Here is a 57671-nt window from a genome sequence, read left to right as displayed (position 1 = left end):
TTCCGTATCCCCTGGCTGCAGGCGATTAAGGCAGGGGTAACGGTCGGGATTGGCTTTGTGGGGATGGGGCTGGTGATCGTCATGGCGATCGACAGTCTCAGCCCTCCCATCAAAGTGATGATTGAACGCTTCGGCCTGACCCTGCATATCTTTGACGTTGGTGCCGGCCCCGCCTCCGGCGTGGGATACGCAACCGCCATTGGCGCCATGATTATCCCGGTTATTTTTCTGCTCAACGTCGCGATGCTGGTCACCCGTCTGACCAAAACGATGAACGTCGATATCTATAACTACTGGCACTACGCCATTACCGGTACGGTAGTCCAGCTCATGACCGGCAGCCTGATTTATGGCGTGCTGGGGGCTATCTGCCATGCGGCGCTATCGTTAAAGATGGCCGACTGGACGGCAAAGCGGGTGCAAAACATCGTCGGGCTGGAAGGTATTTCGATACCACAAGGCTATGGCTCAAGCTCAGTACCGCTGTTCGTTCTGCTGGATGCGATATACGAAAAAATCCCGTTTATGAAAGGACGCAATATTGACGCCCAGGAGATCCAGAAACGTTACGGGATGGTCGGCGATCCGGTCATTATCGGCGTGGTGCTCGGTCTGATTTTTGGCCTGGCGGCAGGCGAAGGTTTTAAAGGCTGCGCCAGCCTGATGATTACCGTCGCGGCAATTATGGTGCTGTTCCCGCGCATGATCCGCCTGATTGTCGAAGGCTTAATGCCCATCTCCGACGGCGCAAGAAAATTCTTCCAGAAGTATTTCAAAGGACGTGAAGTCTATATCGGTCTGGATACCGCCGTGACGCTGGGCCATCCCACCACCATTGCCGTAGGTCTGTTACTGATCCCTATTATGCTGATTCTGGCCAGTATCTTACCGGGCAATAAAGTGTTACCCCTCGCCGACCTGCCGGTAGCGCCGTTCTTTATCTGTATGGCTACGGTTATCCATCGTGGTGACCTGATTCGTACCTTGATAAGCGGGGTCATCGTGATGATTACCGTCCTGCTGATCGCCACCCGGTTCGCCCCTTACTTCACCGAAATGGCGCTTAAAGGCGGTTTCAGCTTTGCCGGTGAAAGTGCGCAAATCTCGGCGCTGTCCGTAGGCAACATGTTTGGCTGGTCGATTTCAGAACTCATGTCGCTTGGCATTATCGGCGTCGTCGTGGCGGTCGGAATTGTCGCCTGTGTCGTGCTGTTCTTACGTAAACGTGAATTATCGGAATAAGGAGTACCTTCAATGAGTTGGCTGAAAGAGGTTATTGGAACGGAAAAAGCCGTCATCGCCATGTGTCATTTGCGCGCATTGCCCGGCGATCCGGGTTTTGATACGCAAAAGGGGATGAACTGGGTTATCGACAGAGCCTGGGACGATCTGATGGCGCTACAAAATGGCGGTGTGGATGCGGTGATGTTCTCCAACGAGTTTAGTCTTCCCTATCTTACGAAGGTTCGTCCGGAAACGACTGCTGCGATGGCGCGAATCATCGGACAATTGATGCACGAAATCCGCATCCCGTTTGGCGTGAATGTGCTGTGGGATCCGGTCGCCTCATTCGACCTGGCGATGGCGACCGGCGCTAAGTTTATCCGCGAGATATTTACCGGTGCCTACGCCAGCGACTTCGGCGTCTGGGACACTAACGTCGGTGAGACGATTCGTCATCAGCACCGGATTGGCGCGGGCGAAGTGAAAACCTTATTCAATATCGTCCCTGAGGCCGCGGTTTATCTGGGCAATCGCGATATCTGTTCCATTGCTAAATCAACGGTATTTAACAACCATCCTGATGCGCTCTGCGTCTCTGGCCTGACCGCCGGGGCGCGTACCGACAGCGCGCTGTTAAAACGGGTTAAAGAAACGGTGCCTGACACCGTGGTGCTGGCCAATACGGGGGTCTGTCTGGAAAACGTCGAGGAGCAGCTCAGCATCGCCGACGGCTGTGTGACCGCGACAACGTTTAAAAAGGACGGCGTTTTCGCCAACTTTGTTGATCAGGCGCGAGTCAGCCAGTTTATGGAGAAAGTGCATCATATTCGCCAGTAAAAAGGGGATAAGCAGAGCGCTTATCCCCGGCAGAGAGCAATAACCCTTCTGCGATCCCTGCCGCCTTCGTCAAAAGTATCGACGGGGATCGCTATCAGATTAACCCGAACCGGCGAGGAGTCAACGACTGATGATTAATGATATTAAGTGGGTACAGGCACAACGTGAAGCCAAAGACTGGCGTCAGGCCGTGGATATCGCCGCCCGGCCGCTGATTGCGTTTGGCGCCGCGCAGCCGGGATACGTCAACGGGATCATCGAAAATACCCTTAGCTGGGGACCCTACTATTTAATTGCTCCCGGTATCGCCTTGCCGCACGCCCGACCTGAACAAGGCGCCAACGGTAATCAGGTCAGCATCACTACGCTAAAAACACCGGTCACCTTTGGCAATGAGGAGTGCGATCCCGTCTGGCTGTTGCTGTGCGTCAGCGCCACGGATGCCAATGCGCATATCCTGACGATTCAGCGCATCAGCCAGTTTATTGATTCGGCGCCACGGCTGGCGGCGGTACGGGATGCGCAGACCGACGAAGCGCTGTTTGCGCTGGTGTCTGGCTAACGGAGGCGCTCATGATCGTGCACCCTTCTCTCGCCTCAGCGAATCCTCTGCATTATGGTCGCGAGCTGACGGCATTAGACAATATGGACCTGGGTTCCCTGCATCTTGATATCGAGGACAGCAGCTTTATCAACAACATCACGTTTGGCATGAAAACGGTGCAGGCCGTTGCCCGACAGACGCAGCACCCCCTTTCCTTTCATTTTATGGTTGCCCGACCACAGCCCTGGCTGGCTCAGCTTTCAGCGCTAAAGCCCAACTGGATCTTTGTTCATGCGGAAACGCTGGAATATCCCTCGGAAATCCTGGCAGAGATCCGCAATATTGGCGCAAAAGCCGGACTGGCGTTTAATCCGGCCACCCCGGTCGAGGCGTATCACTATCTGGTGCCGCAGCTGGATGCGCTGATGGTGATGACCAGCGAACCCGATAGTCTGGGGCAACGGTTTATTCCCTCAATGTGCGCGAAGATCGGTAAAATACGCGAGATTTTCCCTCAGGCTGAGTGCTGGGCCGACGGCGGAATTACGCTGATGGCAGCACAGCAGCTGGCTGCCGCCGGGGTGCAACATGCGGTGGTGGGGCGCGCCCTGTTCTCTTCATCTGACTATCGCACGACCTTATCCCAATTCTCTGCCCTGTAAGAGGAGATACCTTCTGATGAGCCAACAGAGACCCGATCGTATCAAGCAGATGCTGCACTACCTCTGGCAACATCGCCATCTCTCCACACAACAGGCTATGGAGCTTTTCGGCTATGCGGAAGCGACTGTCCGCCGCGATTTCCAGTATATCGCCAACCAGTATCCCGGCATGATCCGCGGTCACGGCTGCCTCGACTTTGACGACAGCACCGACGACAAAGAGTATGTATTCGACGTTAAACGCACGCTGCAATCTGAAGCAAAGAGAGAAATAGCCGCCCTTGCCCGTACAATGATAAAAGATGGCGACTGCTTTTTTCTCGACTCCGGCTCCACATGTCTTGAACTGGCGAAATGTCTGGCCGATGCGCGCGTGAAGGTCATTTGCAACGACATCAAAATCGCCAACGAACTGGGCTGTTTTCCGCATGTGGAGAGCTACATCATCGGCGGGCTTATTCGTCCGGGTTACTTTTCGGTCGGAGAAAGTCTGGCGCTGGAGATGATCAATGCCTTTTCCGTGGAGCGCGCCTTTATCTCCTGCGATGCGCTGTCGCTGGAAACGGGGATCACCAATGCCACCATGTTTGAAGTCGGGGTGAAAACGCGGATTATTCAGCGTTCGCGTGAAGTCGTTCTGATGGCCGATCATTCAAAATTTGATGCCGTCGAACCCCATGCGGTTGCCACGCTATCGTGTATCAAGACGATTATCAGCGACAGCGCGTTACCCAGGGCTATTGCAGAGCGTTATCAGCGAGCCGGATGCCAGTTGTTTTTGCCCACGCGATAACGGCAGACACAAAAAAGCCGCCTGTTCCGGCGGCTGAGAAACGCAGATTACTCCGCGTCAGCACTCTCCTGCTTGAGTATTTTGAGCAGGTCATCCTTTAACTGGAGTTTCTGTTTCTTCAGGCGAACAATATCCAGACTGTACCCCCGACCATCTGCACCTTCCAGCCTGGCAATCTCGTGATCAAGGTTGTTGTGTTTTTCGAATAAGGACAGAAAGCGAGGATTCTCGGTTTTCAGTCGGGAAATCAGATCTCGGTATTCTGGAAACATACGCTCTCCCTGTTAGTGGCTAAAAAACGTGTATAAGAAATACATCCGTCATACTTCAAGCTGCAGGTGTGTTGGCTTTCCTGCAACCCGAATTATTTAGGGCTTACACACTTTCAGCTTACTCATTTTTCACCGGAAAAATGCGAGCAGGATCGAGTTTGAATCGTGTACAGAGAATTCCTGAGGACTTACCACGAACGGCCCCTCCGCAGGAGAAGCCGTTATCAGAATCAACGCATAATGCGATCGTCAACGTAGTTACGCTTGTCAGGCGCGGGAGGGAAATATTGATACAGCCAGGTTTCGCTGATGGCCTCGCCCTGACAGCGCAGGAACATGCGCATATCCACCGGCTCCGTTGAGTCAGAGGTGGGATACCAGTCAAACTGAATGCGATAGCCGTCGAACGGTTCAACGTAAAGGATTTCGATCTGCTTCGCTTCGCCGCTGGAGAGAGTGATGACCGGCTCAATGCCCTTTGGTGCGGCGGCTTTCAGATCGCCCCCCACAAAATCAACCGCGAAACGTCGCGCCCATTTCTCCGGGTAGTGCTCACCCGGCGCCCAGCCTTCCGGGAATCCGCCCATGCCGGTTCGGGTCGCCATTACGCGGGCCAGCGGCGAACGAACCGGCGGCTGCGCGCTCCAGTAAAGTCGATACTGGAACGCCAGCTCATCGCCCGCCTCAATGGTTTTTTCCGGCTGCCAGAAGCAAACCACGTTGTCCAGCGTTTCGCCGGTGGTCGGGATCTCCATCAGGCCGATGGTTCCCTTACCCCATTTATTGCGCGGCTCGACCCACAGGCTTGGGCGCTTGTTATACCAGCCCATGATGTCCTGATAGTGGGAGAAATCACGGTCCAGCTGCAATAAACCGAAGCCTTTTGGATTGTTATCGGTCCAGGCGTTGAACTGCAACTTCTGCGGATTGTTCAGCGGTCGGCAGATCCATTCACCATTACCACGCCACATCGCCAGACGGTCAGAGTCATGGATTTGCGGGTGGATCGTGTCGCACATGCGGCGCTCGTTATTGCCGCAGCTGAACATACTGGTCATCGGTGCAATACCCAACTGCTTAATATCTTTGCGCGCATACAGGCGGTTATCCACCTCCATGATCACCTGGCTCTTTTCACAGTGGATCACGAATTTGTAGGCCCCGGTGATACTTGGGCTGTCCAGCAAGGCATAAACCGTAAAGGTGGTATCGCCCGGCTTGACGGTATCGAACCAGAATGCGGTAAAGTCCGGGAATTCTTCTTTGGTATCGGTGTAGGTATCAATCGCGAGGCCGCGGGCTGAAAGCCCGTACTGATACGTGTCGTCTACTGCACGGAAGTAGCTCGCCCCGAGGAAAGACACCACGTCGCGTCGCGCCAGCTCCGGCGCTTTAAAGACGCGAAATCCGGCAAAGCCGAGGTCGGTCTGCCCTTCCAGCTGTCTGGTATCCACCCCGGCATCGTTATATTTGAACAGCTCAGGGCGGAAATGGATCTCACGCGCCTGATGCGTCTTCGCATCCACAGAGAACATGCGTACCCGGCGACGAAACCCCATCCCGACATGGAAAAACTGCGCGTCTAGCTGGCGGCCTTCGACGTTGTTCCACAGAGATTGCGCCGCGTCGTACTGAATACTGTTGTATGCCTGGGGCGTCAGATTAGCCAGCGTGTCCGGCAACGCACGCGGCGCGCCGCCCCACGGTTTTTGCGCTAAATCATGGGCCATCGACTGCAGAACAGAGAAATCAAAACGGGTAACCTGCCCGTCCGCAATGTCGGAATCTGCCGCGTGGGCAGCACGAGTAAAGAGTGAAGCAATACCACTGGTACCGCACACGGCGGCCATTGCCATTGAACCTTTAATAAAGCGTCTACGATCCATACCTGAAAGTGAGTCCTTCTGGTCATGTGAATGGTCCCGCGCTGGCGCTTGACAGCAGCAAGAGAGTGCAGATTTCTGAGCGCCCACTCTAGACAAAATTCATTAATAATCCAATTGTTGCCCGCCGATTATCTGAACAAAACAGAAAATATTTTGTGTCGATGAGAACAGACTGAATCCCGTGTAAATCTGGATGTGCAAACTTTCAACTTACCTCAGAATGCTGGCTAATCCAGATTTACATGATGCTTCATCACCCGTTTAAACAGCGACATTCGCGCCCGCATAAAACGATTCTCAATCTTAAAACCGGCAAATTTATTCAGGCCGATACGTAACAGGCGATCGCGTCCACGAATGCAGGCGGGCCATCGCACAGGTCCGGGCAACACTTCGCAGTCACGGCAGGCATTGCGGGCAAAATTCACCCAGTAATCGGCGATATGCGCGGCAAACGCCAAATCGTTTTCATTAACGTAATTGCGGGAGGGTTCTGCGAGGGTCAATGTATCAAACACATAGGGCACTTCGTTACCATGCCATGCGCCGTTGGCGTAGGTGTCGTGTTCAGCCTCTGCCACATAGTCAAACCAGTAGCGCCAGCACGGTTCACCCACCCGCTGCTGCGCCTGCATCACCACGTACCCGAGCGTGGTGAACGCCATATCGCGACAAACCTGACGTCCCAGTTCCACATCCCCCTTCACGCCGGGGTAAAGCAGTTTGATTAACCCAAGACCGAAGCGGCGCTCCCGGCGTAGTTTCTGGATTTGCTCCGCGAGATCGACGCCAAAGACCGCCATGACGCTTGCTTCATCACTGTTTGAGCCGATCAGTACGGGCATTGCATGCTGTTTTCCGGCGAAGAATACGTCAAGCATCGACTCCGGCAACACCGCGTCGCCGGAGATCGGCGTGGGGGAAATTTTAAACGGCGCGCCTAACGGCCAGAATGCGTCCGCCGGGATCGCACGCAGTTGTTCAGCGGTCGCATCGCGTAAGCCAAAATGTTCTGCCAGCGCAATCCCGTTTTCGAGCGCAATTTCGCGCGGGGTATCGGGCAACGTATATCCGCTCTGAATAATGGCCTTGTGGAATAATCCTTCAGCCCGCGGCGAAGCCATTAACGACAGGATGCTGCGCGCCCCTGCGGATTCGCCAAATAGCGTCACGTTGTTTATATCACCGCCAAAAGCCGCGATATTTTCCTGCACCCAACGCAATGCGGCAATTTGATCGAGCAGCGTAAAATTGTTTACGCATTCGTCCTCTTCCCCCTCCAGGGCGGGATGCGCAAAAAAGCCGAGATGTCCGAGACGGTAGTTTATCGTCACCACGACAACGTTACGGTGTGCCAGCGCGCGGCCATCATAAGGCGGCAAACTGCCCGCCCCGATGGTAAAACCACCGCCGTGCAGCCAGACCATCACCGGGAGTGGCTGCGGTCGATCTGCCGGTGACCAGACATTGAGGTAAAGGCAGTCTTCAGAAAACGCGCCCGGATCGCCGCCCCCCAACGCCTGACAATATTCGATATCCTGCCAGCTGGCGCAGGAAAAGAGGTCTGCCTGACGTACATTCTGCCAGGGTGTCACAGGCTGCGGCGCACGCCAGCGCAGCTCACCCGTGGGCGGCGCGGCATAAGGAATACCCCGCCAGATGTGGATATCGTCCTGGACGATACCCATGAGCTTCCCTTGTTTTGTGTCAACCAGAGGGATGTCGGGATTTAGCATGTCCGTTTCTATCCGTAAAATACACTTCCCAACAGGATACCTTGTTCAGAGCAGGCCGCAACGACGTTTGCTGCGCTCTTCCGCCTCCTGGTATAACGCAAACTCGTCATAGACCGGGCACCCCAGCGCCTGTTCAAACGCATCGCGACTGGCGTTGCCATGACTCCGCGCCTGGGTTTCGTTCCCCAGATTTGACTGGAAAATCCCCGCAGCGCTGACCGGTAGAAAATCTTCATAGGTGATGGGTTGCGCCACCACCCAGCCACGTTCAATGAAGGGTTGCGGATCGTCGCCCGGACGGATCGCGTTACGATGCGCTTCCCCTGTCGGGGTGAGACGATAACGGAACCAGGCCAGCCCCTGCTGACGCAGTAAGAATTCACTGTCCGGGAAGACCCTGAACACCTCCTGCAAATGCAGCTGGTGGGTAAGGTTGTCTTTGCCCATCCCCGCTTTGTGCAACAATTCATCGTAGAGCTGACGGCCTTTCTGCGTCAGCGCCGCTCCGCGTTGCTCTATCTCGCCAAAACGCGCCGTGTGAGTCCCCTGCCTCTCTCCGGCAAACAGCACTGGCTCTTCCAGCGCCTTGAAACTGGTCTGGCGCAACAGAATCGGCACTTCGCGGCGCGGAGGGCCTTCGATAAGCATTTTGGGTTCGATACCACACTCAGGCATCATTGCCTGCGCCCGGTCGATATCCAGCGTACGCGGGGTCAGATGGTTAATATGACACCCGGGAAAGCAGACCACATCGGCAATCAGACGATGTTCATGGTGCAGCGCACGGTAGGTCGCCTCATCCACGGTGGCGTGGCGGTGCCAGCGGAACGTCTCCAGCGCCTCCTTAACGAACTCTCGCGCCTGAAGGTCGGTAAAACGCTTTTGTGCATCATACTCATCCAGTAACTGGCGGCAGCGCGGCGTAAAGATATCGCGCTGCGCCAGAATCTGCGCCGCGCGTTGACGCAAGCCCACGTTTTCAATCAACTCAAGACGCAGTAGCGATGTAAAGACGCGAAACGGATTACGTGACAATGCGGCGTCATCAATCGGACGAAATGCCGTTGAGTGCACCGGAACCCCCGCCTGGGAGAGATCGTAGTAACTCACCGGATACATGCCCATAATGGCGAACATCCGACGCAGCGTAGCCAGCTCTCCTGCCGTGCCAACCCGGATCGCGCCGTGCCGTTCTACATTAAGCCGCGCCAGTTCATCCGCATTTGCCAGTTTCTCATGGAGCGCGGGATGATTTTCCAGTACCGCCAGATTCACATCAGCCACAAGTTCCAGCAGCGTGCCGTATTGTGGAACTTCCTGCTGGTACATTGCTGACATTGCCTGCGAAAAATGTTCCCGAATCTCATCTGCCGTGATGGTGTTCGCCATAATGTCATTCCTTCAGTGAATATTACCTGGAGTGTAGGAAACCCCATTCACTCCGGTGGGAAGAATTTACAAAGTGTGATCTCACCTGAATTCGCCGGTACACCGATTCAGCACACGACGCATAGCGATTGGTTATGAAAATAACGGCATAAATTCACTTTAAATTAACATTGCATTTACACAAACTCGTTCTGCGGTATTAAAACAATAACCCTGTACCCCAATCTGGAGTTCGCTATGAATGAGAAATGGCCGCCACGCGAGGTTATCCATCGCGATTATCGTTGTCACCCACCGGCTTACGCCCCCGGCTACAAAACCAGCGTATTACGTTCACCACGCAATGCACTGATTTCGCTGCAAAATTCCCTGTCGGAAATTACCGGTCCGGTTTTCAGTAATGACGATCTCGGTCTACTGGATAACGATCTGATCATGAATTACGCCAAAGACGGGTTGCCGATTGGCGAGCGTATTATCGTCCACGGCTATGTCCGGGACGGTTTTGGCCGCCCGATGAGAAATACGCTGGTCGAAGTCTGGCAGGCCAACGCGGGAGGACGCTACCGCCATAAGAAAGATCGTTACCTCGCGCCTGTCGATCCGAATTTTGGCGGCTGTGGTCGGGTGTTGACCGATGAAAATGGCTACTACTTCTTCCGGACTATCAAACCGGGTCCTTATCCGTGGCGTAATCAGGCCAGTGACTGGCGACCTTCGCATATTCATTTTTCATTATCCGGAGATGCCTTCGCCCAGCGTTTAATCACGCAAATGTATTTTGAAGGGGATCCGTTGATTAAGCAGTGCCCGATTGTCAGAACCATCAATAATGATGACGCCATCCGTACGCTGATTGCTGAACTGGATACCCACGCCGCAGTACCGCTGGACTGCCTGGCGTATCGATTCGATCTTGTGCTGCGCGGCCAGCGCGCAACGTTGTTTGAAAACCGAACCCAGGGGGCCGCGTAATGAAAGATTATTTAGCCGAAACCGCTTCGCAGACCGCAGGGCCTTATGTGCATATTGGCCTGGCGCCGGATGCCGCCGGGTTTCATATCTTTGAGAAGAATTTCAGCCCAACGCTGACCAACAGCCATACGCAGGGCGAGCGTATTGCCATCGAAGGGAGAGTGATTGATGGTTCAGGAACGCCGGTTCGCGATGTGCTGCTGGAGATCTGGCAGGCCAATACGCACGGACGCTATAACCATCCGGCGGACAGGCAGGAAGAAAAGCATCATGATGCCGATTTTCGCGGCTGGGGCCGTACCTGCTCGGACTTCGACAGCGGCCTGTGGCGCTTTGACACCATCAAGCCTGGCCGCGTTGTTGGCCGGGACGGACGCGAAATGGCGCCTCACGTTAACCTGTGGGTCGTCGCGCGGGGTATCAACATTGGCCTTAACACCCGTATGTACTTTTCCGATGAGCAGGAAGCCAATCAGTGCGATCCGGTACTGAATCTGATTGAATGGGAAGTTCGCCGCCAGACGCTGATCGGTAAACGTGAACAGCGTGGACAGGAGATCGTTTACCGATTCGATATCCACCTTCAGGGGGAAAACGAAACGGTCTTTTTTGACATATAACAGCGAAACCGGGTTGATGGCTCAACCCGGTTTCACATCAGACTCGCGGTTCCAGATGGCTTTCCAGCCACGGCAGCATCTGTTTTTTCCGGCTTAACATCCCTTCCACCACCACAGGCTGCGGGAGTTCGGCAAGCTCACGCCCGGCAAACCACAGGCTGGAGTTGCCGAGATTAATATCCGTCAGCATCAATACCACCAGCGCCATCTCGTTTTGTGCGGCGTAATCCGCCATTTCAGCGCGAAGCGCCTCCATGACCTCTTCAGCCTGACTGAGCGCATACAGTTCAAGCTGGGCCACGCATACTTTATGTCCATGAATGGTAAACGTTTTACTATCTTTATTGAGCAGATCTCTGGCACTCATCCCTTCAATGCTGGTTTTGGCGCTCAGTAATCCGGCGCTGAAATCCTCCAGCGCAATCCCTGCCATGTGGCTCAGCTGTTCGACAGCCAGGCGATCGTCATCAGTGGTTGTGGGGGAACGAAGTGTGACAGTGTCACTTAAAATCGCCCCCAACAGCAAAATCGCCTGGGATGCAGTAATCTGGCCCCTGCACTCATCGCTCATCAGTTGCCACAATAGCGTTGAACTGCTGCCCACCGGTTTCACCCACACTTCAGGAGGCAAGCGTGTCACCAGTCCACCTAAGCGGTGATGGTCAATAATACCCACAATGTTACTGTCTGAAAGAGACGCTGGTCCCTGAGTGGGTTCGGTAAAGTCGACCAGCCAGACATCGCGATCGGTAAGAGCGTGACTCAGCAAGGGAGGAACCGGAAGTCCTGCCTGCGCGAAGATGAACCGGGTTTCACGGTTGGCTTCTCCCAGCCGCCAGGCACAGGCCTCTTGCCCACGAAAGTTCAGCCAGCGTGCCGTCATAAACGCGGTGCATATGGCATCGCTGTCAGGGTTCAGATGACCCAGAACATGTATCATCAATTTAACCTTTTTCAGAAGCCTGCAGTATCACCTGAGGTCAGAGACAGAGACTCTCGCATCAAAGGCGAGAGTCTCTGGAGAGAAAAATTTATCAGCCTGCGCCCGGCTTAGACCAGCGCACGCAGTTGCTCACGCATATACACAGAGAAATATTCGGGATCCCTGATCAGCACCCCCTCCCCGGACTCTATTTTGGTCGCCCATTTGGCCACTTTTTCTGTAAAACCGCTATTCCACCCCTCCCGCTCCCCGCGAGCCGTCACATCTGCCGCGCTAGCCGGAACCCCCAATTCTTTCAGGTACGTTAAAATCCCCTTCGCTGTACTTTCATCCATTGGCTGCGGCGCTGAAGCTGACGTATTCATACCGTTAATGAAATCCAATGCTTTATCAATGGCTGCTGGCATACTTTTTTCCTTAAAATAACCCTGTAAGAAACACGTCTTTAATATGACCTCAAATCGATCTAAATATCAAAGAAATCAACAAATTTATTTATTTTTTCTTTAATCAGATCACCCACCCTGCGGTGGCTAAAACATACCCTCCTGCGGGCTTCCGGGTTCCCGGAGCAGAAAGCCCCGGAAAGCGATGTGAAGCATCTCTGGTTATCGTTGTTTTTGTGGAGACTTATAAGGTAAGCAAAAGAAACAGCTGTAACTTAATTGAGTTAAATGTTAATAATATTTTGCAATCAAGTTATCAAAAACAAACAACTTCACTTGTCACCGGCATCTCTCTGTTTTAAACATCGCTTATGGAAAAAAATAGTCTGTTTAGCCAGCGCATCCGTTTGCGCCACCTTCATACTTTTGTCGCCGTCGCACAACAAGGAACTCTCGGGCGTGCGGCTGAAACCCTTAACCTGAGTCAGCCAGCGTTGTCAAAAACGCTTAACGAACTCGAACAACTTACCGGCACCCGCCTTTTTGAACGCGGACGCCTGGGTGCCCGGCTCACGCTGCCAGGAGAGCAGTTTCTGACCCACGCCGTAAAAGTACTCGATGCCCTTAATACCGCCGGACAGGCGCTGAATCGTAAAGAAGGTTTGGGCAATGACGTGGTGCGCATTGGCGCGCTTCCCACCGCCGCACTGGGGATCCTTCCTGCCGTCATTGGGCAGTTTCACAAGCAGCAGAAAGAGACGACGCTCCAGGTTGCCACCATGAATAACACCATGCTGCTGGCCGGACTCAAATCCGCAGAGATTGATATTGGTATTGGGCGAATGTCGGATCCTGAACTGATGAGTGGGCTTAATTATGAGCTGCTGTTTCTGGAGTCGCTGAAGCTGGTTGTACGCCCAAATCACCCTTTATTGCAGGAGACCGTCACGCTCAGCCGCGTGATGGAATGGCCCGTGGTGGTTTCGCCGAAAGGAACGATCCCCCGGCAGAATGCGGAAGCATTGCTGCAAAGTCAGGGCTGTAAGATGCCATCAGGGTGCATTGAGACGCTTTCAGCCTCACTCTCGCGTCAGCTTACGGTCGATTATGATTACGTCTGGTTTGTGCCTTCCGGCGCCGTAAAAGAAGATTTACGCCAGGCGACGCTGGTGTCGCTCCCGGTACCTGGGCAGGGTACCGGCGAGCCGATCGGGATCCTGACGCGCGTCGATTCCCCTCTCTCCTCGGGTGCCCAGACGCTGATCAGCGCCATTCGTAAATCAATGCCGTTGTAATACAAAGGAACCATCCGGTACTGACACCATCACGCCTGTTTTGCCGGATGACCGACCTGACCTGTCTAAAAAGAGTACATTGGCCCGATAAGCTTGCGCCATCGGGCATTTCAGGCCTGGCCATCACTCTCAAAGGACGATTAAAACGTTTCCCAGTTGCCGCCATCACTGGTGACCGGCTGCGGTGAGGAATAAGCCAGACCTGCCGCAGGCAAGGCGTGCTTAATCACACTTCCCCCCTGCAAACGGAATGTCCCAACGGACTGCGTCAGGCGTGCGGCCTGCTCTTCTAGCGATGCGGCAGCTGCGGAAGCCTCTTCGACCAGCGACGCGTTTTGTTGCGTCACTTTATCCATCTCTGAAATTGCCTGACTAACCTGCACAATGCCACGGCTTTGCTCATCCGAAGCCGCTGCGATTTCCAGCATAATATCCGTCACACGTTTTACCGCATCGACAATTTCTGTCATCGTGTTCCCCGCTGCGACAACCTCACCAGACCCCTGATCGATAAGCCTCACCGACTCGCTGATTAATCCCTCAATCTCTTTCGCCGCCTGCGCGCTACGGCTGGCCAGCGTGCGCACCTCACTGGCCACCACCGCAAATCCACGTCCCTGCTCACCCGCCCTGGCCGCTTCCACCGCCGCATTCAGCGCCAGAATATTGGTCTGGAAAGCGATACTGTTGATGACCGCCGTGATTTCAGAAATTTTCTTCGAACTGCTGGAGATATTGCCCATTGTGGTCACCACGCCGGAGACGATTTGCCCTCCGCGGCTCGCCTTCCCGGAGGCATCTTCCGCCAGTTTACTGGCATGATGCGCGTTATCTGCGTTCTGCTTCACCGTGGCCGTTAACTGTTCCATACTGGCTGCCGTCTGTTCAATCGCGGCTGCCTGTTCTTCTGTACGGGATGACAGGTCCGTATTGCCTGACGAAATCTCGCTGGTACCACGGTAAATCTCTTCTGCCCCCTGGCGAACGCTTCCCACGGTCTTCACCAAAGCGTGCTGCATCTCCTGAAGGTGGCGACTCAGGCGGCCTATTTCGCTACGTCCCGTGAGTTCATCCGACACGGTCAGATCGCCTGCGGCAATCTGCTCAATACGCTTCGCGGCACGTTGCAGAGGATGAATTACCGTACGGCGCAAAACAACAAACGTTATCAGGGTCAGGATTAGCGCCAGAGCAAATGCGCCAATCATAAAGACCCGTCCCAGCTGGCTACGTTTATGCGCCAGTTCCCTAAGCTGACTGGCTCGCTCGGTACGCAGTTCAATGGCTTTAAGCAACACCTTGTTGTAGGCAGCGTCCAGCGCGCGGACCTGTTCACTTTCATGGTTAATAATCGCTTCAAACATGCCGTTTTTAGCATATTTCAGCATCGGCTGTAGCCCATCAATATATGCGTTGAAGCTGGCATTCAGATCGGCATCTAATGCTTGATCCGCCGGGGTTTTCACCGCCCGTGACATATAGGCGTTAAATCCATCTTGCGACTGTTTGATCCGCATCTCTGCCTGCGCAATGTTACTCTTCATGTCTTCCATCTCAGCAATGCGGCTCGCCGCGCCGGCGTGAATCATATTGATACGCGCGGTACGCAAGTGGCTGGAACTGTTGGAAAGCCCCATACGCACCTGGATCTCATCCGTCACATCACGCTGATCGCGATCGGCTTGCAGGAGGAAGTAACCCGCCAGGCCGGAGCTCAGCGCGAAGAGTAAAAGGATGCCACCGAGAATGGAGGAAAACAGCGGAACCAGGCGAATATGATGCAAAAAGCCCAGCTTACGCTGCGCCTGCATCTTTGTTGTAATGTCCATGACCATCGACTCTCTTGTAGGTTAACGCGTGAAAACACGCCCGTTAGATTGTCATCGGCAACCGGTGACGTTTACTTACCGCTAAAAGCGTCGGTCTCGTCACATTATTACAACATTTATTCTAAATAATTCAGGTAAGTGCCAGCGGAGCGAACCGCTGGCATACTCATCAGCAATCGCCGAAGTGGATAACGGTGCGGATAGATTTACCCTGGTGCATCAAGTCGAAGGCTTCATTGATCTGCTCAAGCGGTAAACGGTGCGTGATGAACGGATCCAGACGGATTTTACCTGCCATCGCCTCTTCCACCATCCCCGGCAGCTGCGTGCGCCCTTTCACTCCGCCGAACGCTGAGCCACGCCAGACGCGCCCCGTCACCAACTGGAATGGACGCGTTTTAATTTCCTGTCCCGCCCCCGCCACGCCAATGATAATGCTCTCGCCCCAGCCTTTATGGCAGCATTCGAGCGCCGCACGCATCACATTGACGTTACCGATACACTCAAAGCTGAAGTCCACACCACCGTCGGTAAGTTCAACAATCACCTCCTGAATCGGCTTGTCATAGTCGTCTGGATTGATGAAGTCTGTGGCTCCCATCTCACCTGCCAGTTTAAATTTCTCCGGGTTGGTATCGACAGCCAGAATACGTCCAGCTTTCGCCTGTACCGCCCCCTGAATTACCGCCAGGCCGATGCCTCCTAAACCAAAAACAGCAACGGTGTCGCCCTCTTTGACTTTCGCCGTATTATGAACGGCCCCGATCCCGGTAGTCACGCCGCAGCCAAGCAAACACACTTTGTCTAATGGCGCCTGTGGATTGACTTTTGCCAGAGAAATTTCTGCGCAAACCGTGTACTCACTGAAGGTGCTGGTGCCCATATAGTGATAAATCGGCTCGCCATTATAAGAGAAGCGCGTCGTGCCATCCGGCATCAGCCCCTTACCCTGAGTGGCGCGAACCGCCTGGCAGAGGTTAGTTTTACCGGATTTACAGAACTTACATTCGCCGCATTCAGCGGTGTAAAGTGGAATAACATGGTCACCCGGCTTCAGAGTGGTGACGCCTTCACCAACCTCAACGACCACGCCGCCACCTTCATGGCCAAGCACCGCCGGGAATACGCCTTCCGGATCGTCGCCCGAAAGCGTGAACGCATCGGTGTGGCACACGCCGGTATGGGTGATTTTGACCAGCACTTCCCCTTTTTCAGGTGGCGCCACGTCAATCTCTACAATTTTAAGCGGCTGGCCGGGGCCAAAAGCAACTGCAGCACGTGATTTCATATGTCTCTTCCTATTGCGAGTATTGTGAGGTGATCTGTTTATTTTAGATAAGCGCGAAGAAGATGGCCGATCTCAGCCATGCGCGCAGCACGCTGGTCAGGCGTGGTCTCTCCACTGACTAATTCATCTTTCAGGTGAATCTCAACCATTTCGCCCATCAGGCCGTTGGATGCGCCGCGCACGGCGGCTATTTGTTGCAGAATAGACAGGCAAGGTTCACCGGACTCAAGCGCGCGTTCCAGCGCATCAACCTGCCCACGGATCCGGCGGACGCGAGTCAGAATACGTTTTTTATCTTCAGGTGAATGCGGCATACGGCCTCCATATACTATAGGGGGGTATAGTAACAAGATGAGTGCAATTTTGAAATGAGAAAGCCGGTGGAAGATGAAATCAGGCACAGAAGAGAATCGCAATCTGGAGATGAGGCCATGCCGGAGTCGCGGGAGCAGAATAGAATGCGTGCGGGTGCCTGAGGCTTTCTGGTTTCAGGCATGAACAGGCTCCAGAAAGACGAAGGCCCCGAATTGATAACTCAACCCGAGGCCAACGCATGAACCAAATAATTCAGATGTTGGCCTCTTACTCGCTGCACGGCAAAGAGAAACAGGCTATGAAATCAAACATCTTGGTGGTGTGCCTGCTGATCGTCTGTATGACGTTAAGCCGGTTTCACTTCACCATCACGTAGCGTAAGAACCTCATACCCCTCCGCCGTCACTGCAATGGTATGTTCCCATTGCGCCGAGAGTTTCTTATCGCGGGTGACAACAGTCCAGCCGTCCTTCTTGATTTTGATCTTACTGTCCCCCTGATTCACCATCGGTTCGATGGTAAACACCATGCCTTCGCGCAGGACGACTCCGTTACCTGGCTTTCCATAGTGCAACACCTGCGGCTCTTCATGCATCTCTTTGCCGACACCGTGCCCGCAGTATTCTCTGACCACACTGTAACCATGACTTTCAACATAAGACTGAATGGCATGGCCGATGTCGCCAAGCGTGGCGCCGGGTTTGACAACCTTAATTCCCTGCCACATCGCCTCCCAGGTTTTTTTCACCAGTCGCCGCGCGAGCGGAGAAACCTCGCCGATCATATACATTTTACTGGAGTCTGCGATTAACCCGTCTTTTTCAAGTGTGATATCCACATTGACGATCATCCCCGATTTCAGATGTTCAGTCTCTTTCGGCATTCCGTGGCACACGACCTCGTTAATAGAGGTATTGAGAACATAGGGATAATCATACTGGCCTTTACTGGCTGGCCGCGAATGGAGTTGATTAACAATAAAGTCCTCGACCCGATTGTTGATCTCCATGGTCGTCACGCCTGGCTGAATAAATGCGTCGAGCATATCGAATACCGACGCCAGCAGCTTCCCTGCATGACGCTGTCTGACGAGTTCGTCAGCAGTTTTAATGGGAATTGATGGCATTGATCACCTCCAGCAAGCGGTCCGATCCCGATTTAAGCATCATCAGCTTAATTTGCTGATAGTTAAGCTCCGGGTGGAGTTCGCTCATCATGCCAAGACGGATCCAATACTCAGCCTGTGCATTCACAGAGCGCGACATGGCCTTGCTGGCATCACGGATGTCGTCATGCAGCAGGTCGGATATTTTTACGATTCCCATTTATATGTACCATTACGTTTTGTATATATATCGTATATATACAATACCATGATGTCATGCCTGTTTTCATAAATATCCGTGGCAGGATTTAATTTGTCATACAAATAGGTATAATACGGACTTCCGATGTAGACCCGTTCTCTTCACCTGCACGACGGGTCTGATTCCGTGCAGGTGCTTTATACAAAAGAAGAACCCGCCGCTGTGAACCGGCGGGTTATCTTTTTTTCATTGTCTGCTCAGCCCGCTAGCGACTCACCTCAGCGTTTTAACGGTAACCCCGCCGTCTCTTTGGCTCGTAGCACGGTCAGGAATGTAATCAATGCCGCCCCCATCACATAAAACGCCGGTGAGAATTTATCGCCCGTCGCAGTAATCAGCCAGATCGAAAACCACGGCGTGATGCCACCGAAAAACGCCACCGCAAAGTTGTAGGCGATCGACAACCCGCCATAGCGGACGCTGGTCGGAAACAGCTCAGCCATCGCCGCACTACAGGCCCCGTCGAAAGCAGCAATAAACGCGCCAAGTACCAGCATCGCCAGCACGGCAGACCACATATTCCCTTGTGCCATCAACATCATGGTCGGGTAACTGAACAGAATGAATCCGCTACACCCCGCCAGCATCAGCGGCTTACGGCCATATTTATCGGATAAATGCCCCATAAATGGCACCAGCACGGCAATCGCGAACAGACCCATTGTGGTAATCGCATAGGCGTCAAGCCGGGAAAAGTGCAGCTCAGTGGCAAGATAACCGGGCATAAACGTTTGTAACGTCCAGTGCCCTACGGCCTTCAGTACCACAAATCCAACGCAAAACAACAGCGCGCTCCATGCTTTGGTAACCGCAGAGCGCAGTGGTGCGGCTTCCGTTTTACCGGATTCAGCCACCGCGCGAAATTCCGGTGAATCCTCAAGATGTTGACGTAAATAGAGTCCCACCCACCCCAACGGTCCGGCGATTAAGAATGGGATCCGCCAGCCCCAGTCGTTCATCGTCTGCTCTCCAAGAGAAGCCGTCAGCAGAAATACCAGACCGGAGCCTGCCACAAACGCCATAAAGCCGAAGTTATCAATCCAGCAGGTGAAATAGCCGCGTCGGTGAGTGGGCGCATATTCCGCAAGGTACGTTGTCGCACCGGAGCTTTCCCCTCCGGCGGCAAATCCCTGTACCAGTCGGGTGATGACCAGCAGTACGGTCGCTGTAATGCCGATTTGGTGGTAAGTGGGCAACAGTCCCATAACGAATGTCGCGCCAGAGGTGAGGAGAATGACATTTGCCAGCACCTTCTGGCGGCCGATTCTGTCACCTAAAGAGCCGAACCATAATCCGCCCAGCGGACGCATGATAAATCCCGCGCCGAACACGGCAAACGAGGAGAGTAATGCCACGCTGGGATTGTCGGAATGGAAAAACTGCATGCCAATGATTGCCGCAAGCGTGCCGTAAAGACCAAAATCAAACCATTCGACAAAGTGACCCACACCGGTAGCCAGCAACACTTTGCGCAATTTTCGCGACACGGTCGCCTCCTGGCGGGTCGATAACTGAGAGAGAGATTGCTGAGCGGAGCGACTCATGGCGTCTCCCCTCTGCGTGAATATACCCTGTCAGAACGGATCCCTGCACTGTTTTGCATCTTCATCCCCTACGCTGCTTGCGTTAAGTGTTTCTATTATAGATATACAATTATCCTGGTGATGTTTTAACGCCCAGTTTGTTGAGTTAAAAATGTGATATCTCTCAGGGTTTACAACGAGAAAAAGCAGGTGCGGTCACATTTCGACCGTCAAAAAAGACCCTGCTTTCACAGGGTCTTTGCAGCATCAGGAGCGCTTACGCGGCATCATCCGCAAAAGCGTATTGTCCTTCCAGTAATAGTGATGCATCAGCGCAGCGGCTGCGTGAAGCGCAATGACAAAGTATCCCAGGTTTGCCAGCGTCTCATGCCAGGATTTTAACGTGTCCACGAAATCAAAATTCGCCTCAGCGGCATGGGGCATCACCATACCAAACGCAATCCAGGGATTCCCCCGGTTATACATCATCACCAGACCAATTATCGGCAGCACGATAAACAGCAGATAAATAACCAGATGCCCAAGGTGCGCCAGTCCCGTCATCATCGGCTTTGGCTTCGGAACAATCGGAGGCGTGCGAAACTTCAGTCTGAGCAGCAGCCGCGTGACCATCAAGACCAGGATGGATATCCCGCAGGAGACATGAACCATATTGAACCACGGACGATAGCTGCGCGGGAAAAATCCACGAAGTTCCATCGCACAGTAAGCCACAATGACCAGAATAAAGACCAGCCAGTGAATACCAATTTGCAGGCCAGAGTACTTATTGCTCATAACACTTCCTGAGTAAAAACAATAAAGCGTCAACATAGCGAGCTTTTGTTAAAAATTCATTAATTTTTCTTCGCTCATTATCAGACGGTTACGTTCAGGCGCAAGATGTGCAATTGCTCACACCGGTATAGTGGACTATGCCTGGAAGGGAAAACAGATTGCACTGCTAAATCCTGACAGGAGAAAACCATGAGTAAAATTGGCATTAACGGTTTTGGTCGTATTGGTCGACTGGTATTGCGTCGTTTGCTGGAAGTCAAAAGCGGAGTGGAAGTTGTCGCCATTAATGACCTGACCTCGCCTAAAATTCTTGCCTATCTGTTAAAACATGACTCCAACTATGGTCCTTTCCCGTGGAGCGTTGATTTCACCGAAGACGCTCTCATTGTCGATGGCAAAAACATCGCGGTTTATGCTGAAAAAGAGGCAAAAAACATCCCGTGGAAAGCGAAAGGTGCGGAAATCATCATCGAATGTACGGGGTTTTATACTTCCGCCGAGAAATCTCAGGCGCATATTGATGCGGGCGCAAAAAAAGTCCTCATTTCCGCGCCAGCGGGTGAGATGAAAACTATTGTTTTCAACGTCAACGATGACGCGCTGGATGCCAGCGATACAATCGTCTCCGTTGCTTCCTGTACCACTAACTGCCTCGCCCCGATGGCTAAAGCGCTGCATGAAAACTTTGGCATTAAAGTGGGTACCATGACCACCATCCACGCCTATACGGGGACACAGTCTCTGGTTGATGGCCCGCGTGGCAAGGACCTGCGGGCGTCCCGTGCGGCGGCGGAAAACATCATTCCGCATACGACTGGTGCAGCGAAAGCGATTGGCCTGGTGATCCCGGCACTCAGCGGCAAACTGAAGGGGCACGCCCAGCGCGTCCCTGTCAAAACGGGTTCCGTCACCGAGCTGGTTTCAATTCTCGATAAGAAAGTCACTGCCGAAGAGGTTAATAATGCGCTGAAAAAAGCCACAACAGATAATGCGTCATTTGGTTACACCGACGAAGAGATTGTCTCCAGCGATGTGATCGGCTCTCATTTTGGCTCCATCTTCGACGCGACGCAGACGGAAATTACGGAAGCGGGTGAACTACAACTGGTGAAAACCGTCGCCTGGTACGACAACGAGTATGGGTTCGTCACCCAGCTTGTCCGTACGCTGGAAAAATTCGTTAAACTCTGACCGCCAGGCGGAGGATACGCGTCCTCCGCAATCTCCTGCGACTCAAGGAGAAGCCATGAGCAGAAACGCATCTGTTTGGACACGGCAAGCACGGCTTTGAGATCCGTTTCCCGTTGCGATATGGCCGAAATTGATGATGAACTGGATTGCGACAAAGGTATAAACGGAGATGCCGGGCGTTTCTCACCCGGCAATGCGCGTCAGGATTGTAAATACACCACCTGGGTCTGCAAATACTCATTCAGACCATGTTTACCATCTGCGCCCCCAATGCCGGATTTACGCCAGCCAGCGTGAAAGCCCTGCATTGCTTCAAAGTTTTCACGATTAATGTAGGTTTCGCCGAATTTCAGCCCCTTGATGGCTTTCATTGCCACGTTCAGATTCTGAGTGTAAATCGAGGAGGTCAGACCGTAATCGCTGTCATTGGCCATCGCGATGGCCTCATCCAGCGTGTCAAATACCACCACAGGCAGAACCGGTCCAAATGTCTCTTCGTGCATAATGGCCATCTCCTGACGCACATCGAGCAGCAGCGTTGGCGGATAGTAATAGCCTTTACCCTCAATCGTTTTGCCACCCAGCATCACTCTGGCGCCTTCCTGTACCGCACGGGCGACTTTTTGCTCTACCCGCTCAAGGGCCGCCGCGTTAATCAACGGCCCCATCGCGATATCATTGCGCTCAGCCGGATTGCCGAACTGAACTGCTTTCATCGCTTCGCCCAGACGATTAACAAACAGATCGTAAATCCCTTTTTGGACGTAGACTCTCTCCGCACAATTACAGACCTGCCCGCTGTTAATCACCCGCGAATCTACAATGGCTTTCACCGCTAGTTCAAGGTTAGCATCATCCATGACGATGGCTGGCGCTTTCCCACCCAGCTCCAGACAGACTTTGGTGATGTTCTTCGCTGCCGTCGCCATAATTTTCTCACCCGCCGCGACGCTGCCCGTCATGCTGACCATCGCCACTTTTGGATTTCCAGCCAGCTCCTGACCCACCGTTTCACCGCGTCCCAGGACCAGATTAAACACTCCGCGTGGTAACCCGATGTCATCAACAATTTTGGCGAAGGCAATGGCGTTATTTGGCGTGAATTCACTTGGCTTAATGACGATGGTGTTGCCGGTCAACAGCGCGGGGGCCAGTTTGCGGGCAATGAGGAAGAACGGGAAATTCCACGGCAGGATCCCGGTGGTTACGCCGAGTGCCCGCTTAAACAGGAGAATGTTTTCTCCCGGACGGTCGCTTTGCAGGATTTCCCCTTCATATCGACGCGCCCATTCGGCCATATAGTCGAGGTAGTCTGCGGTAAAAGCGACTTCAACCTCAGCCAATTGCTGAGTTTTCCCACCTTCCTCCACGATCAGCGCGCTGATTTCATTCGCCCGTTCACGAATCCCGGCAGAGATCTTGCGTAGCCAACTGGCGCGTTCAATAGCCGGAAGCGCTTCCCATGCAACCTGTGCGCGTTCAGCTGCGTCAATGGCCTTCCGCGCATCCTCCGCCCGCCCCTCCGGAATGCGCGAAATCACCTCTTCCGTTGCCGGATTGATAACGTCGATCCAGGCGTCATCGTGCCAGCTCACAAACTGACCATCAATATACATAGGATGTTGTACGGGTACTGACATGGGCGACTCCTGTGATTGAAATGTTTTTAACAAGTAAAATCATTGTTAATTAATAGCAATCATGTCAGCGCAAAATCCCCTGCAATACAGATTATGTGAAGTGGTTCATAAAAGTGCGCACCAGGTGTGTCGGGAGCGAATAAGAACAGCAGGCGTGAATGCCCGTTTGGGAAAAAACCTTCGCAAACGGGCAAAAGTTAGCGTAAAGAGCGACTCGCCAGCGCAGCAATCAATTCAGCGTCACTTTTCAGGATTTGCCAGGCGACCTCAACATCATGCGGGAAATCCACATGGATAATAAAATCACGGCCCCGTGGCCCATAACCGGTTTCATCATCCCGCAGTCGTGGCACTTCACCCGCGATCAGCGAGAGATAGCGATCGACAGACCACACGCCATTATCTGCCCCGACAAACTCAACGCCCTCTTCCCCGTTGCTCAGTTCCGGAATAAACCCCGGGAAGCTCAGCCAGCGTGGCGCGTCGGGATCGTCGCAGGTGACCCTGCGAAACGTGGCTACCGTACGCCGCTGCATCGTCGGATCCTGCACAATAATCGCTGTATTGAGCGTCCCGGCCGCCTGAGCGATCAGCGCGCAGCTAAAACGCGCATTCTCACCGCAGTTGGTGGAGCGATCTTCCACCCAGATTTTCTCTCCGGGGATTTGCCAGAACTGCTGAGCGATATCCGCAAGAATGGCCGCTTCGGCCCGTCCGGTCGTCCGAATCGTGTTGTAGCGTGGATGGCTGGCAATGGCACCGTACAGAAACGTCGTGGAATGGCCAATGCCACCGCTAATCAACAACGGAATTTGCTGCACTTTAGCAATCTGACAGGCAGCCTCGATGGTTGGGATCACCGCATTTCCGGCCAGAATTACGCAGTCTGCCGGATAAGGCGCTTCACCGGAAAAATCATCCTGCGCCAGCCACCGACCGACGGTGTTTATTGCCTTAATGGTGGTATCGGAAAGTGTCGGAAACTGTCTCATGTTCATGGTTCCTCCTCTTTGTTCCTTGCAGAGTACCTGACGCCATTGCGATAACCAGTAGATCTCTCTGAAAGGTTGTAAGTTTATTTTCCGTATTTTAGTCAGAGAAGTGAAATAACCAGAAACATCTAAAAACCGCCCGGTTGCACCTGTAGATTATCCTGTCTACTTGTCCATCGTTAAAGCTTTTACGGCACATTTACCTGTTTCAAAGAGTATATCTCTGCTAAATGGCGGCTTATTTACGCCATTTTATTCGCATAAGACTTGTCAAATGTTACAAGTAAACCTAGGTTGATTAACAATTTAACAACTTATTTAACGCAACAGGTTGCACCTTATCGCCTGCCAGGTGCCACCTGGCGCTTATTTCACTGCCGAGGCTATTTCCCATGACAACGCAAGAAAGTAGTACTGCGATTCTGAAAAAAAACAAAAAGGTGCTTATTGCCAGTCTGACAGGCAGTGCAATCGAGTGGTTCGACTATTTTTTATACGGCACTGCGGCGGCACTGGTTTTTAATAAAATCTTCTTTCCGATGGTTGATCCTGTTATTGGCCTTATCCTCTCCTATCTCTCTTTTTCTCTGACCTTTTTTATCCGTCCCATTGGTGGCGTTATTTTTGCCCATATCGGCGATCGCATTGGGCGCAAGAAAACGCTGGTGCTAACGCTCTCCCTGATGGGCGGAGCAACCGTCATGATCGGCTTACTCCCCACCTACGAGATGATAGGCATCTGGGCGCCTGTTCTGCTTATTTTGATGCGCATTATCCAGGGGATGGGGATTGGTGGCGAATGGGGCGGCGCGCTGCTGCTGGCCTATGAATATGCGCCGGAAAAACGCAAGGGTTTCTTCGGCAGCATCCCGCAAGCGGGCGTCACCATCGGTATGCTGATGGCAACATTTATTGTCTCGCTGATGACGCTGTTCAGTGAAGAAGATTTTCTCTCCTGGGGATGGCGTATTCCGTTTTTGCTAAGCTCTGTCCTGGTCCTGCTTGGGCTGTGGATCCGCCGGGATATAGATGAAACACCGGACTTTAAAAAAGTGAAGCAGTCCGGCCAGGTCGCCAAAGCGCCGCTGCGTGACACACTGACCCATCACTGGCGTGAAGTGTTGATAGCCGCCGGGCTGAAGGTGGTTGAAACGGCTCCCTTCTATATCTTCTCCACCTTTGTGGTCAGCTACGCCACCACGACGCTGGCCTACCAGAAATCTCAGGTTCTGGAAGCCGTGACCATTGGCGCGCTGATAGCAACGGTGATGATCCCTTTAATGGGGCTGCTGTCGGATAAAATTGGCCGCAAGCGGATGTACGCCATCAGCGTATTTGCCCTTGGACTGTTTATCGTCCCCTGGTTTCTGCTGTTAAATACCGGCACCAGCTGGGGCATTATGCTGGCGACGGTGGTGATGTTCGGCATACTGTGGGCACCGATTACGGCGGTTCTGGGGACGCTCTGTTCAGAGATTTTCAGCGCCAATGTTCGCTATACCGGGATTACGCTCGGTTACCAGATTGGCGCAGCGCTGGCCGGGGGGACGGCCCCACTGATTGCAACCGGCTTACTGGCAAAATATGACGGTGACTGGGTGCCGGTGGCGTGGTATCTCATCACAACCGTCGTAATTTCGCTGGTGGCCATTTTCTTCGCCAGTCGCGTCAAACGGACATCGATAATCAACGCCCAGCCTGGCGAGTTGTAATCCTCGTCAGCGCGGGTGGAACCTGATATCCACCGTTGGCCCGGTAACGCTGCGTTTACCGGGCCACGCGGTTAGCCGCTAATCTGCTCCATCGCCTGCAAAATGCGTTTATCCGAGATGGGATACGGCGTCCCCAGCTGTTGTGCAAAGTAGCTGACCCGCAGCTCCTCAATCATCCAGCGGATCGCTTTGACCTCTTCATCTTCACGACGCGCAGGCGGCAGTTTGTTAATCCACTGCTGCCATGCCTGCTGCACGCTTTCAACTTTCAGCATCTGAGCCCGATCGCGATGCGGATCGATAGCCAGTTTCTCCAGGCGTTTTTCAATCGCCTGCAGATAGCGCAGCGTATCGCCGAGACGTTTGAAACCGTTGCCGGTGACAAAACCCCGGTACACCAGCCCGCTCATTTGCGCTTTGATGTCCGAAAGACCCAGCGCCATCGTCATATCCACCCGCCCTTTCAGACGTTTGTTGATATTGAACACGGCGGTGAGGATCTGCTCAACCTGCTTCGCGATATCGACAACGGTATCGTTCAGCCCGGCGCGTACTTTTTCATGCAGCGCGGTGAAGCCCTCTTCGGTCCACACCGGCCCCCCGTTGGCGTCAATGAGCTGGTCAACCCCACAGGAGATGCAGTCGTCTATCAGCTCCAGCACCTTACCATAAGGGTTAAAATAGAGACCCAGCTTGGCTTTATTCGGCAGCTTCTCGTGCAGATATTTGATCGGCGAGGGAATATTCAACAACAGCAGACGGCGTAATCCACACCACATCGCCTGCTGCTGTTCCAGTGGATTATCAAACAGCTTAATGGCGACGCTGTCGCGTTCGTCCACCAGCGCTGGCCACGCTTTCACCTTGTAGTTGCCACGTTTCTGCTCGTAGCTTTCCGGTAACTGACCAAAGCTCCAGATATGCAGCCCGCTCTGCTCAATACCATCATCGGCCACCGCGGAGAGCGTTTCCTGCACTTTACCCTTCAGCACATCTTTCAGATCCTGCAGGGAACGCCCTTCCTGCAGTTTCTTATGCTTGTCGTCTGTTACGCGGAACGTTATTTTCAGATGATCGGGTACCTGATCCCAGTGCCAGTCTTCACGGTCAACCGTCACACCGGTCATCCGACGCAGTTCGCGCTCCAGCGCATCCAGCAACGGCAATTCCAGCGGCGTCACGCGGCCTAAAAACGCTTCGGCATAGTTGGGCGCAGGAACAAAGTTGCGCCGAACCGGCTTCGGCAGCGATTTAATCAGCGCAATCACCAGTTCACGACGCAGCCCGGGGATCTGCCATTCAAACCCACTCTCCTCTACCTGATTCAGCAACGGCAGCGGAATGTGGACGGTGACGCCATCAGCATCCGCCCCTGGCTCAAACTGGTAGCTCAGGCGCAGCTTCAGGTTGCCCTGATGCCAGAAGTTTGGGTAATCCAGCTTGCTGATTTTTTCTGCGCCCTCTTTGATGAGCATACTCTTTTCAAAGTTGAGCAGATCCGGCGTTTCGCGACCGACCTTCTTCCACCAGCTGTCAAAGTGGCGGGCGGAAATGACGTCATGGCTGATGCGCTGGTCGTAGAACTCAAACAACGCTTCGTCGTCCACCAGAATGTCGCGACGGCGTGACTTGTGTTCCAGCTCCTCGACCTCTGCGCGCAGCTTCAGGTTTTCGCGGAAGAACGCGTGGCGCGTCTGCCAGTCGCCTTCGACCAGCGCATGGCGGATAAACAGCTCGCGGCACAGCGCCGGATCGATGGGGCTGTAGTTTACTTTACGCGCCGCGACAATCGGCAGACCGTAAACGGTCACCTTTTCCGTCGCCATCACGGCACCCTGCGCCCGCTCCCAGTGCGGCTCACTGTAAGAACGCTTAATCAGATGCTGAGCGACTGGCTCGACCCATTCGGGATCGATGCGGGCGGCAATCCGTCCCCACAGACGGCTGGTTTCCACCAGTTCCGCGACCATCGTCCACTTCGGCGGCTTTTTGAATAAACCAGACCCCGGGAAGATGGAGAAGCGTGCGTTGCGCGCGCCGGTAAACTCCTGCTTATCAGCATCTTTCATACCGATATGCGACAGCAGCCCGGTCAGCAACGCAATATGAATTTCGCGATACTCTGCCGGCTCGCTGTTCACCGGGATCCCCAGCTCTTTCACCACCTGGCGCAGCTGGGTATAGATATCCTGCCACTCGCGCACCCGAAGATAGTTCAGGTAGTCCGTCCGGCAGAGGCGGCGAAAAGCATTTGAAGAGAGCGCTTTCTGCTGCTCGCCGAGGTAGTTCCACAGGTTTACAAATGCAAGAAAATCGGATTCTTTATCGTGGAAGCGACGATGTTTTTCGTCGGATGCCTGCTGCTTATCCACGGGACGCTCGCGCGGATCCTGAATAGAGAGCGCTGAAGTGATGATCATCGCCTCGCGCACGCAGCCGTGCTTCTGTGCCTCCAGCACCATTCTCGCCAGGCGTGGATCCACGGGCAGTTGAGACAACTGCCTTCCCTGTGGCGTCAGCTTGTAAGCCGTCTGCTGCTCATCGGTAGTAATCGCCCCCAGCTCTTCCAGCAGGCGTACACCATCCTGGATGTTGCGCTTGTCCGGCGCTTCGACAAACGGGAATGCGGCGATATCGCCAAGTCCCAGCGCGGTCATCTGCAAAATAACGGACGCCAGGTTAGTACGTAAAATCTCCGGATCGGTAAACTCCGGGCGTGACAGGAAATCATCTTCTGAATAAAGACGAATACAGATCCCCTCTGACACACGTCCACAGCGCCCTTTGCGCTGGTTTGCCGAGGCCTGCGAAACCGGCTCAATAGGCAGGCGTTGTACTTTGGTGCGATAGCTGTAGCGGCTGATGCGCGCCGTACCGGGATCGATAACATACTTGATGCCGGGCACCGTGAGCGAGGTTTCCGCCACGTTAGTCGCCAGCACAATACGGCGTCCGCTGTGGGACTGGAAGACGCGGTTCTGTTCGCTGTTTGAGAGCCGCGCATACAGCGGCAGCACTTCGGTATGGCGTAAATTGAGCTTAGTGAGCGCATCGGCAGTATCACGAATTTCGCGCTCTCCGCTCAGAAAAATCAGAATATCGCCGGGGCTTTCGCGTCCCAGCTCATCCACCGCGTCGAAAATCGCCTGCAGCTGATCGCGTTCGGTATCGTCCGCCTCTTCAACGATTGGGCGATAGCGCACTTCCACCGGATACGTGCGCCCGGAAACCTCAATAATCGGCGCGTTGTTGAAGTGACGAGAAAAACGCTCCGGATCGATGGTCGCCGAAGTGATAATAATTTTCAGATCCGGGCGACGCGGAAGCAATTCTTTCAGGTAACCCAGCAAAAAATCAATATTCAGACTGCGTTCATGCGCTTCATCAATGATGATGGTGTCATACTGCATCAGCAGCCTGTCCTGCTGAATTTCAGCCAGCAGAATTCCATCGGTCATCAGCTTGACCATCGTATTATCGCTGACGCGATCGCTGAAACGGACTTTATACCCGATGCAGCCGCCCGGCTCCGTTTGCAGCTCTTCGGCAATACGGTTAGCGACGGTACGTGCCGCCAGACGACGTGGCTGAGTGTGGCCAATCAGCCCCTTCAGCCCGCGCCCCAGCTCCATACAGATTTTAGGCAGCTGGGTGGTTTTCCCTGACCCCGTTTCCCCGGCGACAATCACCACCTGGTTATCGCGTATCGCTTCCAGGATATCCTGCTTTTTCTGGCTGACAGGCAGATTTTCCGGGTATGTTATCTCTGGTCGGGCCGCTTCGCGTAGCACGACTTTACCGGCTGCCTGGGCAATCTCTTTCGCCATATCCTGGTAAATGGCCTGTTGTGCATCAGGATTTTTAACCTTCTTCACGCCGTGTAAACGACGGGCAAAACGCTGCCGGTCGCGCAGCATCAGCGAACTCAGCTGTTGTTGCAGGGAGTGGAAAGTCAATTTTTGTTGTTCTGTCATAGCGTTAGAAGGCAGTGCTCTGCCTGGTTAAATCTCTTTTAAATGATGGATATAGAGTACCACATCAGCGCATTTTTTGTGTTGTTCAATAAATTCGAACATAGACTTCGATATATTGCGCTATCTCTGCGACAGGATTGTGAATAGAGTGTCAACAAGCAACGGGGCAATGCCCATTCAAACACACACAAGGAAACACCCATGAGCAAGGTATTAGTCCTCAAATCCAGTATTCTGGCAGGGTACTCTCAGTCTGGTCAGTTGTCTGATTATTTTGTTGAACAGTGGCGTGAAAAGCACTCCGCTGATGAAATTACCGTTCGTGACCTGGCAGCGAACCCAATCCCGGTGCTGGATGGCGAGCTGGTGGGTGCTCTGCGTCCGGGCGACGCCGCGTTGACACCGCGTCAACAGGAAGCGCTGACGCTTTCCGATGAGCTGATCGCAGAACTGAAAGCACATGACGTCATTGTGATTGCCGCGCCGATGTATAACTTTAACATCCCAACGCAGCTGAAAAATTACTTCGACCTGATTGCCCGTGCCGGCGTCACCTTCCGTTACACCGAAAAGGGTCCGGAAGGTCTGGTGACCGGGAAACGTGCGGTCATCCTCTCCAGCCGTGGCGGTATTCACAAAGATACCCCGACTGACTTGATCGCCCCATACCTGAAAGTCTTCCTCGGCTTTATCGGCATTACCGATGTGAACTTCGTCTTCGCCGAAGGGATTGCTTACGGTCCGGAAGTGGCTGCCAAAGCCCAGACTGACGCAAAAGCAGCGATTGACAGCGTGGTTGCAGCATAAGATTTTTACCTCCCGCATCGGCGGGAGGTTGTTTTACGATTTCTGATAAATCAGATATCCCACCACACCGTTACTCTTCCCATCTTTTGGGTGATTGACCCCATCGGTGACTTCCACGCAGGGAAAGTCAAACGGGGAAACATTCTCAATACAAGCCACGTTGACGCCATATTGTTGCGGATTAGAACGACGCTGGTGAAAAGTATAAATTCCGCATTGTGAGCAAAAATAGTGCTTCGCCTCTCCGGTGTTAAACCGGTATTCGGTCAGCTTGTCGCGTCCACGGGTAACCTCGATTCCCGATAATGCGGCGGAAACGGCTACCGCCCCACGCATACGACAAAATGAGCAGTTACACCGACGAATGGTATTAAATCCATCGCTTAACCGGACAGTAAAAGCGACGGCCCCACAGTGACATTGTGCAGCGAGTTTTTCAGTCATCATCCCCCCGGTTTATGCTTTTTGCGCGATACCATCCAGTATCGCCAGAATATCTTCAGTAAGAATAAGATCGCCTGCGGCCATATTTTCATGCAGATGCGTTACCGACGACGTTCCCGGTATCAATAAAATATTCGCCGAACGGTGCAGCAACCAGGCAAGCGCCACCTGCAAAGGCGTGGCGTTCAGTCTGACGGCAACGTCACTGAGCGTTGATGACTGCAAAGGCGTAAACCCGCCCAGCGGGAAGAACGGCACATAGGCAATACCGTCTTTTGCCAGGGCATCAATTAAGGCATCGTCCCGACGGTGAGCGATGTTGTACTCGTTCTGCACACAGACTATCTCTGCAAGAGTCCGCGCCTGGGCGACCTGGTTTGCCGTCACGTTACTCAGGCCGATATGTTTGACCAGCCCCTGCTGCTGAAGCCCGGCAAGTACGGTGATACTTTCCTCAATGGATCCCTCCTGCGGCCCGTGCCCATTGCCATACATGACGCGCAAGTTGACAACGTCCAGCACATCAAGTCCAAGATTGCGCAGGTTATCGTGGACCGCTTGTTTCAGTTCCGCAGGGGAGAATGCCGGTAGCCATGAGGCATCGTCCCCTCGACGGGCGCCAATCTTAGTAACAATGACCAGATCGTCAGGATAAGGATGCAGCGCTTCCCGAATAATTTGGTTAGTAACGTGCGGGCCATAAAAATCGCTGGTATCAATATGATTAACGCCCAGCGCCAGCGCCTCCCGAAGTACCGTCAGCGCGACATGACGATCCTTCGGCGGACCAAATACGCCCGGCCCCGCCAGCTGCATTGCCCCGTAACCTAAGCGTTTTACCTGTCGGGAACCGAGAGAAAAAGTCTCAGTTTGAACATGACTCACCATAACCGCACCTCTTGCTGAATTTCGCTCTGAAGATGACAGTATAGAAAGTTACCCGGCCAATTATCTCGCGTAATCCGACAAAACGGCAAAACGCAGGCGCGCGCCTTAATGGAATAACAGCAGAATCAACCAGCTCAGCCACAGGAGGACAATCCAGTAAAGCGTGCGTCGGAACTGTTTAAGCGCCCCTTGCTGGCGTTGTGTAAACGTTAACGCCTGGAGTTTTTCACGCTGCCAGATAGAGCAAAGCGCGGCCCCGGCACGTGCATTGTTTTCTTCGTTGATGACGGAAAAATACTGTACATCAAGCCAAAGCCGCCAGCAGCTCAACCAGATAACACCACCGATCATCGCCATTGCCATGCGAACGATCCCCGGCTGGGCGGCAATGAGAACCCATGCCAGCGGAGGGAGAGTAAAAAGTAAAAAGAAACGCCAGCTTTTCAGCGTTTGCATCAGCAAGTGGGACTGTATAACGCTCGTTTTAGTTACACCGTCACTTTCATTTTCCATCGTTGTAACTGCTCCAGATGTTCAGATGTAAAAACCACCTGTGGTCGCGCCTGACGGATTTGGTCAATAGCCCCCTCCACGCTCAGCGCGGGATAACGCTGCAAAAGCCAGGCCGCAGCCACTAACGCGCTGCGTGATAATCCCAGCGCGCAGTGAATCAGCACGCTGCCATGCTTAACACGCAGTTTCTCCAGCACATCCACCGCCCGGGAAAGCGTGGCGTCGTCCGGATTGACCAGATCCAGCATGGGGACACAGTAATACGCAACACCTTGTGAGGCACGGGAACGGGAAAACTCACTGGTCAGATCCAGCACCGCCTGTTGCCCGACAGGCGTATGCGGATACATGCCTAAAAAAAGGCCATCAGCCAGAGGGCTAACCGCCGGTAAATGGCGGCTGTAGCGGCGCACAGAGAGCATCATCCCTGCTCGCCAGGGGAACAGCAGCCACCAGGCAGCAGGCGTTAGCCGCCCGGTCTTGTCCTTTTGTAATGCCTCAACGCCGAGCGCCCCATAGGCCAGCGTCACAATTATCAGCGCCAGCGTCGGCCACCACAGCCAGGTCGTCAGACACGTTCCAGCCAGACAGATCGCCGCACCACACAGATATCGACCCGCCAGCACCTTCCGTTTACCAGAGGCAAGACACCCGCGCCATCCCCCCTGTTCCGGCACCAGCCAGTCTATGACCATACCAACCGCCAGACCGCTGATGACATCAATAAAATGGTGCTGCCAGGTCGTCAGAACCGATACGGCAATCAGTAAAAACCAGCCGCCGTTTAATCTCTGCCATCTGCCCGTCAGATGACGGTGGAAATGCCGCCACAGCAGCCAGCATAAAATAATATGCAACGACGGTGACTGATTGTACGGCAAATCGAACTGCTCAAGCTGACCAAACAGCCAGCCTGCCAGACCGGCGATCTCCGGTCTGGTGAAGGTAAATTGCAGGGGAAACAGCAAGAAGCCGATGCAGGCAATCAGTGAAGCCAGCACTAATTTGCAAACCAGCCGCCGCTGTTCCTCCAGTGTTGTGCAGACAAACAGCGACACGCCGTACAGCAGATCCAGACTCCAGTAGGGAATGATGGTCAGCGGCACAAAAGGAATATGCCGCTCCCACTCAAAAACCAGACTGCCGATGTTATCTCGCCCGGCGGTAAACTGATTAACCTGCCCATAGGTTAAAAAGAAAAACGGGGCCAGCAGCAGCAGCCACCCCATTCCTTGCAGATAAACAGTACGTCGGGAGGTCATGATGCGCGACGTACCGCCATAGAAACAGTAAAAATTCCCCACTCATCAATCAGTTGAGTGCATTTATCGAACCCTGCCTCCCGCACCAGAGCATCCATTTCACCCTGCGTACGCACGCGCATCACCCAGGCTTTGCCATCTTTATGGCTGGTAAGGGACCAGGCGATTGTTTTTAGTTGAGGATGCCAGGGCTGCCCGGTATAGATCAGAATGCCTCCCGGCTCAATGGCGTCTGCCAGACCGGCAAGCGAATTTTTCACTAACGTATTTTCCGGGAACAATTCGTACAGCCCGGAGACAATCCCCAGCGTTGGACTAGGTTGCAGCGCGGCCAGCTCCTGGCGATTGAAAGCATCTCCTCGTTCAAAGCGGGCGCGTTCGGCCATGCCGCGACTGGCGATCATCTCCTGTCCTTTCGAGACATTCAGCTCACTGTAGTCACGCAGCAGGATCTCACTCACCGCCGCTTCTCCCTCCAGCGCATCGAGCACATACCGCCCGTGACCGGCGGCGATATCGACCACCCGCACCGGTGTTCCCTGCTCTGCAAGTTTAGCCACCGCCTGCTGAATCAACAGCTGCAGGTGGTTTTTGCGCTGACGGATCCCTTTCCAGCCAACGCTGTTGAGATAGTTTTTGTCAATCAGACGCCCCAGGGCGCTGCTGCCCTGCGGCTGATTGCGATAGACATAATCGAGCGTGCTGCCGGAATCAAATCCTGTATCAAATCCCAGGCGTACGCCCGCGGACTGTGTTCCCAGCATCTTCATACCATAGCGCAAGCCACGGTATGCGATATCGTCCAGCGAGTAAGGTTCAGGCCCACCGCTTAACATCCGCCAGGTATCCGCCCCCGGACTCCAGCGGTCTTCGTTGCTATAGTCAAAACGCTGGAGTGGCGTGGCGTAAAGCGTATCAATAAATTCGCGCATTTTATCGAACGCCAGATGCCTCTCTTTTTCGCCCAGGGTATCGTGATAAAACCCCGGCAACACGTGCAGCTCCTTCTGCGGGTTGCGCAATCGTTGGTAGAAGTCGATCTGCGGCTGGCGGTGTACGACGTAATCCTCCCCGGAAACCAACATCTGTACGGGTAAGGTTATTGCGCTGGCATCGCTGACGATTCTCTCTGCCGTTTTGTAGAGATCGAGCAGGATATTGACCGCTATCGGACGTGTAATGAGGGGATCCTGATTGAAACTCGCCACCCGCGCCGGGTCGTGGGTCAGATACTTGCCCTTCACGTAAGAGTTAACGAAAAAGAGTCCGCGAAGTCGGTGCATCAATGCCAGACCTGGACGCGCAAACGGTACGTAAAGTTTGACCTTAAACGCCGGTGACGCCAGAACCAGACCTCGAATGGTCGGGGCATAATCATGTGCCCAGGTTGCTGCCAGCACCGCGCCGACGCTTTGCGCCACAACCACGACATCCTCCATGGCGGCCTGACTATCGGTTGCCGCAAAACGGACAAACTCGTCCACATCCTGAACCGAGCGAGCCAGCGAGGGGCTATAGCCACGCTGACCCGGTGAACGCCCGTGACCGCGCGCATCCCATGCGTAAAAGGCCGTGTCCGGCATCGCCAGTTCATCGACGATATGTTGCAGACGACCAGAATGTTCATGCCCTCGATGGAACAGGACAATCACTTTCGGCGTAGCCCCTGCCGACGTTGTGGGCCAGCAACGATAAAACAGCTCGGTGTTGTCACTGGTCAGAAATTTCCGTTCTTCAGGCGTCCTTATATTCATCATGAGGATGATTTCCTGTTGTTTGTTGTGAAAGCGCCAGCAACTGGCGCTTCAGATCGTCCATAAAAAATTTTTTATCGGAATGAGAACTCAGCGCATGTCCAACCGTGACGTCGATGAACAACGGAAGCGGAATGCGATTCCCCTTTGCCATCACCTGCTCTGTGCCCCGTAGCCAGACGGGAATAATCGGTACTTCTGGCACATGTTGACTCAGATACCACACCCCTGATTTCAGCGGCGAAAGTATCCCCGGCTCGCCGCGCGTACCTTCCGGAAAGAGAATGAGTGTTTTCCCCTCGCGCAATGCCTGTTCGCATAGCGCCAACGGATTAGCGTCTCCCCCTTTACGCGAAACGGGGATAATGTTGAGAATATTGAGCGCAAACCACGCCATGTATTTATTACGCAAAAAATAATCTGCCGCAGCGACCGGGTGCACTTCAGCCTGGCGGCATAGCGGAAAGAGAGACAGCAGCGCAAAAACATCCATATGACTGTTGTGATTCGCCACCACGATCGCCGGGCCGCTTTTTGGCAGCCGCTCACGATGTTTAACGCGCAGCCCCAGCCACAGCCAGATGACCGGCCAGACGATGCACAGCGCGAATAATGTTCGAAGGATACGTGTCATCATAGGTTAGTAGCAGAAGTAACGGATGAAATGGAAGAAGACTGGCGCAGTGAAGATCAGCGAATCCAGCCGGTCGAGGATGCCGCCATGCCCGGGCAGCAGCGTACCGCTGTCCTTGACGCCGATATCGCGCTTGATGGCGGACATCACGACATCGCCGCAAAATCCGGTTATGCCAATCATGACACCCGCCAACAGCGCCATCGGCCAGGTTAGCGGTGTCAGTAATGGCCCCAGGGCTGTTGCCACCAGCGCCGTTGTGGCTATGCCGCCCAGCAGTCCCGCCAGCGTTTTATTCGGGCTGACCTTCGGGGTGACTCTTATACGACCAAGCGATTTGCCCCACAGGTATTGGGCGATGTCGTTAAACTCGGTCAGCCCCACCAGGAACAGCACCAGCAGAGCGCCGGTCTGTAGCCCATCCGCAGGTAATACCAGTAAAAAAGCGACATGGCTGAAGGCAAACACGGTCGTCATCAGACTCCAGTGGAGCTGAGACGCGGTACGTAAAAAGCCCTGCGTATCGCCTGCAATGACCATCCGCGCCGGCAAAAACAGAAAAACATAAACGGGAATAAACACCACAAACATGCCGTACCAGCCAATCCCAATCAGCCAGTAATTACTGGGGATGGCAATAAACATCCACAGCAGCGGCATACGGTCAGATTGTCGCGATGGCACCAGCGTCAGAAACTCTTTTAGCGCCATAAAGCTGACCAGTGCGAAAAAAGTCAACGCCAGCCAGTGAGGACTGAGCATCGCCAGCGAAAACAGCACCACGATCGCCCACCAGGTACGAATGCGGAGCGTCAGCTCCCGCCAGTCTTTATCAGGGCGCAGCAGTACCAGCAATCCATTCACTACCGTCGCCGCCAGCAGCACGACAAAAATTGCCGCGAGGGATTTTTCCAGGAGCATCATTTCCCCCCCTCATCCCGTAAGGCGCTGCGACAGCGGTTAATCACCGTCCACAACAGCAATACGGTAGCGCCCCACCAAACGGCGTTATTCCATTGCACGAGCTGTGGCCAGATTGCCAGCGCCAGGCCCCAGGCACCAAAAAACAGCGCCCGGTCGCTTTTCCCTAACGGCCCGGCATAGCTTCGTATGCCGTTAATGGTTTGCGCCAGCACGCCGCAAAACTCTGTCATTGCCGCACAAAACAGCATGATCAGCACCAGCGGCACATGACTATTCGGGAGCATCAGGAAAGGCAGATAAAGTGCGATGTCAGAGAGCACATCCCCCGTTTCGTTAAGAATGGCCCCGAGACGTGATTTTTGATGGCATTCACGTGCCAGCATGCCATCCAGCGCATTGAGCGCCATACGCACAAACAGCACGATGGGAAGAAGAATGAACAGGCCAGGATGGGGGAAAACCATTAACACCGCACCGGTGATAAAAGAGAGGACCATTGCCGCAAGCGTGATGTGGTTAGCGGTCACCCGGTGTTTATAGAGCCAGAACATCAGTGGGCGCAAAAGCGCCTGAAAAGCGGGCTTTATCTGATAAAGCGTCATCATCATTCCCTGATAATCTATCAACGACCTTCATAGTGCACCAATCAACCACACCGTGACCAATGCTTTTCATCGCTGTAAGAAAAATCAGATTTTATCGGGCTGCGACACGCTTATTTTTTCAACCATTTCCCGTTAAGCCCCTGCACATACTCACCGGGTTTGGCGCGCATCACCAGTTTTTGCCCGGCCATCTTCGCCACTTCATCCACCGGGATATGATTGCTTTGTGCCAGTTGTTGATAGCTCTCAGCACGCGCTTTATTAATCTCACTCACCAGCGCTTGCGTTTGTGCATCGGTTTTCAATGCTACCAGATAGCCATTGAGCGTCTCCCCGACGCGCCCTTGCGTTCTTGCTTCATTCAGGGTCAGCGCCATGACGTTACCGCTGAGTAAACTCAACATCAGTACTGCGGCTTTTAGCTGTTTGCTCATCATGACCTCAGAATAAGTCGCTGCGTGATTTGAGTAAGCTTTCGACGTCTTTATCCACTTTAATATGAATTTCATGCTCAATTTTGACGTTCATATTGATGGTGATCGGTTCTTTCGGCGCGGCGACTTCAATACGTGGCGTACAGCCACTCAGGAAAGCAACCGGAAGCAGCGCCAGCATGGCAATCATTATTTTCATTGTGGATCCTCACATTCCTTGCCTTCCAGGCAACGAGTCTCTGGCAACGACGTGTTTTGTTCAAGCCATGCCTGTAAATTGTCGCCAAAACGCAAACTGCGCCACAGCGTAAAGACGTTCTCTTCATGGGTATAGTTCAGGTTTACCGTACCGACCTTACCGTCCACGTGGCTGTTGCCGCCGATCGTCGCCTGCATCGTTAACACACCCAGATTATCTAAATTAATTTTGGTCCACGAATGGGCGATCTCCATATAACGCAACCAGTTAATGGCCGCCCCTGCGGCCATATTATCTTTGACGACCGCATCAGCCGTATCTTTATCAATGCGCAACGTCATTGGCCCCGGGTTGGTCAACCAGCCATCTTTAATAATCCATTTTTCATTATTCAGCCAAAGTGGCAATGCCCCGCTAACCGGCCCCGACATGGCAAACTGTTTTGGATTCACGGCGCTGATAAGCTCGCTGGAAGAGATATTCTGCACCCGCAGGAGCGCCGGATCGTGCTGCGGCATGCGTAACTGCTGCATTATCACTTTCCCTCCCAAAACATCCACACTGACATCCGTCAGTAACAGAGGGGTCTCTTCACTCCACGGATAGCGGCCCTGCAGATCTGCGGTGATATTTCTCGCCGTCACCTGATTGACCACTTCCGCAATGCGTAAAGAGACCGGGCCGCGCGTGCCCAGTTGCCACGCGCCGTCACTGAAACGAAACGGCAACACAAAATCGACGCCATTGATCTGATTATCAGGCATCCAGGCACTGCCGCCTTTCAGCACACCGTGTCCGCCCGCTTCAAATCCCTGATCCTGCGCCGCTGAAAATGCGACCTGGGCATACAGCTGACCTTCACGCAGATTCATCTTCCAGTCAGGCGGCACAAGGGGCTGAAATACGCTTAGCGACTGCTTAGGCCACCAGGCCTGACCGCGCAAACGAATTCCGTCCCAGCGTCCGTTCAACTGTATAGGGCCTATTGCTCCGGCGTGAAGATTCCCCTTGAACTGGAAAAGGGTCGGGTCACTACCGTCAACGCTAAATTTCAGCGTTGACGGCGGAAGCACGCTCCCCCCGGTAAACAACGTGTTTCCCGCATCCAGCGACAGCGCGCCGCTAAATTTAGGATGTTCCGCATCACGCAGCCAGACAATCGGTTCATCCAGCACCAGGCGCGGCGCGTCAACCTTCATGCTACCGTACTGGAGCTGATCAAAGCCGGTGGACAAGTCAGTCAGCGTGATGGTGTTGTCATGCCATTCCCCCGTTCCGGCGACATCCCAGCGGGTATGCATCGGCGTAAAGCCCCCGGTCCCCCAGTAACGCCACTCCCAGCGGCCGGCGTCGGGGAGAAAATCATTTGCCTGACCATCCAGATGCAAAACGAAATCGCCCATCTTATTTTCATGCGCCCGCAAAATGGCCTGCAAACGACCATCCACTCCGCGCTGCGTGACTTTAACGCCCGCCAGCGGCCAGCGAATTTCATCAATATCCAGAGAGTCGATAACCCGCCCACGGGAGCGGAGCAATGCGCCAGGCTCGAAGGCCAGCGTCGGGTCAACGAGACTTCCGGTGAGTCTGGCAGGCAATCTGGCATAAAAGACCAGGTCAGCGTCTTTTGCTTCGCCGGTCAATTGCAGGGGCATTTCGCTATTATCCATACTGAGCTTACCCGGCCCAAAGTTCAGCACCGCGTTGCCTTTACCCGCCACCCCCTGAGTCAGGACGTTCAGTCGACCGCTGATAATTGCCTTCTCCGTCCCTTCCTGCCAGTTATCGACTTTAATCCCCAGCCTCCCGCTTAACGGGAGTCCCTGATACGGCCACGTCCAGCGGCCATCGCTAATGGTTAATTGCTGTTGGGTGATTTTCCAGGGCAAATCGAGCAGCGGGTCGACGTTGTCTCGCGCCATAACGATCAGCTGCCCGGCATTGTCCTGCCACGCCAGTTCGGCATCCACCAGGGACGGTTCCTGCGGCAGACTGAGGGTCGCAACGGCATGACCACTCACCGGCAATCCATCAGGGACCAGCGGCAGGGTGAAATCGCCAACCAGTTTGACTGGCGGCTGGCCTTCAAATGCCGCAACATTGAATTCACTGACCGTAAAATTTTGTCCGCGCAGACGGCCCTGAAAGTTCACCTTTTCGCCCTGATAACTCAGCTGCTGGATTGCAGGCGTGAGCGACAGTGACAGCTTGCCCTGCCACTCCTGCCAGGGGGAAAGCACGAGTTTATCGATATGAATCCAGGTATTGGGCAGCATGGACTGCCACTGCGCGAGGGTTTTGGGCGCGGCGAGCGACGGTTCGGTCTGGGGCAACTTCGCCAGACAGGCAGAATCCAGCTCAACAGTGCCGACATTTAACAGCCAGCGGCTGGGATGAGACAGATCCGCCTGGGTAACCCGTGCTAACTGGCAATCACCGATCAGATACTGAAGCTGCGGAATATGCAAACCGCGCGGCGTTATGCGCGGACTTTCCTCCAGCGCGATACGCGTGCCGACAGGCAGCCAAATGCCTGCCAGCATGGGGATCCACTGCCCCAGCGTCATCAACAACGTCAGCGGCATGAGGATCAATAATAAAAGTAGCGCCAGTACGGCTGTATATTTACCCTTCATGGGTAGTTAATATCCTGATTTAGCGAAAAATTAAGCTGGCCCGGAGCCTATTGTGGCACGTTTAGTGAACCCTGCCCACTGTAAGCATAGATGCTCTTTAAATATATGCTGTATATCCGGAATACTATTCTGTCAAAAAATAATGGGCAATCAGAGAGATAGAGAGGCACGCTGTAAAGGACAGCGCAATCTGGCGATTTATCCGGAAAGTGATACGCTGGCTATACTTATAACCCAGCCCGTCGTGATGCCCGAGCGCGTTCCTTTGCATGAAATCCGCAGCATTTAAACATTCAGACAATAATTAACAAAGCTCCCGTTTATCCGCAATTAATCAAACAGAACGCGCTAAAATAAACAGCCGGAATAATTTCGCCGTCACATTTTCGCGTAGCAATAATAAATTTTCCTGCAAATACCGGCAGGTATTCAGAGAATAACAGCAAAAACGTGGGGGAAACTGAAGGAATATCAGGTAATTTTCGCATCACATCAGCCCGGTTACGGCCAGTAAAAAGCCGCCTTCGAATGACAGGCGGCTTTACGATAAATGCGGATGCGGGGAACTTATCTTAAGTGGGTTTTGAAAAATTGTTCGAATTTATTAAACGGGATCTTACCCGCCACATTGTCGTATAAATCCACATGGTTCGCCCCAGGGACAACCACTAATTCTTTCTCTTTGCTGCCGACGATTTTAAAGGCGTCTTCGGCAAAATAGCGCGAGTGGGCGTTTTCACCGGTCACGATCAGCACAGGGATGGTGATTTCATTGGCGTAACTCAGCAGTGGCATATTCATAAACGACAGGGGCATTGTCGCATTCCAGGCGCCGGTTGAGTTGACGGAACGCACATGGAAACCACGCGGCATCCGATAATAATCAAAAAACTCTTTCAGTACCGGGTGCGGGGTCGCAGGTAAAGTTTCCGGCAGAATACGTTCCGACGCGCTGGCGTTACCCTTTTCGTCGACATTAATGTCATGTCCACCCGCGGCGAAAGTGCCGTTTTCCGCATCTTTCCAGCGCTGTGCGTTCAGATACTGCAACACAGCACGACGGTCGGCGGTGGTATAACGGTCTTTACCGTCGCCAACGCCATGGCCCATAGCACGACTCATGTCGTACATGACGCTGGTCGCCACTGCTTTAACTCGCGTGTCCATCGACGCGTCATTCAACGCCATCCCGCCCCAGCCGCAAATGCCGAGTAACCCGATACGGTTGCGATCCACCTCTTTTTGCAGGCCAAGGAAATCTACCGCCGCGCTGAAGTCCTCTGTATTAATATCCGGAGAAGCAACATTACGCGGCGAGCCGCCGCTTTCGCCCGTGTATGACGGATCGAAAGCTAACGTCACGAACCCCTGTTCAGCCAGCGTCTGCGCATACAGCCCGCTGGATTGTTCTTTGACCGCGCCAAAAGGACCGCTAATTGCAATCGCCGCCAGTTTGCGCTCACCACGATCTTTGGGAATGTAGAGATCGCCAACTAAGGTGATCCCGTAACGGTTCTGGAAGGTCACCTTTCGGTGATCAACGTTATTGCTCTCGACGAATGTTTTATCCCATTGTTCAATCATCGAAACAGGGGCGTTCGGATTCGTTGTTTCAGCATAACTCATGGTTGAGACTCCACTTAATGAGGCGCTTAGCAGCATGGCCGGTATTGCTGCTGTCAGTTTTTGGGTGAAAGCTTTCATTAATCGTTCCCCTAAAAAATACCGTTGGAGCAGGTTTCACACGGATAACGCTGCTGTGCTTTGTAACAATGAGGCCATTATAATGAGTGGAAATAATGCTGATTAGAGGGGAAATATTGCTAAGATTAATATCTTATTGTTATAAATACCCCTGTGGCAGCGGACCGGGCTGGAGGTGACACGGATGGCAAAACGGGAAAACTATAACGATCTCCACCTGTTTATGATGGTGGTGCAAGAAGGGAGTTTTACCGCTGCGGCGCAGCGGATCGGGCTGGCTCAATCCGGTATCAGCCGGTCCATCCGCGAGCTTGAGCAGCGGCTGGGTTTGCAGCTTCTGGTTCGCACCACGCGCAAATTATCGCTCACGCAGGCAGGCGAACAGCTCTACAGGACGGTGCAATCCGGATTTGATGCGTTAGATACGGGGCTTGCGACCCTGGCCCATTATCGCCATACCCCCTCCGGTACGGTACGCATCAATGCCAGCCAGCACACAATTGATAAAGTCCTTCTGCCGAAGCTGGCGATATTTAAACAACGCTTTCCTGATATCAGGCTTGAACTCATCAGCGAGAGCCGGTTTGTCGATATTATTGCGGAAAGATATGATGCCGGCGTGCGCCTGGGTCCTGAAGTTGGCGGCGGCATGGTGGCGGTGCGCATCACACCCGACATGGAGATGGCTGTTGTCGGTACACCTGAACATTTTCGCCGCTACGGTTTTCCACAAACACCGGCCGATTTAGTGATACATCCTTGCATTGCCTACCAGTTTGGTGACGGAAGCCTCTACGCATGGGAACTCAACGAGAACGGTAAAAAAATCACTCACCAACCACAGGGGCAGTGGGCCTTTGCTGACAGCTATATGGAGGCAAAGGCAGCCAGGCTGGGTCTGGGGCTGGCTTATGTCCCGGAGGAGTTGGTGTCTGACGATCTGGAGCGTGGCGCGCTTATCCGGGTCTTGCAGCGTTACAGCCTGCGTCTGGAAGGCTCATTCCTTTATTATCCCCACCGGAATGTCTCCCCCGCTCTGCGGGCCGTGATTGAGACATTGAGAATTTGAGGTATCACCTTTGGCCCTCAGGCGGCAGCGCCTGGGTCTGGCTGCCAGCAGAACGGTAATATCCACTTTATCAACGGTATTCTGCGCCCACTCCAGTAACATCCCATAGTAAGCACAGATGCTCTAGAATTATTCATTATAGCTATAGCTTTCAATTATTTTTTAGAATTTGTAAAATAATTTTAGTTGAATTAGCGTGACTCGAAGATCACTGGAGAAAGTCTTATGAAACTCGCCGTATACAGCACAAAACAGTACGACAAAAAGTACCTGCAACAGGTTAACGAGGCTTTTGGTTTTGAGCTTGATTTTTTTGACTTTCTGCTGATGGAGAAAACAGCAAAAACTGCGCATGGCTGCGAGGGGGTCTGTATCTTCGTTAATGATGACGGTAGCCGTCCGGTGCTGGAAGAGCTGAAAAAGCACGGTGTGAAGTACATCGCGCTGCGCTGCGCCGGATTCAATAACGTCGATCTTGATGCGGCTAAAGAGCTGGGGCTACAGGTGGTACGTGTTCCGGCATATTCACCGGAGGCCGTTGCCGAACATGCCGTCGGGATGATGATGACGTTAAACCGCCGCATTCACCGCGCGTATCAACGTACCCGCGATGCGAACTTCTCACTGGAAGGACTGACCGGATTCACCATGCATGGCAAAACGGCCGGTGTGATTGGGACCGGTAAAATTGGTGTAGCCGCGCTGCGTATTCTTAAAGGTTTTGGTATGCGTCTGCTGGCCTTTGACCCGTGGCCTGGCGCCGCTGCGCTCGAGCTGGGCGTGGAGTATGTCGATTTGCCGACGTTGTTTGCCGAATCTGACGTTATCTCGCTGCACTGTCCTCTGACGCCGGAAAACTATCACCTGCTTAATCACGCTGCATTTAATCAGATGAAAGATGGCGTGATGGTCATTAACACCAGCCGAGGCGCGTTGATTGACTCTCAGGCCGCAATTGAAGCGCTGAAAAACCAGAAAATTGGTTCGCTGGGAATGGATGTTTACGAGAATGAACGAGATCTGTTCTTTGAAGATAAGTCCAACGATGTCATTCAGGATGATGTCTTCCGCCGCCTTTCTGCCTGCCACAACGTTTTATTCACCGGGCATCAGGCGTTCCTGACCGCAGAGGCGTTGACCAGCATTTCTGAAACCACATTACAAAACTTACGTCAGTTAGAAAAAGGGGAAACCTGCCCTAACACCCTGTTTTAATCTCCCCGCTCCCCTGCTTCAGGGGAGCATTTTCAGATAATCCCTGAAGATATATCCGGGTATATCATTATCATGATGAATATATTCGTAAACTACCTACAGCAGAGAAGAACAATGAAGAAGGTTGTCGCGCTGGTTGCGCTAAGTGTCCTCATGGCAGGTTGTGTCAGCAATGGAAAAATGTCCGTCAGCCGTGAACAGTTGCAGCATCACCGTTTTGTGCTTGAAAGCGTTAATGGCAAACCCGTTGCCATGAATAAAAATCCGCTGGAACTCAGTTTCGGCGAGAACATGACCCTCTCAGGAAACATGTGTAACCGCTTCAGCGGTCAGGGGAAACTGTCTGATGGCGAGCTGAAGGTCAAAGACATGGCGATGACACGGATGTTTTGCGCCGAGCCGCAGCTCAACGAACTCGATAACATCCTGAGCACCATGCTCAAAAAAGGTGCGCAGGTTGATCTGACCGCTAACCGGCTAACGCTGGCGACGGCCGATCAGACGTTGACGTATAAGCTGTCTGATTTAGTGCAATAAGCGGACGATTAATAGCTTCCGCAGCTTCCGGCGGCAAGCGACTGTTCACTACAGCGTTTGCCGTTGGGTAATGCACACATGCCGGTAGCCGAACCATCAAGCTGACGGGCAACGGAAAGCGAACCGCCAATCATGGCGCAACTGGCTTCCCCGGAGCTGGACATTGCGGCTTTCAAACCCGGTGTAACATGCGCCGCCGTTGCCTGTTGAACAGGTTCACTACTACAGGCCGACAATAATAACGCGGCACACCCCACCATAAACGCTGCGCGCATCTCTCTCCCCTCTGCATATTTAGCCAAATAAACCGCCCTAAATAATAGGCAGCAGAATCTACGCCGTCGAGAGCCAAAGCGCGCATTTATGCGGTTCAGTAACATTTTTTGCCAATTTTTCTGGAATCAGATTGATCAAACCCTTCATTCTCATTACCCAGGGGACACAAAAGCGAAAATGTGTGGGTATGCCTTTTGCTAAAATAAAAGGATAACTACCAGGACCCGCGACGGTTTCGTGTGTCCCTCTTTATTTGTTTTTTGTGCAATGTAAGGGTGTCTTATGCAAACAATTGACGGTAATGGCGCGGTCGCTTCAGTAGCGTTTCGTACCAGTGAAGTTATCGCCATCTACCCGATTACGCCCAGTTCCACAATGGCTGAGCAGGCTGACGCCTGGGCCGGAAACGGGCTTAAAAACGTCTGGGGCGATACGCCACGCGTTGTTGAAATGCAATCGGAAGGCGGCGCGATCGCAACGGTTCACGGTGCGTTACAAACCGGAGCACTCTCAACATCATTCACCTCCTCACAGGGACTGTTGTTGATGATCCCGACGTTGTACAAGCTGGCGGGACAGCTTACGCCTTTTGTTCTTCACGTTGCTGCACGTACCATTGCCACACATGCCTTGTCTATTTTTGGCGACCACTCCGACGTGATGGCCGTGCGTCAGACCGGCTGCGCGATGCTGTGCGCTGCAAGCGTGCAGGAAGCGCAGGATTTTGCGTTGATTTCACAGGTAGCAACGCTGAAAAGCCGGGTGCCCTTTATTCACTTCTTTGATGGTTTCCGGACCTCGCACGAGATCAACAAAATCGTCCCGCTGGCGGATAACACGATACTTGGGTTAATGCCCCAGGCAGAAATCGACGCCCACCGCGCACGGGCGCTCAACCCTGAGCATCCGGTGATCCGTGGGACATCAGCGAACCCGGATACGTATTTCCAGTCCCGCGAGGCGACTAACCCCTGGTATAACGCGGTTTACGACCACGTCGAACAGGCCATGAACGACTTTGCCGCGGCAACGGGTCGCCAGTACCAGCCCTTTGAGTACTACGGGCATCCGCAGGCAGAGCGGGTCATTATATTGATGGGTTCAGCGATCGGCACCTGCGAAGAGGTGGTTGACGAACTGCTAACGCACGGCGAAAAAGTCGGTGTATTAAAAGTGCGCCTGTTCCGCCCTTTCTCGGCCAGACACCTGCTGCGGGCGCTGCCGGAGAGCGTGCGTAGCATTGCGGTTCTCGATCGTACTAAAGAGCCTGGCGCACAGGCCGAGCCGCTCTATCTCGACGTAATGACCGCGCTGGCTGAAGCCTTTAACAACGGGGAACGTGAAACGCTGCCGCGGGTCATTGGTGGGCGTTATGGGCTTTCTTCAAAAGAGTTTGGGCCGGAATGCGTGCTGGCCGTTTACAATGAACTCAATGCCGCCAAACCCAAATCGCGCTTTACTGTCGGCATTTATGATGACGTCACCAATCTGTCGTTACCCCTGCCGGAGAATACTCTGCCAGCCACCGCCAAACTCGAGGCACTGTTTTATGGGCTGGGCAGCGACGGCAGCGTGTCGGCCACCAAAAACAACATCAAGATTATCGGTAACTCAACGCCGTGGTATGCCCAGGGCTATTTCGTCTACGATTCAAAAAAAGCGGGTGGCCTGACGGTTTCACACCTGCGCGTCAGTGAACAACCGATCCGCTCGGCTTATCTTGTCTCACAAGCAGACTTTGTCGGCTGCCACCAGCTACAGTTCATTGATAAGTATCAAATGGCGGAGCGCCTGAAATCTGGCGGCATTTTCCTGCTCAACACCCCGTACAGCGCGGATGAAGTCTGGTCCCGTCTTCCCCAGGACGTTCAGGCGGTGCTGAATCAGAAGAAAGCGCGTTTTTATGTGATTAACGCTGCCAGAATCGCGCGTGAATGTGGTCTGGCTGCGCGTATTAACACCGTAATGCAGATGGCGTTCTTCCATCTGACGCAGATCCTGCCGGGCGATAGCGCACTGGCTGAGCTACAGGGAGCCATTGCGAAAAGCTACAGCAGCAAAGGTCAGGATCTGGTCGAACGCAACTGGCAGGCGCTGGCGCTGGCACGTGAATCTGTGGCAGAGGTGCCGCTGCAGGCCGTGGATCCACGTAGCGCTAATCGTCCTCCGGTAGTGTCTGATGCGGCTCCTGATTTTGTTAAAACGGTGACGGCGGCAATGCTCGCAGGACTCGGCGACGCCCTGCCCGTTTCTGCGCTACCGCCGGACGGCACCTGGCCGATGGGGACCACGCGGTGGGAAAAACGCAACATTGCCGAAGAGATCCCCATCTGGAAAGAGGAACTCTGCACACAGTGTAACCACTGTGTGGCCGCCTGTCCGCACTCGGCAATTCGCGCCAAAGTGGTTTCGCCGGAAGCGATGGAGAACGCCCCTGCCAGCCTGCACACCCTGGATGTGAAGTCCCGCGACATGCGCGGGCAGAAATATGTGTTGCAGGTTGCGCCGGAGGATTGCACTGGCTGCAATCTGTGCGTGGAGGTCTGCCCGGCGAAGGATCGTCAGGATCCGGAGATCAAGGCTATCAATATGATGTCCCGCCTTGAACATGTCGAAGAAGAGAAGGTCAATTACGACTTTTTCCTCAACCTGCCGGAAATTGACCGCAGCAAGCTGGAACGCATTGATATTCGCACTTCCCAGCTCATCACCCCGTTGTTTGAATATTCTGGCGCCTGTTCCGGTTGTGGTGAAACCCCCTATATTAAGCTGTTAACCCAGCTGTATGGCGATCGGATGCTCATTGCCAACGCCACCGGCTGTTCATCGATCTACGGCGGTAATCTACCTTCCACGCCGTATACCACTGATGCCAACGGGCGTGGGCCAGCATGGGCGAACTCTCTGTTCGAGGATAACGCCGAGTTTGGTCTGGGCTTCCGCCTGACGGTGGATCAGCACCGGGTTCGCGTGTTGCGTCTGCTTGAGCAGTTCGCCGATAAGATCCCGACGGAACTCAATGAGGCACTGCATGCTGAAGCGACACCAGAGGAGCGCCGTGCGCAAGTCGCGGCCCTGCGTCAGAGCCTGAAGGATGTTGCAGGCGCACGCGAGCTGTTGACGGATGCTGACGCGCTGGTTGAGAAATCAATCTGGCTGATTGGCGGCGATGGCTGGGCCTACGATATTGGCTTTGGCGGCCTTGATCATGTGTTAAGCCTGACAGAAAACGTCAATATCCTGGTGCTGGATACGCAGTGCTACTCCAACACGGGGGGGCAGGCGTCGAAAGCCACGCCGCTGGGCGCGGTCACTAAGTTTGGCGAACACGGTAAGCGTAAAGCGCGGAAAGATCTTGGCGTCAGCATGATGATGTACGGCCATGTTTATGTCGCGCAGATCTCATTAGGCGCACAGTTAAATCAGACGGTAAAAGCAATCCAGGAAGCAGAAGCGTACCCGGGTCCATCGCTTATCATCGCCTACAGCCCTTGTGAAGAACACGGCTACGATCTGGCGCTGAGTCACGATCAGATGCGGCAATTGACGGCGACTGGCTTCTGGCCCCTGTACCGCTTCGATCCGCGTCGTGCTGACGAAGGTAAACTGCCGCTGGCGCTGGATTCCCGTCCGCCATCAGATGCACTGGCAGAGACGCTGCTCAATGAACAACGTTTCCGTCGTCTGAATGCGCAACAGCCTGAAGTGGCAGAGCAGCTATGGAAGGATGCCACGGCCGATCTGCAAAAACGCTACGATTTTCTGGCGCAGCTGGCAGGCAAAGCGGAGAAGAGCGGCACTGATTGACACCCATGCGGTTATCGTACTGCTAAAAAAAAGCCCGAACGATAGTTCGGGCTTGTCAATTTAGTCGCTGGTAAATCAGTACTTATCGCAATGGTCCAGTGAAAAAGCAAAACGTGACAATAAAGGCATATAACCAGCGCAGAATATCGCAGCATAATTAATTTGTATAATTTTTATTTTATATATTTATAATAAAAACATTCACCAAAATTATGCTCATTTCAACAGAATTATTTTATTAAGGTTTTACTTAGAGCGTAACAATTGATACTTATCTCTTTATGGAACTTCTCCTTTAGCATAATTTCACCCCTCCTATGGGGAGTCACAGGTAATAAAAAAACTAAAGGATTATTCCCATGAAAAGAAAAGTACTGGCCCTCGTAATTCCAGCCCTGTTAGCCGCAGGTGCTGCTCATGCTGCCGAAGTTTATAATAAAGACGGCAATAAATTAGACCTCTATGGCAAAGTAGATGGTCTGCATTATTTCTCTGATAATAGCGGTGTTGATGGCGATCAGTCCTATGCTCGTTTAGGTTTTAAAGGGGAAACCCAGATTAACGCTCAACTGACGGGTTACGGTCAGTGGGAATATAACATTCAGGCTAACAATACTGAATCCAACACCGACAACTCCTGGACCCGTCTGGCATTCGCAGGGCTGAAGTTTGCTGACTATGGTTCATTCGACTACGGTCGTAACTACGGCGTGCTGTACGACGTTGAAGGCTGGACCGATATGCTGCCAGAATTCGGTGGCGACTCCTACACCAAAGCCGACAACTTTATGACCGGCCGTGCAAACGGGGTTGCAACCTACCGTAATACCGATTTCTTCGGTCTGGTTAACGGTCTGAACTTCGCGCTACAGTACCAGGGCGCTAACGAAAATAGCAGCAACAGTCAGGAAGGTACTGGCAACCGTGGTTCCAACGTTGACGCTAATGGTAATTTCGCAAATAACAACGACGTCCGTTACGAAAATGGTGACGGTTTCGGCCTGTCCACCGCCTATGACTTCGGTATGGGCTTCAGCGCAAGCGCGGCGTACGCCTCTTCTGACCGTACTAATGATCAGGTCAACCACACCAGTGCTGGTGGCGATAAAGCTGACGCCTGGACTGCTGGCCTGAAATATGATGCCAACAACCTCTACCTGGCTACCATGTACTCCGAAACCCGTAACATGACCCCTTATGGCGGTAATGGCTATAATGTCGCGAACAAGACTCAGAACGTTGAAGTAACTGCGCAATATCAGTTCGACTTCGGTCTGCGTCCGGCGGTTTCTTTCCTGATGTCTAAAGGTAAAGATCTGGTTGGTGTCGACAGCGACAAAGATCTGGTGAAATACGCAGATGTTGGCGCGACCTACTACTTCAACAAAAACATGTCCACCTACGTTGATTACAAAATCAACCTGCTGGACGAAGATGACAGCTTCTACGCTCGCAACGACATCGCAACTGATGATGTTGTCGCATTAGGTCTGGTTTATCAGTTCTAAATATCTGCATCATCTCTACGCCCGCGGGAAACTGCGGGCTATTTTTTCCGCCTGAAACAACATCACTTTGTCTGTAGCAAAGCGCTGCTTAGAGCCGGGTTCTTAATCCGCACCGGTAACATGCTATATTGCCTGTAAATGACTGCCGTTGAGGATGCCCGCAATGAATCACCACCCTGTCAAATCATCACGAATTGCATCCATCGGCTATGACGAACGCTCTGCCACGCTGGAAATTTGTTTTCATCAAACGGGTACCCTGCAATATCGAGGGGTTCCGGCGCGTATTTTTCGCGATTTTCTTACCGTCGTCTCAAAGGGCCGATTTTATGATGGCGTCATTAAAGGTAAATTCGCTGAAATCAAGAAAAAGTGATGCCAAATTGTGACGACTGTCATTGTACATAAAGTGCGATAAGGCGTTACACTTTAAATGGATACTTAAACAGGAGGTTTTATGAACAAAACGATTCTTGTTCCTGTCGATATTTCAGACTCAGAATTAACTGAACGCGTTATTACTCATGTGGAGGCAGAAGCCAAAATTGATGACGCGGAGGTTCATTTTCTGACAGTTATTCCGTCACTGCCCTATTACGCCTCATTAGGCCTGGCCTACTCTTCTGAGTTACCGGCTATGGACGATCTGAAAGCAGAAGCAAAATCTCAACTGGAAGAGATTACCAGGAAGTTCAATATTCCTTCCGATCGCGTGCATATTCATGTGGCGGAAGGTTCTCCTAAAGATGTCATTCTGGATATGGCGAAAAAATTACCGGCATATATGGTCATTATTGCTTCACACCGCCCTGATATCACCACCTATTTGTTGGGTTCCAACGCCGCTGCGGTAGTGCGCCATGCCGAGTGCTCAGTACTGGTCGTTCGCTGACTTTTTAGCCCGCAGGCATTGCGGGCTTTTCCTTTTACCCTCTTCTGTTCTGCTCCTCGCCACCTAAATGTGCTGACATTTTTCTCGCTTATCCGTACCATACACGCCACAGTTATTCGATCAGACTTCTTTGACCGGACTTTCCGGCGTGATGCATACGACTCTGATGCCACACGATAAATTGAGCCACCATTAAATGTCGCAAAATCAAGAAATTAGCAAGAAAGAGCAGTACAACCTGAACAAATTACAGAAGCGTCTGCGTCGTAACGTGGGCGAAGCCATTGCCGACTTCAACATGATTGAAGATGGCGACCGTATTATGGTTTGTCTTTCCGGTGGGAAAGACAGCTACACCATGCTGGAGATTCTCCGCAATTTGCAACAGAGCGCGCCAATCAGCTTCTCACTGGTGGCGGTTAACCTTGATCAGAAACAGCCTGGTTTTCCGGAACACATTCTGCCTGAGTATCTGGCACAGCTCGGCGTTGAATACAAAATCGTTGAAGAAAATACCTATGGGATCGTCAAAGAGAAAATCCCTGAAGGTAAGACAACCTGTTCCCTGTGTTCCCGCCTGCGCCGTGGGATCCTCTATCGCACGGCGACAGAGCTGGGGGCCACAAAAATTGCGCTGGGCCACCATCGGGATGATATTTTACAGACCCTGTTTCTGAACATGTTCTACGGCGGAAAGATGAAAGGGATGCCGCCTAAACTGATGAGTGACGACGGCAAACATATCGTCATTCGTCCGTTGGCCTACTGCCGTGAAAAAGACATTGAGCGCTTTTCTGAAGCGAAAGCGTTCCCGATCATTCCGTGCAACCTCTGCGGTTCGCAACCCAACTTACAGCGTCAGGTCATCGCAGACATGCTGCGCGACTGGGACAGGCGCTATCCGGGACGAATCGAAACCATGTTCAGCGCCATGCAGAACGTTGTGCCATCGCACCTGAGCGATATTAACTTGTTTGATTTTAAAGGAATTAAGCACGGTTCTGACGTCGTTGACGGTGGCGATCTGGCGTTCGATCGTCAGGAAATCCCTCTGCAACCCGCCGGATGGCAGCCGGAAGAAGATGAAAATCAACGGGATGAATTACGACTGAACGTCGTGGAAGTGAAGTAAGCGGTCAGCGTCTCAGATAACGCTCTGAGACGCCTCCTGACATTTACTTCAATAAACGAACCCGGCAGGTCTTACCCTTAATTTTACCGTTCTGTAATTGCTTCCAGGCGTTGTGTGCCACCGCCTGGCGAACGGCAACGTAGACGTGCGCCGGATGGACGGTAATTTTGCCGATATCTGCGCCCTCCAGGCCAATATCCCCGGTTAACGCTCCTAACACATCGCCAGGACGCATTTTAGCTTTCTTACCACCGTCAATGCACAGGGTTGCCATTTCCGCATCCAGCGGAACAATCTGCACATTACCCGGCGCAGAGAGCCAGTTCAGCTTGAGTTGCAGCATTTCCGAGAGAATATTCGCACGCTGCGCCTCTTCCGGCGCACAGAAGCTGATAGCCAGCCCGCTGTTTCCCGCACGTGCGGTACGACCAATGCGGTGAACGTGGACTTCCGGATCCCATGCCAGCTCATAGTTCACAACCAGTTCCAGCGATTTGATGTCCAGCCCGCGGGCGGCAACATCCGTCGCGACCAGCACCCGCGCGCTGCCGTTGGCAAAACGAACCAGCGTCTGATCGCGGTCGCGCTGTTCAAGATCGCCATGCAGCGATAACGCGCTTTGTCCTGCGGCATTCAGGGCATCGCAGACCGCCTGACAATCCTTTTTGGTATTACAGAAAACCACACAGGAAGCAGGCTGATGCTGACTGAGCAGCTTTTGCAGCAGTGGGATCTTGCCGTTTGCGTGTGTTTCAAAAAATTGCTGTTCAATAGCGGGAAGCGCATCGACAGCGTCGGTCTCAATCGTCAACGGATCCTGCTGTACGCGCCCGCTGATCGCTGCAATCGCCTCCGGCCAGGTTGCGGAAAACAACAGCGTCTGGCGTGACGTCGGCGCAAAGCGAATAACCTCATCAATGGCTTCGCTGAACCCCATGTCCAGCATCCGATCGGCCTCATCCATCACCAGCGTATTCAGGGCCTCCAGAGAGACGGTTCCTTTTTGCAGGTGATCGAGCAGGCGCCCGGGTGTCGCGACAATAATATGCGGGGCATGCTGAAGAGAGTCGCGCTGCGCGCCAAAAGGTTGCCCGCCGCACAGCGTTAAAATTTTAGTGTTCGGCAGAAAGCGCGCCAGGCGACGCAGTTCCCCCGCCACCTGATCGGCCAGCTCACGTGTGGGACAAAGCACCAGCGACTGGGTCTGGAATAACGCGACGTCGATATGCTGTAAGAGACCCAGACCAAATGCCGCAGTTTTGCCACTGCCGGTTTTTGCCTGCACGCGAACATCTTTCCCCGCCAGGATCGCCGGTAACGCAGCGGCCTGGACAGGCGTCATTGTCAGATATCCCAACTCATTCAGATTCTCAAGCTGGGCGGCGGGCAAAACATTCAGGGTTGAAAAAGCGGTCACAATTTATTCTCGCGGTAAACGACTCACAGTCAGCAGGCGCGTATCCTCGCAGATCTGAGCCTGCGATGCGACAATTTAATCGGTTCATCCTCCTGTGGCGGATCGGGCATCGGCTGTGGACGTGGGATGGGATTGGGAATGGGCACCGGGTCAGACGGTACAGAATCGGATTGCAACATTTGCAACGGCAACAAGATTAACAGACTGTTCATTTTACCCTCCGGTATCTCAGGCTACCCTTATCAGGGTAGACGCTCAGAAGCGACAGGCAAAAAAAAAGCCGACTCATCTAAGTCGGCGTCGTACGAATCAATTGTGCTATGCAGTAATTCAAAAAAGGAAGTAAGACAATATGGAGCGCAACGCCCATCGCTTGACGTTGCATTCACCTGCGAGAGTGATATTGCTCCTAATGGGTAGATGATTTATTGACTTTGCTCAAATTTTACCGCGTTTTCACCCATGAAAATCCATAAAAAGGTCATTTTTTACAACCATTTACTACGATGCAACCATAAAGTAACACCACCAATCAGAACAACTAACAGAATACAAAACAATGAAAAACCGAAGCGCCATCCCCCACCGGGGATCCCGCCGAGGTTAACCCCGAACAATCCGGTTAAGAAGGTACTGGGAAGAAATACCATTGCCATTAATGACATTGTGTAGGTTCGACGCGCCAGCGACTCCTGCATCACCTGAGCGATCTCATCGGCCATAATGCCCGTGCGCGCAATGCAGGCATCGATTTCATCCAGCCCTCTTCCCAGACGGTCTGCAATATCCTGCATCCGACGGCGTTGATCGTCGTTCATCCACGGCAGGCGCTCGCTGGACAGACGCGCGTAGGCATCACGCTGAGGAGCCATGTAGCGGCGCATCACAATCAATTGCTTACGTAACAACGCCAGAAATCCGCGCGGCGGGATTTGCTGATCGAGCAAATTATCTTCCAGGTCGATAATCTTATCGTGGAGTTGTTCAATAAACTCACTGGCATGATCGGTCAGCGCATCGCAGACATCCACCAGCCACCCACCGCAATCGACCGGCCCGGTGCCTTCCTGAAGATCGCTGACCACATCATCCAGAGCCAGAACTTTGCGCTGTCGCGTAGAGACAATCAGCCGCTCATCCATATACAGCCGCATGGCGACCAGTTGATCCGGGCGCTCGTCAGTGCTGCCGTTAATACAGCGCAAAGTGATAAAAGTGCCATCTCCCATACGGCTAATACGCGGGCGCGTACTTTCTCCTGCCAGCGCATCCCGGACATTATTAGGAAGTAACGGTGTCGTTGCCAGCCATCGCGCGCTATCAGGATGGGTATAATTGAGGTGCAACCAGCACGGGTGTGAACTGTCGACAACATCATTATCTTCCAGCGCTTTCACCCCGCCTTTGCCATCCAGCAGCCAGGCAAAAACGGCGTCCGGTACGTTCACTTCCGATCCTTTAATGGCTTCCACATCGCCCCCACATTCAACAACCTATCCTGGATAGTCTAGCTTTCGGCTCGTGTTAAGCAATATCTCATTTTCCCATTACGCTGAAATGATTCAGAAAAGCAGGTGGATAATAAAGAAAAGCGCCGACAAGATCGGCGCACAAAACAGTGTCAGAAGGAGTGGCGAATAACGGGTAACGAACGAGGAACGCTTTCCTGATGATCTACGGTCAGCGTGTCACTTAACCTGAATTTATTTGTTTTTGTTTGCAGGTCGACAACCTGCGCCTTCAGCACGTCCGATGAGCCCGACAATTCATCAACCATAAGCGCATTACTTTGGGTGACTTTTTCCAGTTCACTCAGCGCCTGCGTAATCTGATTTATGCCCTTTTCCTGCTCCTGGGTGGCAGAGGATATATCGCCGATTAGCTGACTTAGCTGACCAGAACCCTCAACAATACCCTGCATATTTTTTTCCGTTTCGCTGACTATCGCAGCCCCTTGCCGAACATTTTGATGAGTAACGTCGATTAACGATTTTATATTTTTTGCTGCATCGGCGCTGCGACGGGCAAGATTCCTCACCTCTGCTGCGACAACAGAAAAACCTTTACCGTGATCCCCTGCCCGTGCCGCTTCGACTGCCGCATTTAACGCCAGTATATTTGTCTGAAACGCAATCCCGTCAATCAGGGAAATAATTTCCGTCATTTGCGCTGCGCATTCGGTAATGGATCGCATATTCGTAGACACCTGCCCCATGAGCTCGCCGCCTTTGCGAGCATTCTGGGTTGCGGTTTCTGCCTGAATACTTGCCAGACGAGTATTATGAGCATTATTACCCGTGCTGGCGGCCATCTCCTCCATACTGGCAGCCGTCTGGATCAATGAGGCAGATTGTTGCTCCGTTTTCACCGACAGTTCCGCGCTGCGTGCGGCCAACTGCTCAGAAAGCGTCATCGCGGTTTGTGACGAATTGCGGATCTCACTGACCAGTGTCGAAATATTGCTGGATAAGCTGTTGATCCCTGGGATAAGTCTTCCGGCACAGTTATTACCAAATTCCGGAATTTTAATCGCCAGGTTACCGGAGGTAACCTCCTCAATGCTCTTTTTAACGGTATTGATCGGTGTGACAAGATATATTGTCATATACAGCCAGAGAAATAATATTGAAACGAGATAGATAATATTAAGAAAAAGCACTGACTTAAATTCAACAGAAAGAAGCCATTGCACAACGTTCAGAACAATAAAAACCATAACCATAAACAGAATAATAAACGTTCTGACGCTTATGTTTTTTAACATTTTTAACCTGCGAAAAATGTATCAGAAGGGTATTATTTTTATAGCATCTGAAATGCACT

At 53.1% G+C, this 57671-nt stretch carries 51 protein-coding genes and 1 pseudogene (1 of these 52 running past the window's edge); 19 read left to right on the top strand and 33 right to left on the bottom strand.

Translation table 11 applies throughout. The features are described 5' to 3' along the window. The 5 genes from sgcC to C3432_RS23440 form a co-directional block, all read left to right on the top strand. On the top strand, positions 1 to 1242 hold the 3' portion of the coding sequence (sgcC, locus tag C3432_RS23460; protein WP_103779425.1) for a PTS sugar transporter subunit IIC SgcC. Its footprint begins 72 nt before the window's first position; the window shows 1242 of its 1314 coding nt (coding positions 73–1314); its start codon lies beyond the left edge, outside the window; the stop codon is at positions 1240 to 1242. A gap of 12 nt (positions 1243 to 1254) precedes the next feature. Next, on the top strand, positions 1255 to 2061 hold the full coding sequence (gene sgcQ, locus C3432_RS23455) for a BtpA family protein SgcQ (protein ID WP_103779423.1): 807 nt from the start codon (positions 1255 to 1257) through the stop codon (positions 2059 to 2061). Positions 2062 to 2191: 130 nt separating this feature from the next. Next, positions 2192 to 2623, top strand: a complete 432-nt coding sequence (sgcA, locus tag C3432_RS23450) for an SgcA family PTS sugar transporter subunit IIA (protein WP_103779421.1) — start codon at positions 2192 to 2194, stop codon at positions 2621 to 2623. Between the two features lie 11 nt (positions 2624 to 2634). After that, on the top strand, positions 2635 to 3267 hold the full coding sequence (locus tag C3432_RS23445) for a ribulose-phosphate 3 epimerase family protein (protein WP_103779419.1): 633 nt from the start codon (positions 2635 to 2637) through the stop codon (positions 3265 to 3267). A 16-nt stretch (positions 3268 to 3283) separates the two neighbouring features. Further along, positions 3284 to 4060, top strand: coding sequence for a DeoR/GlpR family DNA-binding transcription regulator (locus C3432_RS23440; protein ID WP_103779417.1), 777 nt, complete (start codon positions 3284 to 3286; stop codon positions 4058 to 4060). A 47-nt stretch (positions 4061 to 4107) separates the two neighbouring features. Here C3432_RS23440 and C3432_RS23435 read toward each other — a convergent pair whose 3' ends face one another. From C3432_RS23435 to hglS, 4 genes are all read right to left on the bottom strand, one after another. Next, the gene (locus C3432_RS23435; protein ID WP_103779415.1) at positions 4108 to 4332 is read right to left on the bottom strand and encodes a YdcH family protein; all 225 of its coding nucleotides are present in this window, start codon (positions 4330 to 4332) and stop codon (positions 4108 to 4110) included. 230 nt (positions 4333 to 4562) lie between these two features. Then, positions 4563 to 6218, bottom strand: coding sequence for a glucan biosynthesis protein D (locus tag C3432_RS23430; protein ID WP_103779413.1), 1656 nt, complete (start codon positions 6216 to 6218; stop codon positions 4563 to 4565). A gap of 227 nt (positions 6219 to 6445) precedes the next feature. Then, on the bottom strand, positions 6446 to 7954 hold the full coding sequence (locus C3432_RS23425; protein WP_103779411.1) for a carboxylesterase/lipase family protein: 1509 nt from the start codon (positions 7952 to 7954) through the stop codon (positions 6446 to 6448). Between the two features lie 45 nt (positions 7955 to 7999). Continuing rightward, positions 8000 to 9343 (bottom strand): 2-oxoadipate dioxygenase/decarboxylase HglS, encoded by a 1344-nt coding sequence (gene hglS, locus C3432_RS23420; protein WP_103779409.1) that lies wholly within the window; start codon positions 9341 to 9343, stop codon positions 8000 to 8002. Between the two features lie 237 nt (positions 9344 to 9580). Between hglS and pcaH the strand changes: the two genes are divergently transcribed. Continuing rightward, positions 9581 to 10318, top strand: coding sequence for a protocatechuate 3,4-dioxygenase subunit beta (gene pcaH, locus C3432_RS23415; protein WP_103779407.1), 738 nt, complete (start codon positions 9581 to 9583; stop codon positions 10316 to 10318). After that, positions 10318 to 10938 carry a protocatechuate 3,4-dioxygenase subunit alpha gene (pcaG, locus tag C3432_RS23410; RefSeq protein WP_103779405.1) on the top strand — a complete coding sequence of 207 codons (621 nt, stop codon included), beginning with the start codon at positions 10318 to 10320 and terminating at the stop codon, positions 10936 to 10938. The genes pcaH and pcaG overlap by 1 nt, the downstream gene beginning before the upstream one ends. A gap of 37 nt (positions 10939 to 10975) precedes the next feature. Here the strand turns inward: pcaG and C3432_RS23405 are convergent, their stop codons facing one another. After that, on the bottom strand, positions 10976 to 11878 hold the full coding sequence (locus C3432_RS23405; protein ID WP_103779403.1) for a manganese-dependent inorganic pyrophosphatase: 903 nt from the start codon (positions 11876 to 11878) through the stop codon (positions 10976 to 10978). Positions 11879 to 11988: 110 nt separating this feature from the next. Further along, positions 11989 to 12288 (bottom strand): DUF1889 family protein, encoded by a 300-nt coding sequence (locus tag C3432_RS23400; protein WP_103779401.1) that lies wholly within the window; start codon positions 12286 to 12288, stop codon positions 11989 to 11991. A 350-nt stretch (positions 12289 to 12638) separates the two neighbouring features. On the opposite strand from C3432_RS23400, the gene C3432_RS23395 reads away from it, so the two are divergent. Continuing rightward, the gene (locus C3432_RS23395; RefSeq protein WP_103779399.1) at positions 12639 to 13562 is read left to right on the top strand and encodes a LysR substrate-binding domain-containing protein; all 924 of its coding nucleotides are present in this window, start codon (positions 12639 to 12641) and stop codon (positions 13560 to 13562) included. Positions 13563 to 13702: 140 nt separating this feature from the next. Here C3432_RS23395 and C3432_RS23390 read toward each other — a convergent pair whose 3' ends face one another. From C3432_RS23390 to cybB, 7 genes are all read right to left on the bottom strand, one after another. Further along, positions 13703 to 15391: a methyl-accepting chemotaxis protein gene (locus C3432_RS23390; protein ID WP_103779580.1), complete on the bottom strand. Its 1689-nt coding sequence runs from the start codon at positions 15389 to 15391 to the stop codon at positions 13703 to 13705. A 169-nt stretch (positions 15392 to 15560) separates the two neighbouring features. Next, positions 15561 to 16679, bottom strand: a complete 1119-nt coding sequence (locus C3432_RS23385; RefSeq protein ID WP_103779397.1) for an S-(hydroxymethyl)glutathione dehydrogenase/class III alcohol dehydrogenase — start codon at positions 16677 to 16679, stop codon at positions 15561 to 15563. Positions 16680 to 16717: 38 nt separating this feature from the next. After that, positions 16718 to 16993, bottom strand: coding sequence for a metal/formaldehyde-sensitive transcriptional repressor (locus C3432_RS23380; protein ID WP_103779395.1), 276 nt, complete (start codon positions 16991 to 16993; stop codon positions 16718 to 16720). 347 nt (positions 16994 to 17340) lie between these two features. Then, positions 17341 to 18120, bottom strand: coding sequence for a type I methionyl aminopeptidase (gene map / locus C3432_RS23375; protein WP_103779393.1), 780 nt, complete (start codon positions 18118 to 18120; stop codon positions 17341 to 17343). Continuing rightward, a complete protein-coding gene (locus C3432_RS23370; protein ID WP_103779391.1) occupies positions 18101 to 18319 on the bottom strand; it encodes a ParD-like family protein in 219 nt (72 codons plus the stop codon). Before C3432_RS23370 ends, map begins: the two co-directional genes overlap by 20 nt. Positions 18320 to 18579: 260 nt before the next feature. Beyond that, positions 18580 to 19905 carry an MFS transporter gene (locus C3432_RS23365; protein WP_103779389.1) on the bottom strand — a complete coding sequence of 442 codons (1326 nt, stop codon included), beginning with the start codon at positions 19903 to 19905 and terminating at the stop codon, positions 18580 to 18582. Between the two features lie 246 nt (positions 19906 to 20151). After that, positions 20152 to 20682: a cytochrome b561 gene (cybB, locus tag C3432_RS23360; protein WP_103779387.1), complete on the bottom strand. Its 531-nt coding sequence runs from the start codon at positions 20680 to 20682 to the stop codon at positions 20152 to 20154. A gap of 189 nt (positions 20683 to 20871) precedes the next feature. Here cybB and gap point away from each other — a divergent pair, with 189 nt between their 5' ends. Then, positions 20872 to 21873, top strand: a complete 1002-nt coding sequence (gene gap, locus C3432_RS23355) for a type I glyceraldehyde-3-phosphate dehydrogenase (protein WP_103779385.1) — start codon at positions 20872 to 20874, stop codon at positions 21871 to 21873. A 200-nt stretch (positions 21874 to 22073) separates the two neighbouring features. Here gap and aldA read toward each other — a convergent pair whose 3' ends face one another. Both aldA and C3432_RS23340 read right to left on the bottom strand, forming a co-directional pair. Next, positions 22074 to 23513 (bottom strand): aldehyde dehydrogenase, encoded by a 1440-nt coding sequence (gene aldA, locus C3432_RS23345; protein WP_103779383.1) that lies wholly within the window; start codon positions 23511 to 23513, stop codon positions 22074 to 22076. Positions 23514 to 23710: 197 nt separating this feature from the next. After that, complete coding sequence (locus C3432_RS23340) at positions 23711 to 24511, bottom strand: YdcF family protein (RefSeq protein WP_103779381.1); 801 nt, start codon at positions 24509 to 24511, stop codon at positions 23711 to 23713. 386 nt (positions 24512 to 24897) lie between these two features. Here C3432_RS23340 and C3432_RS23335 point away from each other — a divergent pair, with 386 nt between their 5' ends. Further along, positions 24898 to 26217, top strand: a complete 1320-nt coding sequence (locus tag C3432_RS23335) for an MFS transporter (RefSeq protein ID WP_103779379.1) — start codon at positions 24898 to 24900, stop codon at positions 26215 to 26217. A 71-nt stretch (positions 26218 to 26288) separates the two neighbouring features. On the opposite strand, the gene hrpA is transcribed toward C3432_RS23335, so the two are convergent. Further along, complete coding sequence (gene hrpA, locus C3432_RS23330) at positions 26289 to 30191, bottom strand: ATP-dependent RNA helicase HrpA (protein WP_103779377.1); 3903 nt, start codon at positions 30189 to 30191, stop codon at positions 26289 to 26291. Positions 30192 to 30392: 201 nt separating this feature from the next. Here hrpA and azoR point away from each other — a divergent pair, with 201 nt between their 5' ends. Next, entirely contained in the window at positions 30393 to 30998 is a 606-nt protein-coding gene (gene azoR / locus C3432_RS23325; protein ID WP_103779375.1) for an FMN-dependent NADH-azoreductase, read from the top strand. Here the strand turns inward: azoR and C3432_RS23320 are convergent. The 12 genes and pseudogenes from C3432_RS23320 to C3432_RS23265 form a co-directional block, all read right to left on the bottom strand. Beyond that, a pseudogene (locus C3432_RS23320) lies at positions 30997 to 31445 on the bottom strand (GFA family protein); the annotation flags it as partial. The gene azoR and the pseudogene C3432_RS23320 sit on opposite strands and share 2 nt — an antisense overlap. A 9-nt stretch (positions 31446 to 31454) precedes the next feature. Continuing rightward, positions 31455 to 32330, bottom strand: coding sequence for an aldo/keto reductase family oxidoreductase (locus tag C3432_RS23315; protein WP_103779371.1), 876 nt, complete (start codon positions 32328 to 32330; stop codon positions 31455 to 31457). Between the two features lie 105 nt (positions 32331 to 32435). Then, the gene (locus C3432_RS23310; protein WP_103779369.1) at positions 32436 to 32843 is read right to left on the bottom strand and encodes a hypothetical protein; all 408 of its coding nucleotides are present in this window, start codon (positions 32841 to 32843) and stop codon (positions 32436 to 32438) included. Then, on the bottom strand, positions 32819 to 34105 hold the full coding sequence (locus C3432_RS23305; RefSeq protein WP_103779367.1) for a phosphatase PAP2/dual specificity phosphatase family protein: 1287 nt from the start codon (positions 34103 to 34105) through the stop codon (positions 32819 to 32821). The genes C3432_RS23310 and C3432_RS23305 overlap by 25 nt, the downstream gene beginning before the upstream one ends. After that, a complete protein-coding gene (locus tag C3432_RS23300) occupies positions 34102 to 35862 on the bottom strand; it encodes a bifunctional alpha/beta hydrolase/class I SAM-dependent methyltransferase (protein WP_103779365.1) in 1761 nt (586 codons plus the stop codon). Before C3432_RS23300 ends, C3432_RS23305 begins: the two co-directional genes overlap by 4 nt. Next, positions 35840 to 36493, bottom strand: a complete 654-nt coding sequence (locus C3432_RS23295; protein WP_374755487.1) for a lysophospholipid acyltransferase family protein — start codon at positions 36491 to 36493, stop codon at positions 35840 to 35842. Before C3432_RS23295 ends, C3432_RS23300 begins: the two co-directional genes overlap by 23 nt. A gap of 6 nt (positions 36494 to 36499) precedes the next feature. After that, positions 36500 to 37417 carry a phosphatidate cytidylyltransferase gene (locus C3432_RS23290; RefSeq protein ID WP_103779360.1) on the bottom strand — a complete coding sequence of 306 codons (918 nt, stop codon included), beginning with the start codon at positions 37415 to 37417 and terminating at the stop codon, positions 36500 to 36502. Beyond that, positions 37414 to 38019, bottom strand: a complete 606-nt coding sequence (locus tag C3432_RS23285; protein WP_103779358.1) for a CDP-alcohol phosphatidyltransferase family protein — start codon at positions 38017 to 38019, stop codon at positions 37414 to 37416. The genes C3432_RS23290 and C3432_RS23285 overlap by 4 nt, the downstream gene beginning before the upstream one ends. 113 nt (positions 38020 to 38132) lie before the next feature. Beyond that, the gene (locus C3432_RS23280) at positions 38133 to 38456 is read right to left on the bottom strand and encodes a YdbL family protein (RefSeq protein ID WP_103779356.1); all 324 of its coding nucleotides are present in this window, start codon (positions 38454 to 38456) and stop codon (positions 38133 to 38135) included. A gap of 7 nt (positions 38457 to 38463) precedes the next feature. Continuing rightward, positions 38464 to 38655 (bottom strand): YnbE family lipoprotein, encoded by a 192-nt coding sequence (locus C3432_RS23275; RefSeq protein ID WP_103779354.1) that lies wholly within the window; start codon positions 38653 to 38655, stop codon positions 38464 to 38466. Next, on the bottom strand, positions 38652 to 41291 hold the full coding sequence (locus tag C3432_RS23270; protein WP_103779352.1) for a YdbH family protein: 2640 nt from the start codon (positions 41289 to 41291) through the stop codon (positions 38652 to 38654). The genes C3432_RS23275 and C3432_RS23270 overlap by 4 nt, the downstream gene beginning before the upstream one ends. A gap of 567 nt (positions 41292 to 41858) precedes the next feature. Next, positions 41859 to 42995, bottom strand: a complete 1137-nt coding sequence (locus C3432_RS23265; RefSeq protein ID WP_103779350.1) for an alpha/beta hydrolase — start codon at positions 42993 to 42995, stop codon at positions 41859 to 41861. A gap of 184 nt (positions 42996 to 43179) precedes the next feature. On the opposite strand from C3432_RS23265, the gene C3432_RS23260 reads away from it, so the two are divergent. The 3 genes from C3432_RS23260 (at position 43180) to hslJ (ending at position 45816) form a co-directional block, all read left to right on the top strand. Next, positions 43180 to 44064 carry a LysR family transcriptional regulator gene (locus tag C3432_RS23260; protein ID WP_103779348.1) on the top strand — a complete coding sequence of 295 codons (885 nt, stop codon included), beginning with the start codon at positions 43180 to 43182 and terminating at the stop codon, positions 44062 to 44064. 225 nt (positions 44065 to 44289) lie between these two features. After that, on the top strand, positions 44290 to 45279 hold the full coding sequence (locus C3432_RS23255) for a 2-hydroxyacid dehydrogenase (protein ID WP_103779346.1): 990 nt from the start codon (positions 44290 to 44292) through the stop codon (positions 45277 to 45279). A gap of 114 nt (positions 45280 to 45393) precedes the next feature. Further along, entirely contained in the window at positions 45394 to 45816 is a 423-nt protein-coding gene (hslJ, locus tag C3432_RS23250; protein WP_103779344.1) for a heat shock protein HslJ, read from the top strand. Between the two features lie 8 nt (positions 45817 to 45824). On the opposite strand, the gene C3432_RS23245 is transcribed toward hslJ, so the two are convergent. Then, a complete protein-coding gene (locus C3432_RS23245) occupies positions 45825 to 46091 on the bottom strand; it encodes a putative hemolysin (RefSeq protein ID WP_103779342.1) in 267 nt (88 codons plus the stop codon). Positions 46092 to 46374: 283 nt separating this feature from the next. On the opposite strand from C3432_RS23245, the gene nifJ reads away from it, so the two are divergent. From nifJ to ttcA, 5 genes are all read left to right on the top strand, one after another. Next, positions 46375 to 49899 carry a pyruvate:ferredoxin (flavodoxin) oxidoreductase gene (gene nifJ, locus C3432_RS23240; RefSeq protein WP_103779340.1) on the top strand — a complete coding sequence of 1175 codons (3525 nt, stop codon included), beginning with the start codon at positions 46375 to 46377 and terminating at the stop codon, positions 49897 to 49899. 359 nt (positions 49900 to 50258) lie between these two features. Next, the gene (gene ompC, locus C3432_RS23235; protein ID WP_103779338.1) at positions 50259 to 51407 is read left to right on the top strand and encodes a porin OmpC; all 1149 of its coding nucleotides are present in this window, start codon (positions 50259 to 50261) and stop codon (positions 51405 to 51407) included. A 163-nt stretch (positions 51408 to 51570) separates the two neighbouring features. Further along, entirely contained in the window at positions 51571 to 51783 is a 213-nt protein-coding gene (locus C3432_RS23230; protein ID WP_103779336.1) for a KTSC domain-containing protein, read from the top strand. An 81-nt stretch (positions 51784 to 51864) separates the two neighbouring features. Further along, entirely contained in the window at positions 51865 to 52299 is a 435-nt protein-coding gene (gene uspF / locus C3432_RS23225; RefSeq protein WP_103779334.1) for a universal stress protein UspF, read from the top strand. Between the two features lie 196 nt (positions 52300 to 52495). Further along, complete coding sequence (ttcA, locus tag C3432_RS23220) at positions 52496 to 53431, top strand: tRNA 2-thiocytidine(32) synthetase TtcA (RefSeq protein WP_103779332.1); 936 nt, start codon at positions 52496 to 52498, stop codon at positions 53429 to 53431. A gap of 43 nt (positions 53432 to 53474) precedes the next feature. On the opposite strand, the gene dbpA is transcribed toward ttcA, so the two are convergent. From dbpA to C3432_RS23200, 4 genes are all read right to left on the bottom strand, one after another. Beyond that, the gene (gene dbpA / locus C3432_RS23215) at positions 53475 to 54848 is read right to left on the bottom strand and encodes an ATP-dependent RNA helicase DbpA (RefSeq protein WP_103779330.1); all 1374 of its coding nucleotides are present in this window, start codon (positions 54846 to 54848) and stop codon (positions 53475 to 53477) included. Between the two features lie 29 nt (positions 54849 to 54877). Continuing rightward, a complete protein-coding gene (gene ynaL / locus C3432_RS28465; RefSeq protein ID WP_103779328.1) occupies positions 54878 to 55060 on the bottom strand; it encodes a proline-rich small protein YnaL in 183 nt (60 codons plus the stop codon). A gap of 276 nt (positions 55061 to 55336) precedes the next feature. Then, positions 55337 to 56320: a zinc transporter ZntB gene (gene zntB / locus C3432_RS23205; RefSeq protein WP_103779326.1), complete on the bottom strand. Its 984-nt coding sequence runs from the start codon at positions 56318 to 56320 to the stop codon at positions 55337 to 55339. Positions 56321 to 56469: 149 nt separating this feature from the next. Then, positions 56470 to 57612 carry a methyl-accepting chemotaxis protein gene (locus tag C3432_RS23200; RefSeq protein ID WP_103779324.1) on the bottom strand — a complete coding sequence of 381 codons (1143 nt, stop codon included), beginning with the start codon at positions 57610 to 57612 and terminating at the stop codon, positions 56470 to 56472. Between the last annotated feature and the right edge of the window lie 59 nt (positions 57613 to 57671).

The sequence above is a fragment of the Citrobacter amalonaticus genome (assembly GCF_002918555.1).
Taxonomy (GTDB): Bacteria; Pseudomonadota; Gammaproteobacteria; order Enterobacterales; family Enterobacteriaceae; genus Citrobacter_C; species Citrobacter_C amalonaticus_A.
Note: the sequence above shows the minus strand (reverse complement) of the source record. Positions and strands in the feature narration are given on the sequence as shown.

What these genes read in the sequence shown, in the direction of transcription:
- sgcQ (WP_103779423.1), top strand. Translation starts at nt 1,255, where the DNA reads ATGAGTTGGCTGAAAGAGGTTATTGGAACGGAAAAAGCCGTCATCGCC.
- sgcA (WP_103779421.1), top strand. Translation starts at nt 2,192, where the DNA reads ATGATTAATGATATTAAGTGGGTACAGGCACAACGTGAAGCCAAAGAC.
- C3432_RS23445 (WP_103779419.1), top strand. Translation starts at nt 2,635, where the DNA reads ATGATCGTGCACCCTTCTCTCGCCTCAGCGAATCCTCTGCATTATGGT.
- C3432_RS23440 (WP_103779417.1), top strand. Translation starts at nt 3,284, where the DNA reads ATGAGCCAACAGAGACCCGATCGTATCAAGCAGATGCTGCACTACCTC.
- C3432_RS23435 (WP_103779415.1), bottom strand. Translation starts at nt 4,332, where the DNA reads ATGTTTCCAGAATACCGAGATCTGATTTCCCGACTGAAAACCGAGAAT.
- C3432_RS23430 (WP_103779413.1), bottom strand. Translation starts at nt 6,218, where the DNA reads ATGGATCGTAGACGCTTTATTAAAGGTTCAATGGCAATGGCCGCCGTG.
- C3432_RS23425 (WP_103779411.1), bottom strand. Translation starts at nt 7,954, where the DNA reads ATGCTAAATCCCGACATCCCTCTGGTTGACACAAAACAAGGGAAGCTC.
- hglS (WP_103779409.1), bottom strand. Translation starts at nt 9,343, where the DNA reads ATGGCGAACACCATCACGGCAGATGAGATTCGGGAACATTTTTCGCAG.
- pcaH (WP_103779407.1), top strand. Translation starts at nt 9,581, where the DNA reads ATGAATGAGAAATGGCCGCCACGCGAGGTTATCCATCGCGATTATCGT.
- pcaG (WP_103779405.1), top strand. Translation starts at nt 10,318, where the DNA reads ATGAAAGATTATTTAGCCGAAACCGCTTCGCAGACCGCAGGGCCTTAT.
- C3432_RS23405 (WP_103779403.1), bottom strand. Translation starts at nt 11,878, where the DNA reads ATGATACATGTTCTGGGTCATCTGAACCCTGACAGCGATGCCATATGC.
- C3432_RS23400 (WP_103779401.1), bottom strand. Translation starts at nt 12,288, where the DNA reads ATGCCAGCAGCCATTGATAAAGCATTGGATTTCATTAACGGTATGAAT.
- C3432_RS23395 (WP_103779399.1), top strand. Translation starts at nt 12,639, where the DNA reads ATGGAAAAAAATAGTCTGTTTAGCCAGCGCATCCGTTTGCGCCACCTT.
- C3432_RS23390 (WP_103779580.1), bottom strand. Translation starts at nt 15,391, where the DNA reads ATGGACATTACAACAAAGATGCAGGCGCAGCGTAAGCTGGGCTTTTTG.
- C3432_RS23385 (WP_103779397.1), bottom strand. Translation starts at nt 16,679, where the DNA reads ATGAAATCACGTGCTGCAGTTGCTTTTGGCCCCGGCCAGCCGCTTAAA.
- C3432_RS23380 (WP_103779395.1), bottom strand. Translation starts at nt 16,993, where the DNA reads ATGCCGCATTCACCTGAAGATAAAAAACGTATTCTGACTCGCGTCCGC.
- map (WP_103779393.1), bottom strand. Translation starts at nt 18,120, where the DNA reads ATGCCATCAATTCCCATTAAAACTGCTGACGAACTCGTCAGACAGCGT.
- C3432_RS23370 (WP_103779391.1), bottom strand. Translation starts at nt 18,319, where the DNA reads ATGGGAATCGTAAAAATATCCGACCTGCTGCATGACGACATCCGTGAT.
- C3432_RS23365 (WP_103779389.1), bottom strand. Translation starts at nt 19,905, where the DNA reads ATGAGTCGCTCCGCTCAGCAATCTCTCTCTCAGTTATCGACCCGCCAG.
- cybB (WP_103779387.1), bottom strand. Translation starts at nt 20,682, where the DNA reads ATGAGCAATAAGTACTCTGGCCTGCAAATTGGTATTCACTGGCTGGTC.
- gap (WP_103779385.1), top strand. Translation starts at nt 20,872, where the DNA reads ATGAGTAAAATTGGCATTAACGGTTTTGGTCGTATTGGTCGACTGGTA.
- aldA (WP_103779383.1), bottom strand. Translation starts at nt 23,513, where the DNA reads ATGTCAGTACCCGTACAACATCCTATGTATATTGATGGTCAGTTTGTG.
- C3432_RS23340 (WP_103779381.1), bottom strand. Translation starts at nt 24,511, where the DNA reads ATGAACATGAGACAGTTTCCGACACTTTCCGATACCACCATTAAGGCA.
- C3432_RS23335 (WP_103779379.1), top strand. Translation starts at nt 24,898, where the DNA reads ATGACAACGCAAGAAAGTAGTACTGCGATTCTGAAAAAAAACAAAAAG.
- hrpA (WP_103779377.1), bottom strand. Translation starts at nt 30,191, where the DNA reads ATGACAGAACAACAAAAATTGACTTTCCACTCCCTGCAACAACAGCTG.
- azoR (WP_103779375.1), top strand. Translation starts at nt 30,393, where the DNA reads ATGAGCAAGGTATTAGTCCTCAAATCCAGTATTCTGGCAGGGTACTCT.
- C3432_RS23315 (WP_103779371.1), bottom strand. Translation starts at nt 32,330, where the DNA reads ATGGTGAGTCATGTTCAAACTGAGACTTTTTCTCTCGGTTCCCGACAG.
- C3432_RS23310 (WP_103779369.1), bottom strand. Translation starts at nt 32,843, where the DNA reads ATGGAAAATGAAAGTGACGGTGTAACTAAAACGAGCGTTATACAGTCC.
- C3432_RS23305 (WP_103779367.1), bottom strand. Translation starts at nt 34,105, where the DNA reads ATGACCTCCCGACGTACTGTTTATCTGCAAGGAATGGGGTGGCTGCTG.
- C3432_RS23300 (WP_103779365.1), bottom strand. Translation starts at nt 35,862, where the DNA reads ATGATGAATATAAGGACGCCTGAAGAACGGAAATTTCTGACCAGTGAC.
- C3432_RS23295 (WP_374755487.1), bottom strand. Translation starts at nt 36,493, where the DNA reads ATGACACGTATCCTTCGAACATTATTCGCGCTGTGCATCGTCTGGCCG.
- C3432_RS23290 (WP_103779360.1), bottom strand. Translation starts at nt 37,417, where the DNA reads ATGATGCTCCTGGAAAAATCCCTCGCGGCAATTTTTGTCGTGCTGCTG.
- C3432_RS23285 (WP_103779358.1), bottom strand. Translation starts at nt 38,019, where the DNA reads ATGACGCTTTATCAGATAAAGCCCGCTTTTCAGGCGCTTTTGCGCCCA.
- C3432_RS23280 (WP_103779356.1), bottom strand. Translation starts at nt 38,456, where the DNA reads ATGAGCAAACAGCTAAAAGCCGCAGTACTGATGTTGAGTTTACTCAGC.
- C3432_RS23275 (WP_103779354.1), bottom strand. Translation starts at nt 38,655, where the DNA reads ATGAAAATAATGATTGCCATGCTGGCGCTGCTTCCGGTTGCTTTCCTG.
- C3432_RS23270 (WP_103779352.1), bottom strand. Translation starts at nt 41,291, where the DNA reads ATGAAGGGTAAATATACAGCCGTACTGGCGCTACTTTTATTATTGATC.
- C3432_RS23265 (WP_103779350.1), bottom strand. Translation starts at nt 42,995, where the DNA reads ATGAAAGCTTTCACCCAAAAACTGACAGCAGCAATACCGGCCATGCTG.
- C3432_RS23260 (WP_103779348.1), top strand. Translation starts at nt 43,180, where the DNA reads ATGGCAAAACGGGAAAACTATAACGATCTCCACCTGTTTATGATGGTG.
- C3432_RS23255 (WP_103779346.1), top strand. Translation starts at nt 44,290, where the DNA reads ATGAAACTCGCCGTATACAGCACAAAACAGTACGACAAAAAGTACCTG.
- hslJ (WP_103779344.1), top strand. Translation starts at nt 45,394, where the DNA reads ATGAAGAAGGTTGTCGCGCTGGTTGCGCTAAGTGTCCTCATGGCAGGT.
- C3432_RS23245 (WP_103779342.1), bottom strand. Translation starts at nt 46,091, where the DNA reads ATGCGCGCAGCGTTTATGGTGGGGTGTGCCGCGTTATTATTGTCGGCC.
- nifJ (WP_103779340.1), top strand. Translation starts at nt 46,375, where the DNA reads ATGCAAACAATTGACGGTAATGGCGCGGTCGCTTCAGTAGCGTTTCGT.
- ompC (WP_103779338.1), top strand. Translation starts at nt 50,259, where the DNA reads ATGAAAAGAAAAGTACTGGCCCTCGTAATTCCAGCCCTGTTAGCCGCA.
- C3432_RS23230 (WP_103779336.1), top strand. Translation starts at nt 51,571, where the DNA reads ATGAATCACCACCCTGTCAAATCATCACGAATTGCATCCATCGGCTAT.
- uspF (WP_103779334.1), top strand. Translation starts at nt 51,865, where the DNA reads ATGAACAAAACGATTCTTGTTCCTGTCGATATTTCAGACTCAGAATTA.
- ttcA (WP_103779332.1), top strand. Translation starts at nt 52,496, where the DNA reads ATGTCGCAAAATCAAGAAATTAGCAAGAAAGAGCAGTACAACCTGAAC.
- ynaL (WP_103779328.1), bottom strand. Translation starts at nt 55,060, where the DNA reads ATGAACAGTCTGTTAATCTTGTTGCCGTTGCAAATGTTGCAATCCGAT.
- C3432_RS23200 (WP_103779324.1), bottom strand. Translation starts at nt 57,612, where the DNA reads ATGTTAAAAAACATAAGCGTCAGAACGTTTATTATTCTGTTTATGGTT.